Origin of the sequence: Mycobacterium kansasii ATCC 12478 (genome assembly GCF_000157895.3) — a bacterium.
Classification (GTDB): domain Bacteria; phylum Actinomycetota; class Actinomycetes; order Mycobacteriales; family Mycobacteriaceae; genus Mycobacterium; species Mycobacterium kansasii.
Genome location: NC_022663.1, coordinates 57,672 through 115,342, shown reverse-complemented (window position 1 = coordinate 115,342; position 57,671 = coordinate 57,672). Strand labels below are relative to the sequence as shown.

Annotated in this window: 45 protein-coding genes, 1 pseudogene and 4 riboswitches (1 of these 50 only partly in view); of the genes and pseudogenes, 17 read left to right on the top strand and 29 right to left on the bottom strand. The window is 65.9% G+C overall.

All coding sequences use genetic code 11. The features are described from left to right. The 3 genes in view from MKAN_RS00470 to MKAN_RS00460 are tightly spaced (each overlapping or abutting the next) and all read right to left on the bottom strand, a layout consistent with a single transcriptional unit that may run on beyond the window. A protein-coding gene (locus MKAN_RS00470) for an urease subunit alpha (protein WP_023364100.1) crosses the window boundary here: on the bottom strand, positions 1-1,688 show its 5' portion. It extends 34 nt beyond the left edge of the window; 1,688 of the gene's 1,722 nt are visible here — the first part of the coding sequence; its start codon is at positions 1,686-1,688; its stop codon lies off the left edge, out of view. Further along, positions 1,685-1,999: an urease subunit beta gene (locus MKAN_RS00465; protein ID WP_023364098.1), complete on the bottom strand. Its 315-nt coding sequence runs from the start codon at positions 1,997-1,999 to the stop codon at positions 1,685-1,687. The genes MKAN_RS00470 and MKAN_RS00465 overlap by 4 nt, the downstream gene beginning before the upstream one ends. Further along, the gene (locus MKAN_RS00460; protein ID WP_023364096.1) at positions 1,996-2,298 is read right to left on the bottom strand and encodes an urease subunit gamma; all 303 of its coding nucleotides are present in this window, start codon (positions 2,296-2,298) and stop codon (positions 1,996-1,998) included. The genes MKAN_RS00465 and MKAN_RS00460 overlap by 4 nt, the downstream gene beginning before the upstream one ends. A 113-nt stretch (positions 2,299-2,411) precedes the next feature. Next, positions 2,412-2,474, top strand: a riboswitch (guanidine-III (ykkC-III) riboswitch). A gap of 116 nt (positions 2,475-2,590) precedes the next feature. On the opposite strand from MKAN_RS00460, the gene MKAN_RS00455 reads away from it, so the two are divergent. The 4 genes from MKAN_RS00455 (at position 2,591) to MKAN_RS00435 (ending at position 9,100) form a co-directional block, all read left to right on the top strand. Further along, positions 2,591-3,754: an agmatinase family protein gene (locus tag MKAN_RS00455; RefSeq protein ID WP_023364094.1), complete on the top strand. Its 1,164-nt coding sequence runs from the start codon at positions 2,591-2,593 to the stop codon at positions 3,752-3,754. Positions 3,755-4,547: 793 nt separating this feature from the next. Next, the gene (locus MKAN_RS32425; RefSeq protein WP_023364092.1) at positions 4,548-5,951 is read left to right on the top strand and encodes a PPE family protein; all 1,404 of its coding nucleotides are present in this window, start codon (positions 4,548-4,550) and stop codon (positions 5,949-5,951) included. Positions 5,952-5,959: 8 nt separating this feature from the next. Next, a complete protein-coding gene (locus tag MKAN_RS32420) occupies positions 5,960-7,351 on the top strand; it encodes a PPE family protein (RefSeq protein ID WP_063476912.1) in 1,392 nt (463 codons plus the stop codon). 123 nt (positions 7,352-7,474) lie between these two features. Then, complete coding sequence (locus tag MKAN_RS00435) at positions 7,475-9,100, top strand: APC family permease (RefSeq protein ID WP_225722821.1); 1,626 nt, start codon at positions 7,475-7,477, stop codon at positions 9,098-9,100. A gap of 74 nt (positions 9,101-9,174) precedes the next feature. On the opposite strand, the gene MKAN_RS00430 is transcribed toward MKAN_RS00435, so the two are convergent. Further along, positions 9,175-9,618, bottom strand: a complete 444-nt coding sequence (locus MKAN_RS00430) for a PaaI family thioesterase (RefSeq protein ID WP_023364086.1) — start codon at positions 9,616-9,618, stop codon at positions 9,175-9,177. A 370-nt stretch (positions 9,619-9,988) separates the two neighbouring features. On the opposite strand from MKAN_RS00430, the gene MKAN_RS00425 reads away from it, so the two are divergent. From MKAN_RS00425 to MKAN_RS00390, 8 genes are all read left to right on the top strand, one after another. Beyond that, a complete protein-coding gene (locus MKAN_RS00425) occupies positions 9,989-10,405 on the top strand; it encodes a BlaI/MecI/CopY family transcriptional regulator (RefSeq protein ID WP_023364084.1) in 417 nt (138 codons plus the stop codon). 14 nt (positions 10,406-10,419) lie between these two features. Continuing rightward, positions 10,420-11,370, top strand: coding sequence for a M56 family metallopeptidase (locus MKAN_RS00420; protein WP_023364082.1), 951 nt, complete (start codon positions 10,420-10,422; stop codon positions 11,368-11,370). Positions 11,371-11,490: 120 nt separating this feature from the next. Continuing rightward, entirely contained in the window at positions 11,491-12,942 is a 1,452-nt protein-coding gene (gene gndA / locus MKAN_RS00415) for an NADP-dependent phosphogluconate dehydrogenase (protein WP_023364080.1), read from the top strand. Between the two features lie 33 nt (positions 12,943-12,975). Then, positions 12,976-14,412, top strand: a complete 1,437-nt coding sequence (locus MKAN_RS00410; RefSeq protein ID WP_023364078.1) for a GuaB1 family IMP dehydrogenase-related protein — start codon at positions 12,976-12,978, stop codon at positions 14,410-14,412. A 199-nt stretch (positions 14,413-14,611) separates the two neighbouring features. Further along, positions 14,612-15,994: a hemolysin family protein gene (locus tag MKAN_RS00405; protein ID WP_023364076.1), complete on the top strand. Its 1,383-nt coding sequence runs from the start codon at positions 14,612-14,614 to the stop codon at positions 15,992-15,994. Further along, the gene (locus tag MKAN_RS00400) at positions 15,991-17,040 is read left to right on the top strand and encodes a hemolysin family protein (protein ID WP_023364074.1); all 1,050 of its coding nucleotides are present in this window, start codon (positions 15,991-15,993) and stop codon (positions 17,038-17,040) included. The genes MKAN_RS00405 and MKAN_RS00400 overlap by 4 nt, the downstream gene beginning before the upstream one ends. A 283-nt stretch (positions 17,041-17,323) precedes the next feature. Next, on the top strand, positions 17,324-19,516 hold the full coding sequence (locus tag MKAN_RS00395) for a malate synthase G (RefSeq protein ID WP_023364072.1): 2,193 nt from the start codon (positions 17,324-17,326) through the stop codon (positions 19,514-19,516). 83 nt (positions 19,517-19,599) lie between these two features. Next, entirely contained in the window at positions 19,600-21,726 is a 2,127-nt protein-coding gene (locus tag MKAN_RS00390; RefSeq protein WP_023364070.1) for a substrate-binding domain-containing protein, read from the top strand. Here MKAN_RS00390 and MKAN_RS00385 read toward each other — a convergent pair. Further along, positions 21,718-22,590 (bottom strand): alpha/beta fold hydrolase, encoded by an 873-nt coding sequence (locus MKAN_RS00385; protein WP_023364068.1) that lies wholly within the window; start codon positions 22,588-22,590, stop codon positions 21,718-21,720. The two genes, MKAN_RS00390 and MKAN_RS00385, sit on opposite strands and share 9 nt — an antisense overlap. 38 nt (positions 22,591-22,628) lie before the next feature. Here MKAN_RS00385 and MKAN_RS00380 point away from each other — a divergent pair, with 38 nt between their 5' ends. Next, positions 22,629-23,501, top strand: a complete 873-nt coding sequence (locus tag MKAN_RS00380; protein ID WP_023364066.1) for a haloalkane dehalogenase — start codon at positions 22,629-22,631, stop codon at positions 23,499-23,501. A gap of 25 nt (positions 23,502-23,526) precedes the next feature. Here MKAN_RS00380 and gcvP read toward each other — a convergent pair whose 3' ends face one another. From gcvP to MKAN_RS00315, 12 genes are all read right to left on the bottom strand, one after another. Continuing rightward, on the bottom strand, positions 23,527-26,352 hold the full coding sequence (gcvP, locus tag MKAN_RS00375) for an aminomethyl-transferring glycine dehydrogenase (RefSeq protein ID WP_023364064.1): 2,826 nt from the start codon (positions 26,350-26,352) through the stop codon (positions 23,527-23,529). 31 nt (positions 26,353-26,383) lie between these two features. Next, a riboswitch (glycine riboswitch) is annotated at positions 26,384-26,507 on the bottom strand. After that, positions 26,508-26,605: riboswitch (glycine riboswitch) on the bottom strand. A 62-nt stretch (positions 26,606-26,667) separates the two neighbouring features. Beyond that, positions 26,668-27,294 carry a MerR family transcriptional regulator gene (locus MKAN_RS00370; RefSeq protein WP_036394097.1) on the bottom strand — a complete coding sequence of 209 codons (627 nt, stop codon included), beginning with the start codon at positions 27,292-27,294 and terminating at the stop codon, positions 26,668-26,670. Between the two features lie 374 nt (positions 27,295-27,668). Continuing rightward, positions 27,669-28,163: a bifunctional nuclease family protein gene (locus tag MKAN_RS00360; protein WP_023364058.1), complete on the bottom strand. Its 495-nt coding sequence runs from the start codon at positions 28,161-28,163 to the stop codon at positions 27,669-27,671. A 106-nt stretch (positions 28,164-28,269) separates the two neighbouring features. Further along, complete coding sequence (gene ftsR / locus MKAN_RS00355) at positions 28,270-29,013, bottom strand: transcriptional regulator FtsR (protein ID WP_023364056.1); 744 nt, start codon at positions 29,011-29,013, stop codon at positions 28,270-28,272. Beyond that, positions 29,010-29,489 (bottom strand): glycogen accumulation regulator GarA, encoded by a 480-nt coding sequence (garA, locus tag MKAN_RS00350; protein WP_371686053.1) that lies wholly within the window; start codon positions 29,487-29,489, stop codon positions 29,010-29,012. The genes ftsR and garA overlap by 4 nt, the downstream gene beginning before the upstream one ends. A 364-nt stretch (positions 29,490-29,853) precedes the next feature. Continuing rightward, entirely contained in the window at positions 29,854-30,252 is a 399-nt protein-coding gene (gcvH, locus tag MKAN_RS00345) for a glycine cleavage system protein GcvH (protein WP_023364050.1), read from the bottom strand. A 23-nt stretch (positions 30,253-30,275) separates the two neighbouring features. Further along, complete coding sequence (locus MKAN_RS00340; protein WP_023364048.1) at positions 30,276-31,157, bottom strand: DUF881 domain-containing protein; 882 nt, start codon at positions 31,155-31,157, stop codon at positions 30,276-30,278. A 16-nt stretch (positions 31,158-31,173) separates the two neighbouring features. Further along, complete coding sequence (locus MKAN_RS00335; protein ID WP_023364046.1) at positions 31,174-31,506, bottom strand: small basic family protein; 333 nt, start codon at positions 31,504-31,506, stop codon at positions 31,174-31,176. Between the two features lie 61 nt (positions 31,507-31,567). Further along, positions 31,568-32,491: a DUF881 domain-containing protein gene (locus MKAN_RS00330; protein ID WP_023364044.1), complete on the bottom strand. Its 924-nt coding sequence runs from the start codon at positions 32,489-32,491 to the stop codon at positions 31,568-31,570. Then, positions 32,478-33,113, bottom strand: coding sequence for a CDP-alcohol phosphatidyltransferase family protein (locus MKAN_RS00325; RefSeq protein ID WP_023364042.1), 636 nt, complete (start codon positions 33,111-33,113; stop codon positions 32,478-32,480). Before MKAN_RS00325 ends, MKAN_RS00330 begins: the two co-directional genes overlap by 14 nt. Before the next feature lie 135 nt (positions 33,114-33,248). Then, positions 33,249-35,585 carry an accessory Sec system translocase SecA2 gene (gene secA2, locus MKAN_RS00320; protein WP_023364040.1) on the bottom strand — a complete coding sequence of 779 codons (2,337 nt, stop codon included), beginning with the start codon at positions 35,583-35,585 and terminating at the stop codon, positions 33,249-33,251. An 88-nt stretch (positions 35,586-35,673) separates the two neighbouring features. After that, positions 35,674-37,317, bottom strand: a complete 1,644-nt coding sequence (locus MKAN_RS00315) for an acetolactate synthase (protein WP_023364038.1) — start codon at positions 37,315-37,317, stop codon at positions 35,674-35,676. A 103-nt stretch (positions 37,318-37,420) separates the two neighbouring features. On the opposite strand from MKAN_RS00315, the gene MKAN_RS00310 reads away from it, so the two are divergent. After that, the gene (locus MKAN_RS00310) at positions 37,421-39,340 is read left to right on the top strand and encodes a vitamin B12 ABC transporter pemease/ATP-binding protein BacA (RefSeq protein ID WP_023364036.1); all 1,920 of its coding nucleotides are present in this window, start codon (positions 37,421-37,423) and stop codon (positions 39,338-39,340) included. 600 nt (positions 39,341-39,940) lie between these two features. Next, a pseudogene (locus MKAN_RS00305) lies at positions 39,941-40,990 on the top strand (PE family protein); the annotation flags it as partial. Positions 40,991-41,139: 149 nt separating this feature from the next. On the opposite strand, the gene MKAN_RS00300 reads toward MKAN_RS00305, so the two are convergent. The 3 genes from MKAN_RS00300 to MKAN_RS00290 all read right to left on the bottom strand — a co-directional run bounded on the left by MKAN_RS00300 (position 41,140) and on the right by MKAN_RS00290 (position 43,921). Next, positions 41,140-42,612, bottom strand: a complete 1,473-nt coding sequence (locus MKAN_RS00300) for an FAD-binding protein (protein WP_036394099.1) — start codon at positions 42,610-42,612, stop codon at positions 41,140-41,142. Continuing rightward, entirely contained in the window at positions 42,609-43,109 is a 501-nt protein-coding gene (locus MKAN_RS00295) for a VOC family protein (RefSeq protein ID WP_036394223.1), read from the bottom strand. The genes MKAN_RS00300 and MKAN_RS00295 overlap by 4 nt, the downstream gene beginning before the upstream one ends. A 125-nt stretch (positions 43,110-43,234) precedes the next feature. After that, on the bottom strand, positions 43,235-43,921 hold the full coding sequence (locus MKAN_RS00290) for a TetR/AcrR family transcriptional regulator (RefSeq protein ID WP_023364031.1): 687 nt from the start codon (positions 43,919-43,921) through the stop codon (positions 43,235-43,237). A gap of 127 nt (positions 43,922-44,048) precedes the next feature. Here MKAN_RS00290 and MKAN_RS00285 point away from each other — a divergent pair, with 127 nt between their 5' ends. Continuing rightward, positions 44,049-44,501: a nitroreductase/quinone reductase family protein gene (locus tag MKAN_RS00285; RefSeq protein ID WP_023364027.1), complete on the top strand. Its 453-nt coding sequence runs from the start codon at positions 44,049-44,051 to the stop codon at positions 44,499-44,501. Here MKAN_RS00285 and MKAN_RS00280 read toward each other — a convergent pair. The 3 genes from MKAN_RS00280 to MKAN_RS00270 all read right to left on the bottom strand — a co-directional run bounded on the left by MKAN_RS00280 (position 44,498) and on the right by MKAN_RS00270 (position 46,872). Next, a complete protein-coding gene (locus tag MKAN_RS00280) occupies positions 44,498-45,166 on the bottom strand; it encodes an Rv1815 family serine proteinase (RefSeq protein ID WP_036394225.1) in 669 nt (222 codons plus the stop codon). The two genes, MKAN_RS00285 and MKAN_RS00280, sit on opposite strands and share 4 nt — an antisense overlap. 114 nt (positions 45,167-45,280) lie before the next feature. Continuing rightward, positions 45,281-46,228, bottom strand: coding sequence for a sterol desaturase family protein (locus MKAN_RS00275; RefSeq protein ID WP_023364023.1), 948 nt, complete (start codon positions 46,226-46,228; stop codon positions 45,281-45,283). Between the two features lie 77 nt (positions 46,229-46,305). After that, positions 46,306-46,872, bottom strand: coding sequence for a hemerythrin domain-containing protein (locus MKAN_RS00270; protein WP_023364021.1), 567 nt, complete (start codon positions 46,870-46,872; stop codon positions 46,306-46,308). Between the two features lie 192 nt (positions 46,873-47,064). Here MKAN_RS00270 and MKAN_RS00265 point away from each other — a divergent pair, with 192 nt between their 5' ends. Then, positions 47,065-48,264 carry an NAD(P)/FAD-dependent oxidoreductase gene (locus MKAN_RS00265; RefSeq protein ID WP_036394227.1) on the top strand — a complete coding sequence of 400 codons (1,200 nt, stop codon included), beginning with the start codon at positions 47,065-47,067 and terminating at the stop codon, positions 48,262-48,264. A 23-nt stretch (positions 48,265-48,287) separates the two neighbouring features. Here MKAN_RS00265 and MKAN_RS00260 read toward each other — a convergent pair whose 3' ends face one another. The 6 genes from MKAN_RS00260 to MKAN_RS00230 all read right to left on the bottom strand — a co-directional run bounded on the left by MKAN_RS00260 (position 48,288) and on the right by MKAN_RS00230 (position 57,194). After that, positions 48,288-49,016, bottom strand: a complete 729-nt coding sequence (locus tag MKAN_RS00260; RefSeq protein ID WP_023364017.1) for an MgtC/SapB family protein — start codon at positions 49,014-49,016, stop codon at positions 48,288-48,290. 242 nt (positions 49,017-49,258) lie between these two features. Then, the gene (locus tag MKAN_RS00255) at positions 49,259-49,582 is read right to left on the bottom strand and encodes a DUF732 domain-containing protein (protein ID WP_036394229.1); all 324 of its coding nucleotides are present in this window, start codon (positions 49,580-49,582) and stop codon (positions 49,259-49,261) included. A 219-nt stretch (positions 49,583-49,801) separates the two neighbouring features. Beyond that, a complete protein-coding gene (locus MKAN_RS00250) occupies positions 49,802-51,217 on the bottom strand; it encodes a PPE family protein (RefSeq protein WP_023364013.1) in 1,416 nt (471 codons plus the stop codon). An 87-nt stretch (positions 51,218-51,304) separates the two neighbouring features. Next, on the bottom strand, positions 51,305-52,600 hold the full coding sequence (locus MKAN_RS00245; RefSeq protein WP_023364011.1) for a PPE family protein: 1,296 nt from the start codon (positions 52,598-52,600) through the stop codon (positions 51,305-51,307). 1,032 nt (positions 52,601-53,632) lie between these two features. Further along, positions 53,633-54,838, bottom strand: coding sequence for a PPE family protein (locus MKAN_RS00240; protein WP_023364009.1), 1,206 nt, complete (start codon positions 54,836-54,838; stop codon positions 53,633-53,635). 551 nt (positions 54,839-55,389) lie between these two features. After that, positions 55,390-55,565: riboswitch (M-box (ykoK) riboswitch) on the bottom strand. Positions 55,566-55,937: 372 nt separating this feature from the next. Then, complete coding sequence (locus MKAN_RS00230; RefSeq protein ID WP_023364005.1) at positions 55,938-57,194, bottom strand: PPE family protein; 1,257 nt, start codon at positions 57,192-57,194, stop codon at positions 55,938-55,940. Positions 57,195-57,671 lie beyond the last annotated feature (477 nt).

Below are 57,671 nucleotides of genomic sequence, written 5' to 3'. Positions count from 1 at the left end.
TCCGTGGCTGGCTGCTCCTGCCACACCTGCCCGTCGATACGCACGGTGAAGGTGTCGGGATCGACCTCGATGATGGGCAGTGCGTCGTTGAGCGGCAAATCGGCCTTGCCCACGGCGCGTACATCGGCCACCGGAACCAGCCGCCGGTTGATTGCGAGCCGATCGGCCAATCCCGCATCGATCGATGCCGGCGCCACGAAGTGCACCGAAGTGGCCGCCGCAGTGGCCGGGGCGGCGCCGAACATCGGTCTTGGCAGCACCGGTTGGGGCGTGGGTATGGACGCGTTGGCGTCGCCCATAGCCGCCCAGGCGATCGCACCGCCCTTGAGCACCAGGTCCGGGCGCACCCCGAAAAATGCCGGCTCCCATAGCACCAGATCGGCGAGCTTGCCCACCTCGATCGAGCCGATCTCGTGGTCCATGCCGTGCGCGACCGCCGGGCAGATGGTGTACTTCGCGACGTAGCGACGTGCCCGGTTGTTGTCGGCCCGGCCATCACCGGGCAGCGTGCCCCGACGGCGTTTCATCACGTGGGCGGTCTGCCAGGTGCGCAGCACCACCTCGCCGATGCGGCCCATGGCCTGGGAGTCGCTGCCGATCATCGAGATCGCCCCCATGTCGTGCAGCAGATCTTCGGCGGCCATGGTGGACGGGCGGATCCTGCTTTCGGCAAAGGCCAGGTCTTCGGGCACCGAGGGATTGAGATGATGGCAGACCATCAGCATGTCCAGGTGCTCGTCGAGCGTGTTCACCGTGTGCGGACGAGTCGGATTGGTGGAACTGGGCAGCACATTCGGCTGCCCGGCCACTCTCATGATGTCGGGTGCGTGGCCGCCGCCGGCGCCCTCGGTGTGGTAGGTGTGGATCGAACGGCCGGCAATGGCGGCAATGGTGTTTTCGACGAATCCCATCTCGTTGAGGGTGTCGGTGTGCAGCGCCACCTGCACCCCGGCGGCATCGGCAACGGTCAGGCAGGTGTCGATGGCCGCGGGGGTGGATCCCCAGTCCTCATGCAATTTGAAACCCGATGCGCCCCCGCGCAATTGCTCCCACAGCCCCTCGTGGCTGACGGTGTTTCCCTTGCCGAGCAGGGCGAAGTTCACCGGCCAGCAATCCAGTGATTCCAGCATCCGGGCCAAATGCCATGCCCCGGGGGTGACAGTAGTGGCCTTAGTGCCTTCGGCCGGCCCGGTTCCGCCGCCGATGATGGTGGTGACGCCGGCGCCGAGCGCTACGGGTATCAGCTGCGGGCAGATCAAGTGCACGTGACAGTCGATGGCGCCGGCGGTAAGAATGCGCCCGTTGCCGCCGATGACCTCGGTGGAGGGTCCGACGACCAGATCCGGATGGACACCCGACATGGTGTCGGGATTGCCTGCCTTGCCGATCGCGACAACGCGGCCATCACGAATCCCGATGTCGGCCTTGATGATTCCCCAATAGTCGATAATCACCGCACCGGTGATGACGGTGTCGGGTGCGCCCTCGGCCCGGGTCGCGCGGCCCTGGCCCATCGACTCGCGCAACACCTTGCCGCCACCGAACACTGCCTCGTCGCCGGCCAGTCCCGGCCCACCGCAGCGGTCTTCGCTGATTTCGACCAGCAGATCGGTGTCGGCCAGTCTGATCCGGTCACCGGTGGTAGGACCGTACAGTTGCGCGTAGCGCTCCCGGGTCAACCGCATCATGAAGCGTCGAGCCTTCCCGGGGGATCCAGTGTCAGCCCGTGGACCTCTCGTCGCCCGCGCAGCGGAACCAGCCGGACAGTCCGGCAGACGCCCGGTTCGAAGCGGACCGCGGTGGCCGCCGGGATGTCCAACCGGTGGCCATGGGCCGCCGCGCGATCGAACGACAGCGCCGCGTTGGCCTGCGGAAGATGGACGTGACTGCCGACCTGGACCGGACGGTCGCCGGTGTTGATAACCTGCATCTCCAGTCGCTGCGCACCAGCGTTGATGTCGATGTCGCCGGTGCCGTAAAGGATTTCGCCGGGAATCATGCGATCGGGTGATGGACGGTGACCAACTTGGTGCCATCCGGGAAAGTTGCCTCCACTTGCACATCCTGGATCATCTCCGGTACTCCCTCCATCACGTCGTCGCGGCTCAGCACATCGCATCCACTCGCCATCAGCTCGGCGACGGTGCGGCCGTCCCGCGCGCCCTCCAGGATGTGGTCGGTGATCACTGCGACGGCTTCGGGGTGATTGAGGCGCAAACCGCGGCCCCGACGGCGGCGGGCCAGCTCGGCGGCGTAGGACAACAGAAGTCGCTCTTGCTCATGCGGCGTCAGACGCATGGCCTCCGATCCTGCCATGGGCCCAGCCATGTCGCGCGCGGGAGCCACATTCACAGCTCTCTTTCAGCTTGAAGTCCGTCGCGGCGGCCGGCCGGGTAGGTACGGTGAAGTGCGGCGCGCCGAAAGGGCCGCCCGGACGAGTTCGCCGTACCCGGAGAGCGACAAGACGGTGAGTGCGGGAAATGTGGCGCGCCGGCACACCAAAACGGTCCTGTGGACTCGCCTTTCGCATATTGCCGGTCGCCGGCGCATCCTCCCGCCTTGAGCTGCTTCTGGACGAGAGGACACCGTGATGACAAATCCGTTCGCCGGCCAAGCCGACATCCCCAATCGGGAAGGGCAGTGGGCACAGCAGGCCGAAGCCGAGTTGCCGACCCGCCGCCACCGCGAAGAGATCGATCGCTGTATCGCCCACGGGCTCGAAGCCGCCCCCACGATCAACGACCGGACGCTGTCGACCTTTGCCCGTGGTGAACTCCCCCACTTCGCCGGGGAACGCGGAACATTCCTCAAGGCGCCGTTTCTCGAGGACGTGAACGACGTCGCCGACGCCGAGGTGGCCGTCTTCGGGGCGCCGCTGGATGCCGGCACCACCTACCGTCCGGGCACCCGATTCGGGCCGATGGGAATCCGCCGCTCGACCAACCTGTTCGGCACGTACTGTTACGAATTGGGCGTCGACCTGCGCGAACAGCTCAACATCGTCGACATCGGCGACGTGGTCACCATTCCCGCCAACATCGAGAAGTCGTTCGACCAGATCAGCCAGGCCATGGCCCATGTGGTCTCCAACGGCGTGTTCCCGGTGGTCCTCGGTGGCGACCACTCGATTGGCTTCCCGACGGTGCGGGGCCTGGCCCCCTACCTGGACGGCAACGTGGGCATCATCCACTTCGACCGGCACGTCGACACCCAGGAAACCGATCTGGACGAGCGGATGCACACCACGCCGTGGTTCCACGCCACCAACATCAAGAACGCCCCGGCCACCAACCTGGTGCAGATCGGCATCGGTGGATGGCAGGCGCCGCGCGCCGGCGTCCAGGTGGGCCGCCAGCGCGGTAGCACGGTCATCACGGTCGGAGACGTCGAACGCGTCGGGATCGAAAAGGTCGCCGAGATAGCGCTCGAAACGGCGTGGAAAGACGCCAAGGCGGTGTATCTGTCGTTCGACATCGACGTCATCGATGCCGGGTTCGTGCCCGGCACCGGCTGGCCCGAGCCCGGCGGGCTATTGCCGCGTGAAGCCCTCAACCTGATCCGGCTGATCTCCGAACCCGGGCTGAACGGCATCGAGGTGGTGGAGTGCTCGCCGCCCTACGACTGGGCCGAGCAGACCGCGCTGATGAGCAGCCGGGTCATCCTGGACAGCCTGGCCGTCATGGTGCGAGCCGGAAAGCTGGGCAAGAAGCCGGCCACCCTCGAGCGGCACGCGTGGGGGCCCTTCGCCGATTGACTCAGCCTCGCAGGATCAGCCGATGAACGTCTACTGCCGAGCCCGTCTCGCGCGCACCGACCTGCGCGCGAGCTGCAGGCGCGCGACAACCCGTGCGCCACCGGCCCTGTCGCCCCGAGAAAATCTACGGTTCGGTGCCGCTGGACGACGTTAAGCCGTCGAATCGGTCAGTGTCACTCAGCTGACGCACCGACGTAACCGGTCACTGCTAACCACAATCCCCCGGATTGTTATTCAAGTTCGCCTATTTAACACATAGCAAACTTATTATGGCATCGTCGCCGAACGTGATCTGCTGGGCGCGTCGTTGCCACACGGCGCCTCCGATGCCTCCGAGTGCGGACCGCGTTAACCCACTTCCCGATGGGGCCGATCGGCTGATCGATCGCAGCGGTCAGAATTCATCTCGAACCATAAGATCTTGTATTACAACAGGTTTGATGCCAACCACGGCTGGCTTGCCAAAGTTTCTTATCCGCTGGCCGCTGTGTTCCATCGGTCCGGCCTCAGGCCTGCGCGGGTGGTTTCGAACTGTTGTGCCGACTTGACGGACGACGGGTCACATCGAGGTCGAACATCGCATTTTCAGCAAATTGTCAGCAATTAGCCAGTGCGGCTACAGGGACAGCGTTCATCATTACCCACGGCCCGGCGAGTCGGACCGAATTGGACGCCGTGGGGGCCACTATTCGTGCGCCAACTACGGCGCTCGAAACCGAGCACCAACGCGGCATCCGAAAAGTGTTGCAGCCGCGAATGTTTGGTCTGGTGCCCGGTCAGGTGCGAGGGGGCTTTGGCGTTGGATTTCTCGGTGTTGCCGCCGGAGGTCAACTCCGGTCGGATGTACGCGGGCCCGGGGTCGGGGCCCTTGGTGGCAGCCGCCGTCGCCTGGGACGGGTTGGCGGCAGAGCTGAATTCGACGGTGGCGTCGTATCGGGCGGTGGTGTCGGAGTTGACGGATGGGCCGTGGGTGGGCCCGTCGTCGAGATCCATGGTTGCCGCGGTGGCGCCGTACGTGTCGTGGATGGCCGTTACGGCCGCGCAGGCGCACCAGACCGCGGGTCAGCTCAAATCGGCCATAGCGGCCTACGAAGCTGCGTTCACGGCCACCGTGCCACCCCCGGAGATCGAGGTGAATCGGGCCTTGTTGGCGGCACTGGTGGCCACCAACATCCTGGGGCAGAACACCCCCGCGATCATGGCCACCGAGGCGCAATACACCGAGATGTGGGCTCAGGACGCGGCGGCGATGTACGGCTACGCCGGTGCCTCCGCGGCGGCCACCACGTTGACACCCTTCAACCAACCTCCAACGACCAGCAATCCGGGCGGTATGGCCACTCAAGCCGCCGCGGTCTCGCAGGTCGCCGCCGCCGCGGCCGGCCCGAGCACCCAGTCGATGCTGTCCCCGCTGTCGCAGCTGGCGGCGGTGCCCAACGCGCTGCAAAGCCTCGCGTTGGGCGGAGGATCGTTCGATCCGGTCGCGCTGCTGGAAAACTTCCTCGGTACGCAGTTGGGCACCGACGTCAATACGTTCGCCATGAATGTGGGGAACTGGACGCTGGTCCTCAGCGGGTTCTTGTTCACGGCTTCGGGCATCACTCCCCTCTTGGGCGGTCTTTACGGGCTGGCACTACCCGCGGAAGCAGCGGCCGCGGCCGAGGTGGCCCCTGATGCCGGCCTGGGAGCGCTGCTGGGTTCGTACGGCCCGGCGACGGGCGGGTCACTTCCGGTCGGCCTGGGCGGTGCCGGGGTATCGGCGGGCTTGGGCGAGGCGGCCTCGGTCGGCAAGTTGTCGGTGCCGACATCATGGACTACGTCCCCGGCGATCCGGCTGGCCGCCTCCACGTCACCTATCGCCGGCCTCGACGGCATACCTGGGGTCGAGACAGCCGGACCGGGAGGGTTCTACGGCGGCATTCCGCCGGTGGGCAGCGTTGTCAACGCGCCGCGCGGCGACCAGACCCGCCCCCGAGCCGCCTCGCGTAGCAAGGTGCTCCCACCGTGGGCTACTGGGCAGGGCGCCGACGAGCAGCTCCCGGGCCGATCGGCGCAGGCCCAACGCAGCATCTCCCAGGTGGCCAGCACGTTGAGCGAACGCGAGCGCGATGAGCTCGACAAGTTGCGCAAGGAGATCGCCGAAGTCGCGATGGAGCGCGATGCGGCAGCCCGCTTGATCAAGGAGGCGATCTTGTGATCAGCCTCATGGATTTTGGCGGGCTGCCGCCGGAGGTCAATTCTGCCCGCATGTATGCGGGCCCGGGCGCGACGTCACTGGTCACGGCTGCCGCAACGTGGCAGGCGTTGGCGGCAGAGTTGGGGACGGCGGCAAGCTTCTATCGGGAGGTGGTCGCAGAGCTGACCGGCGGGCCGTGGCTGGGTCCGTCATCGGGCGCGATGGCCGCGGCGGTGGCCCCATATGTGCTCTGGATGACTGCCACCGCCGCCCGGGCGCAACAGACCGCGAGTCAGCTGGGATCCGCGGTGGCCGCCTACGAAGCGGCATTTGCGGCCACGGTGCCCCCGCCGGCGATCGAGGTCAACAGGGCGTTGTTGGCGTCGCTGGTGGCCACCAACATTCTGGGACAGAATGCGCCGGCGATCGCCGCCACCGAAGCGCAGTACTCAGAGATGTGGGCCCAGGATGCCGCGGCGATGTACGGCTATGCCGGCGCGTCGGCGGCGGCAACCAGGTTGACGCCGTTCTCCGCACCCAAGCAGGACACGAACCCGGCCGGAACCGCCGCTCAGTCCACCGCGGTCAGCCAGGCAGCCGCCGCCGGGACCGGCGCCGGCACCCAGTCGGCGCTTTCGAGCGTGCCCGACGTACTGCAAAGTCTGTCGTCGGGAACGTTTCCCGGATCGAATCTGCTGCTGGGTTTCTTCAACAGTTATCCGATCCAGACGTTCAACTCCCTGAGCGGATCGACAGCGGGCTATCAGATCCTCTCCGAGGGACTGAACTTCGACGCCTCCGGGCTTTGCCTGACCCTTGCACCGGCGATCGCCGTGGCCTGGAATCCACTGATCGATTCGCTGACCGCGACCACGGCGTCTGACGTATCTCCGCTGGCCGGCGACGGACTGGCGGGCGGGCTGGGCTCCACGCTGGTCGATTCCCACGGCTCGGGAGCGGGTGCCGGGGCGGCGGCCGGCCTGAGCCAAGCGATGTCGGTCGGCAAACTGTCGGTCCCGCAGTCTTGGGCCGGGTCCCCGGCTATCCGGCTCACCGCCAGCGCATTGCCGACCGCCGGCCTCGACGGACTGCCGCAGGTCGCCGCTGCTTCGCCCGGTGGCTTCTACGGCATGCCCCCGATGGGCCCGGTGGCCAGCGTGGTCAACGCACCGCGCGGCGACCAGACGCGTCCTCGGGCCGGCTCACGTCACCGGGTGATCCCGGCCCTTGGCGAGTCGGGCCTGCGCGAGGACCCCGCGGCCCGGTGGGTCACGCCGGGCGCCAAGGCCGACGAGGATGCCGCGGTCAGCGACCGCGATGAGCTCAACCAGCTGCGCAAAGCACTCGCCGACGTGTCGCGGCAGCGCGACGTGCTCAAGCGCACCGCCGCGACATTGATCAAGGAGGCGAGGGACAAGTAGCACAGCCTGTCGCTTGTCGCGATCCGAGCGGCAGGAACCGCAGCAGCACAACCGGTTTGGCATATCGATGATGGGGAGTCCGTGCAGATGTTTTTCACAAGGCCACTGGCTGGGGAGCGAAGTTTGGACAGCGATGTGGCTCTCGACGTAACCGCCCGAGTCACTCATGCCGCGCACAACGGCGCGGACCGCCCGAACGTCCATGCGGATAACACCGCCACGACATCCGGTAACAGGCCGGAAGACGACGAGGACCTGGCCCAGCTCAAGGCGTTGGGGTTCCAGTCGGAGTTCCGGCGAGACATGAGCCCGTGGGCCAATTTCTCGCTCGGCTTCACCTACCTGTCGCCCGTGGTCGGCATCTACACGGTGTTCGCGTTCGCGCTGGCCACCGCCGGTCCGCCGATGATCTGGAGTCTGCTGATCGTCGGCGCCGGGCAGATGCTGGTCGCGCTGGTGTTCAGTGAAGTGGTGGCGCAATTCCCGGTGGCCGGTGGTGTCTATCCCTGGGCGCGACGGTTGTGGGGCCGCAAATGGGCTTGGATGACCGGCTGGGTCTACATGTTCTGCCTGTTGGCGCTCATCGCGGACGCAGCGTTCGGCGCCGGCCCGTATGTGGCGGCCATGTTCGGCTTCGCGCCGACCGTTGAAGCCAAGATCTATTGCGGACTGGCCGTGCTGGCGGTGGCGACCCTGATCAACCTGACCGGGACCAAGATTCTGGGTTACTTCGCCATCTTCGGCTTCTCCGCCGAGCTCATCGGCGCCCTGGTGGTCGGCGTCTGGCTACTGGTCATGCACCGCCACCACGGGCTCGGGGTGCTCTTTCACAGCTTCGGCGCCGAAGGCGACCACAGCTTCCTCTACGCGTTTCTGGCCGCCGGCCTCATCGGTCTCTACCAATTCTTCGGGTTCGAGGCGTGTGGCGACGTTGCCGAGGAGGTTCGCAATCCCGGCATACAGATACCGAAGGCGATGCGGCGCACCATCTACATCGGCGGGGCCGCGTCAACGTTCGTCTGCCTGAGCCTGATCCTGTCGGTCACCGACTTCGGCGCGGTGATCCGCGGGGAGGACACCAATCCGATCTCGACCGTTCTCGCCAGCGCCTTCGGCGACATCGGGTCGCGGATCGTGCTCGGTATCGTGTTGATCTCGTTCGTCTCGTGCGCCTTGAGCCTGCAGGCCGCGGCCAGCCGCCTCATCTATTCCTACGGCCGCGACGGCATGATCGTCGGCTCGCGGCTCCTGGCGCGATTCGATCACAAGCGACACGTGCCGCCGTACGCCCTGCTGGCCGCCGTCATCGTCCCGGCGTCGCTGATCATCGGCTCGATCGTCTCCGAACACCCGCTCAACAAACTCATCAGCTTCGGCACCGTCGGGGTCTACCTCGGGTTCCAGATGGTCGTGCTGGCCGCGCTGCGCGCCAGGTTGAAGGGCTGGGCGCCGTCCGGCAAATACCGGTTGGGCCGCTGGGGAATGCCCGTCAACATCGGTGCACTGTTCTACGGCGTCGCGGCGATCACCAACGTGTGCTGGCCGCGGACACCCGAGGCGCCCTGGTACGACAACTACGTGGTGTTGCTGATGTCGGGGGTAATCATCAGTCTCGGCATCGCGTACATGGTTTTCAGCCGGGCCTACGCCAACAGCGACGCGCCACACGCCGACGCCATTCCGCGGCACCCCGAGATCGATCGGGCAGTCGCGGAGGGGCCGGCAATGCCTGCGGTGCGAAATCAATAGACGGTGAAACACCGGACCGCGCTCGGTGTGCCGGGCGATCGCCTCAACCCGTCGACACCGCGGCGACGTTGGGGTCAGGAGTCTGGCGACGGCTCCAGATTCTGCAACCGCACCTGACCCCGGGCTACCACCCGATCGGTCTCGTCGGTGATGACGACCAACCACAGCTGCTGACGCCGACCGCGGTGCAATGGTTCGGCGGTGCCGTACACCATGCCCGACTTGATGGCATGCAGAAAATCGGTGTTGTTGTTGACGCCGACCACGCCCCCGCCGCCGCCACGGGTACTGAGCCAGGTGAACGCCGCCACGCTGGCCATGCTCTCGATCATCGAGCAGTACACACCGCCGTGCACGATGCCCATCGGCTGCAACAGCTCGGGTTTGACCTTCAGCTGCGCGCGTGCACCGTCGGGGCTGAGCTCGGTGAACTGCAGCCCCAGTTGATTGTCGAACGGCGCGGTGAACGTCGGCGGGCTGACACCTGTGTCCGGGTCCGGGTCAGATGGCACGTTCATGTGTCTACACCATCGGTATCGGTCGGTTCCCGCAGGTCTGCCGGCGCCATTCAACGCCCCGGGGCGAACAACAGGCGAGCCCCGTGCAGCAGCACGGGGCTCGCCGATCGAGTAGACCGGGGGTCACTGCAGCCCTCAGGACTCCGGCACGGTCATGTATTGCTCGACCACACTTAGGATAGGCAAGGCTGCCCTAATTCTGCAAGCATCGAATGTACAGAGTTGCCCAAGGGTGTCGAAGGGTGTCGAAGGGTGTCGAATTCGGAGCCGGCGATCACCGATGACTCGGGTGGCTTCGGGACCGGTTGGATACGACAGTCGGTAGTAAACCGGAGTACGCTGGGTGCAACGCTCAGGGAGAGAACGAACTATGGCCAAGCTGACGCGGTTGGGGGATCTGGAACGTGCAGTGATGGACCACCTATGGTCCACGCCGGAACCCCAGACCGTCCGCCAGGTCCACGCAGCGTTGTCGGCGCGACGTGACCTTGCCTACACCACCGTCATGACCGTGCTGCAACGGTTGGCGAAAAAGAATCTGGTCTCGCAGATCCGCGACGATCGGGCCCACCGTTACGCACCCGTGCACGGCCGTGACGAGTTGGTCGCCGGTCTGATGGTCGATGCGCTGGCCCAGGCCGAGGACTCCGGCAGCAGACAGGCCGCCCTAGTGCACTTCGTCGAGCGTGTCGGTGCGGACGAGGCCGACGCACTTCGTCGCGCCCTTGCCGAATTGGAAGCGGCACACCGCATTCCCCCATCTGCTGGCGCTCCGGCGGAGGACTGAGAGAGACTAGCAGCGTGTCCGCGCTGGCCTTCATCATCCTCGCGGTGCTGCTGGCTGGCCCGACACCGGCCTTGTTGGCACGAGCGACGTGGCCGTTGCGCGCCCCGCGGGCCGCGATGGTGCTCTGGCAAGCGATAGCTCTGGCCGCGGCTCTTTCGGCGTTCAGCGCGGGCATCGCCATCGCCAGCCGGCTGCTCATGCCTGGCGCTGACGGGCGGCCTACGGCCGGTGTCCTCGACGCCCGAATCCGGCTCGGCTGGCCGTTGTGGGCGGCATACATCACCGTCTTCGCGCTGACTGTGCTGGTCGGGACCCGGCTGATGGTTGCCATAGTTCGGGTGGCCATCGCCACTCGGCGCCGTCGGGCTCATCACCGCATGGTGGTCGATCTGGTTGGAGTAGGGCACGGCGCCGCGCTGGCCGAGCCTTGCGCGCGAACCCGGGATCTGCGCGTGCTCAACGTGGCGCAACCGCTTGCCTATTGCCTGCCCGGCGTCCGTAGCCGGGTAGTGGTCAGCGAGGGAACGCTGACCACGCTGACCCACAAGGAAGTCGCCGCAATTCTCACCCACGAGCGGGCGCATCTGCGGGCCCGCCACGACCTGGTCCTGGAGGCATTCACCGCCGTACACGCGGCGTTTCCGCGGCTCGTCCGCAGCGCCAATGCCCTGCGTGCCGTGCAGCTCCTGGTGGAACTGCTCGCTGACGACGCCGCGGTGCGCGCGGCGGGGCGGGCCGCGCTGGCCCGCGCCCTGGTCGCCTGCGCATCCTGCGCAGCGCCGTCGGGTGCACTGGCCGCCGGGGGCCCCAGCACGGTGGTACGGGTGCGGCGCCTGGCCGGGCGCGGCAACAGCCGGGCGCTATCGGTGACCGCGTATCTGGCCGCGGCCGCGGTGCTGGTGGTGCCCACCGTCGCGCTGGCCGTCCCGTGGCTCACCGAGCTGCAGCGGCTGTTCGGCGTCTGACACAGGCCCAAACACCTTGGAAGACCGCGACGCCACTGTGCCACAGTGTGTCGGACCAGCCTTGCCGGACAGCTTCGGCAAGAGTTCGCCAACCTGACAGGCCCGACCGAAAGGCAGCAGATGAGTTCCCCGGAATCGAGCACCGCCACCGCGCAGATCGGCGTCACCGGCCTTGCGGTGATGGGTTCGAACATCGCCCGCAACTTCGCCCGACACGGCTACACCGTGGCGCTGCACAATCGGTCCATCGCCAAGACCGATGCGCTGCTGAAAGAGCACGGGTCCGAAGGAAGGTTCGTGCGCAGCGAAACGATTCCGGAGTTTCTGGCCGCGCTGCAAACCCCGCGCCGGGTGCTGATCATGGTCAAAGCCGGTGACCCCACCGACGCTGTGATCAACGAGCTCGCCGACGCGATGGAACCCGGCGACATCATCATCGACGGCGGAAATGCGCTCTACACCGACACCATCCGTCGCGAGAAGGCGATGCGGGGGCGTGGACTGCACTTCGTCGGCGCCGGCATCTCCGGCGGCGAAGAGGGCGCACTGCACGGGCCGTCGATCATGCCCGGCGGGCCCGCCGAGTCGTACGAATCGCTGGGCCCGCTGCTCGAGGAGATCTCCGCGCACGTCGACGGGGTGCCGTGCTGTACCCATATCGGCCCCGACGGCTCCGGGCACTTCGTCAAGATGGTGCACAACGGCATCGAGTACTCCGACATGCAGCTGATCGGCGAGGCATACCAGCTGCTCCGCGACGGGTTGGGGCTGAGCGCACCGCAGATCGCCGAGGTCTTCACCGAGTGGAACAAGGGCGACCTGGACAGCTATCTGGTCGAGATCACCGCCGAGGTGTTGCGGCACAACGACGCCAAGACCGGAAAACCGCTCGTCGACGTGATCCTCGACCAGGCCGAGCAGAAAGGCACCGGGCGCTGGACCGTCAAGTCCGCCCTGGATCTGGGGGTGCCTGTGACCGGCATCGCCGAGGCGGTGTTCGCCCGTGCGCTATCGGGATCGGTGGAGCAGCGTACGGCGGCGCGCGGGCTCGCCTCCGGGCGGCTCGGCGACCAGCCCGCCGATCCCGACACGTTCACCGAGAACGTGCGCCGGGCCTTGTACGCCTCCAAGATCGTGGCCTACGCGCAGGGCTTCAACCAGATCCAGGCCGGCAGCACCGAATACGGTTGGGACATCTCACCCGGCGACCTGGCGACCATCTGGCGAGGCGGCTGCATCATCCGGGCGAAATTCCTCAACCGCATCAAGGAAGCGTTCGACGCCGACCCCAACCTGGCCAGCTTGCTCGTCGCGCCGTATTTCCGCAGCGCGGTTGAATCGGCTATCGACAGTTGGCGGCGCGTGGTGTCCACAGCGGTGCAGCTGGGTATTCCAACACCCGGGTTCTCGTCGGCCCTGTCCTACTACGACGCGCTGCGCACCGAGCGGCTGCCTGCCGCACTCACCCAGGCCCAGCGCGACTTCTTCGGCGCACACACGTACGGGCGGATCGACGGACCGGGCAAGTTCCACACCCTGTGGGGTGCAGACCGCCGCGAAGTGCCCGCTTAGCCGGGCGTTAGGGACTCAACCAGAGGGCGAGCCATGAGGTTTCTGGACGGGCACAGACCCGGATACGACCTGACGTACGACGACGTGTTCATCATGCCGAACCGCTCGGAGGTCGCGTCGCGGTTCGACGTGGATCTATCCACCGCCGATGGTTCGGGAACCACAATTCCCGTGGTCGTCGCCAACATGACGGCGGTCGCCGGCCGGCGGATGGCCGAGACCGTGGCTCGCCGCGGCGGCATCGTGATCCTGCCGCAGGACCTGCCCGTCCCGGCGGTGCAACAGACCGTGCAGTTCGTCAAGAGCCGCGACCTGGTACTCGACACGCCGGTGACGCTGGCGCCCGACGATTCGGTATCCGACGCGATGGCCTTGATCCACAAGCGTGCGCACGGGGTCGCCGTGGTCGTCTTCGAGGGCCGCCCCATCGGTTTGGTGAGCGAATCGTCCTGCCTGGGCGTGGACCGCTTCACCCGGGTGCGCGACATCGCCGCATCGGACTTTGTGACCGCCCCGGTGGGCACCGAGCCGCGCAAGATCTTCGATCTGTTGGAGCACGCCCCCATCGATGTTGCGGTGGTCACCAGCGCCGACGGGACATCAGCGGGAGTGCTGACTCGCACCGGCGTGATCCGCGCCGGCATCTACACCCCCGCCATTGACGGCGAGCGACGACTACGTATCGGCGCGGCCCTCGGCATCACCGGCGATGTGGCCGCCAAGGCTCGTGCCCTCGCCGAAGCGGGTGTCGACATGCTGGTGATCGACACCGCGCACGGGCACCAGCTCAAGGCGCTGGATGCGATCAGGGCCGTGTCGTCGCTGGAGCTGGGTGTGCCGCTGGCGGCCGGCAACGTGGTTTCGGCCGAGGGAACCCGCGAGCTGCTGGGTGCCGGGGCGAGCATCGTCAAGGTCGGCGTTGGCCCCGGCGCCATGTGCACGACTCGGATGATGACCGGCGTCGGCCGCCCGCAGTTCTCCGCCGTGGTCGAATGCGCTGCCGCGGCAAGGCAACTCGGTGGCCATGTGTGGGCCGACGGCGGAATCCGCCATCCGCGTGATGTCGCGCTGGCGCTGGCGGCCGGGGCATCGAACGTGATGATCGGATCGTGGTTCGCCGGCACCTACGAGTCTCCGGGTGACCTGATGCGAGATCGCGAGGACCAGCCGTACAAGGAGAGCTACGGCATGGCGTCCAAACGGGCGGTGGTCGCCCGGACCACCACCGAAAGTGCCTTCGATCGCGCCCGAAAGGCGCTGTTCGATGAAGGTATCTCGACGTCGCGGATGGGGCTTGACCCTGATCGCGGCGGTGTCGAGGACCTGATCGACCACATCACCTCCGGCGTGCGCAGCACGTGCACCTATGTCGGCGCCGCCAACCTGGCGGAGTTGTATGAGCGCGCGGTGATCGGTGTCCAGTCGGCGGCGGGCTTCGCCGAAGGTCATCCGCTGCCCACCGGCTGGTGAGTGCGATCACCGGCGGCTGGCACTGATTCGTGCCGAACGGTTTCGCTACGATATGGACTTCAGTCCCGCGATGCAGCGCCGCGGGATCGAGCGAAAGGGATGACGTGCCGCAGGCACCCGTCGGAGCCGTAGGCTTCGGGGGCGGGCCACGCCCGGCGTCGGAGCGGGCCGCGGCGACATCACGACCACCGGGCCGCCCATGATGTTCGCCGGCACCGTCGTCAGCATCGTCGCCATCTTGGCGCTGACCTTCGGCACCGCGGTGTTCGTCGCGGCGGAATTCTCGCTGACGGCGCTGGACCGCAGCACCGTCGATGCGAACGCCCGCGGTGGCGCCAGCCGCGACCGGTTCATCCAGCGCGCGCATCGCCGGCTGTCATTCCAGCTGTCCGGCGCGCAGTTGGGCATCTCCATTACAACGCTGGCGACCGGTTACCTGACCGAACCCTTGGTGGGCGAGCTCCCGCATCCGGCGCTCACCACGATCGGAATTTCGGATCGGATGTCCGACGCAATCACGGTGTTTCTGGCGCTGGTGGTAGTGACATCACTGTCGATGGTGTTCGGCGAACTGGTCCCCAAGTACTTGGCCGTAGCCCGCCCGCTGCGGACCGCCCGCGCCGTCGTGCTTCCCCAGTGGTTGTTCTCGGCGCTGTTCACGCCGGCGATTCGGCTGACCAACGGAGCGGCGAACTGGATCATGCGCCAACTCGGGATCGAGCCGGCCGAGGAACTGCGCTCCGCGCGCACCCCACAGGAGCTGGTGTCGCTGGTGCGCGCCTCGGCTCGCCGCGGCTCGCTCGACGACGCGACCGCATCGCTGATGCGCAGGTCCCTGCAGTTCGGTGCCCTGACGGCAGAGGAACTGATGACGCCGCGATCGAAGATCGTGGCGCTGCAGACCGACGACACTATCGCCGACATGGTCGCGGCCGTCGCGGCGTCCGGTTTCTCGCGGTTCCCGGTTGTCCACGGTGATCTGGACGAGACGGTCGGCATCGTGCATGTCAAGCAGGCGTTCGAAGTCGCGTCTGCCGATCGCCCGCACACCCGGCTGACCGCTGTAGCCCGGCCGGTTGCGGTGGTGCCGTCGACCCTGGACGGCGATGCGGTGATGGCCGAGGTTCGGGCCAACCGGCTGCAGACCGTGATGGTTGTCGACGAGTACGGCGGCACTGCGGGCATGGTCACCCTGGAGGACCTGATCGAAGAGATCGTCGGCGACGTCCGCGACGAACACGACGACGCGACACCCGATGTGGTCGCGGCCGGCACCGGATGGCGGGTATCGGGTCTGCTTCGTATCGACGAGGTGGCGATAGCCACCGGCTACCGCGCACCGGAGGGGCCCTACGAGACGATCGGGGGCTTGGTGCTACGAGAACTCGGACATATCCCGGTGGCCGGCGAGTCGGTCGACCTTCCCGCCTTGGACCTGGACCATCTACCAGATGAATCGGTGTGCTGGCGCGCCAGGGTGGTGCAAATGGACGGCCGCCGGATCGACTTGCTCGAGTTGACCGAACTGCGCGGTCACGCGCACCTCCATGGTGAACCCGGCGAAGAGCGCGGTAGCCGATGAATCCCATGCTGGCCGTGGCGCTGACGTTCCTGCTGATCGGTGCCAACGCGTTTTTCGTCGGAGCGGAGTTCGCGCTGATCTCGGCCCGTCGTGACCGTCTTGAAGCGTTGGCCGAGCAGGGCCGGACAAGTGCGGTCACGGTGATACGGGCCGGCGAACAGCTCGCGCTGATGCTGACTGGTGCTCAGTTGGGTATCACGGTCTTCTCGATCCTGCTCGGCCGGATCGGCGAACCGGCCGTTGCCCAGTTATTGCACCCGCTGCTGCACCTGGCCGGGATCCCTGATGCGCTGCTGCATCTGCTGTCTTTCGGGATCGCGCTATCCATCGTGGTGATGCTGCACGTGCTGCTCGGTGAGATGGTGCCGAAGAACATCGCCATCGCCGGACCCGAGAAGGCCGCGATGCTGCTCGTCCCGCCCTATCTGATCTACATGCGGGCCGCTCGCCCGTTTATCGCGCTCTACGACAGGTCCGCCAAAGCGATATTGCGTGCGCTCGGGGTGGAGCCCAAAGACGAACTCGACATCACGGTTTCCACGGTGGAGCTCGCGGAGATGATCGCCGAATCGGTCTCCGAAGGTTTGCTGGATCCCGAGGAGCACACCCGGCTGACCCGCGCGCTGCGGATCCGCACCCGGGTGGTCGCCGATGTCGCGGTCCCGGTGTCCGACATTCGGTCCGTGCCGGTGGCGGCCGTGGGATCGGGCCCGACGGTCGGCGCGGTCGAACAGGCGCTGGCCCAGACCGGCTTCTCGCGGTACCCGGTGGTGGATCGCGGCACATTCATCGGGTACGTGCACATCAAGGACGTGTTGGCGCTGGGCGAAGACGACCACACCGTGATCAAGGCGGAAATGGTGCGCCCCCTGCCGCCGCTTCCCAAGGCACTGCCGCTGGCCGATGCCTTGTCGCGGATGCGTCGCAGCAACAGTCACCTGGCTTTGGTAACTTCCGACGACGGCACCGTGGTCGGGATGGTGGCGCTCGAGGATCTGGTGGACGACTTGGTCGGCACCATGCGCAACCAGCGAAACCGCGACTGACCAGCCCGGCTGACCGGTACCGCGATAGGGGCCCGGAATGATCGGGGGCCGAGGTGCCCGTCGTGTCCAGGCAGCGCGAAAATGCGTTGCCAGAGCCCAGCCGGCCGGGCCGGCCGCCTACCGGAGGCGGGGCTTTGGGCGCGCCGTGACCTGCCCTTGTGGTTGGCCGGATAGGCTCGTCAGGCTACCGATCGGTAGGCTGAGGGCCGTAGCCAGTGACAAGCCAGTGGGGCCCGAGTACAGGCAAGTACCGCCGAGTACCGGCCAATTTTGGAGGAGAACCATGACAGACCGCGTGCCGGCGGGGAACCTGCGCGTCGCTCGAGTGCTCTACGACTTCGTGAACAACGAGGCCCTGCCCGGCACCGACCTTGACCCCGACAGCTTCTGGGCCGGCGTGGACAAAGTGGTCACCGACCTGACCCCGCAGAACCAGGAATTGCTCAAGATCAGAGACGAGCTGCAGGCCCAGATCGACAAGTGGCATCGGCATCGGGTGATCGAACCCCTGGACCCCGAGGCCTACCGGCAGTTCCTCACCGACATCGGATATCTGCTGCCCGAACCCGAAGATTTCGCCATCACCACCTCAGGCGTCGACGACGAGATCACCACGACGGCCGGCCCGCAACTGGTGGTGCCCGTACTCAACGCGCGCTTTGCGCTGAATGCGGCCAATGCCCGCTGGGGCTCGCTGTACGACGCGCTGTACGGCACCGACGTTATTCCGGAAAGCGACGGGGCCGAAAAGGGCACCAGCTACAACAAGGTTCGCGGCGACAAGGTGATCGCCTACGCGCGCAAGTTTCTCGACGACAGCGTGCCGCTGGCCGCGGGCTCGTACGCCGATGCCACGGGCTTCACGGTGCAAGACGGCCAATTGGTGGTTTCCCTGGCGGACTCGTCGTCGGGGCTGGCCGATCCCCGCCAGCTCGCCGGGTATACCGGCGCGGCCGAGGCCCCGAATTCGGTGCTGCTGGTCAACCACGGCCTGCACATCGAGATCCTGATCGACCCGGAATCGCCGATCGGCGCCACCGACCGTGCCGGTGTCAAGGACGTGGTCCTGGAATCGGCGGTGACCACGATCATGGACTTCGAGGATTCGGTGGCCGCCGTCGACGCCGACGACAAAGTGCTCGGGTACCGCAACTGGCTCGGCCTGAACAAGGGTGACCTGGCCGAAGAGGTCACCAAGGACGGCAAGACCTTCACCCGGGTTCTGAACCAGGACCGCACCTACACCACACCCGACGGCGGCGAGCTGACCCTGCCCGGCCGCAGCCTGCTGTTCGTGCGCAATGTCGGGCACCTGATGACCAATGACGCGATCGTCGTCAGCGACGGCAGTGGTGACGAGAAAGAGGTGTTCGAGGGCATCATGGATGCCCTGCTCACCGGGCTGATCGCGATCCATGGGCTCAGGGCTGGCGAGGCCAACGGCCCCTTGACCAATAGCCGAACCGGCTCCATCTACATCGTCAAGCCCAAGATGCACGGGCCGGCCGAGGTGGCCTTCACCTGCGAGCTGTTCAGCCGGGTGGAAGACGTGCTGGGGTTGCCGCAGGGCACCATGAAGGTCGGCATCATGGACGAAGAACGCCGGACCACCGTGAACCTCAAGGCGTGTATCAAGGCCGCAGCCGACCGAGTCGTCTTCATCAACACCGGGTTCCTGGACCGCACCGGCGACGAGATTCACACGTCGATGGAAGCCGGTCCGATGATCCGCAAAGGTGCGATGAAGAACACCACCTGGATCAAGGCTTACGAGGACGCCAACGTCGACATCGGGCTCGCCGCCGGCTTCACCGGCAAGGCTCAGATCGGCAAGGGCATGTGGGCGATGACCGAGCTGATGGCCGACATGGTCGAGCAGAAGATCGCCCAGCCCAAGGCCGGCGCCACCACCGCGTGGGTGCCCTCCCCGACGGCGGCCACCCTGCACGCGATGCACTACCACCAAGTGGATGTGTTCGCGGTACAGAAAGAACTGCAGGGCAAGACCCGGACCACGATCGATCAGCTGCTGACGATTCCGCTGGCCAAGGAGCTGGCCTGGGCGCCCGAGGAGATCCGGGAGGAACTCGACAACAACTGCCAGTCCATCCTCGGCTACGTGGTGCGCTGGATCGACCAGGGCGTGGGCTGTTCGAAGGTGCCCGACATCCACAACGTGGCGCTCATGGAGGACCGCGCTACCCTGCGGATCTCGAGTCAGCTACTGGCCAACTGGCTGCGACACGGCGTGATCACCAGCGAAGACGTGCGGGCCAGCCTAGAGCGGATGGCGCCATTGGTGGACAAGCAGAACGCCGGTGACCCCGCGTACCACCCGATGTCGCCGGATTTCGATGACAGCATCGCGTTCTTGGCCGCTCAGGACCTGATCCTGTCCGGGGCGCAGCAGCCCAACGGTTACACCGAGCCGATCCTGCATCGCCGTCGTCGGGAACTCAAGGCGCAGCGCGGGTGACCATCAGGACCCATTGGAAACAGTCGCTGGCTCATTCCTGGTCAACACTGGGCAATCTTCGACGGAGAGGACGCTGACGCCAAATGGGTAGGCACAGTTTGCCCGACCCTGAGGATTCCGCTGACGAACCGCCTGACGAATACGCCGCGGAGCAGCAAGACTGGGCCGACCAGATAGCCGATCAGCCCGGTGGCGGCAGGCATTCAGAGGTCGGGTATCCCGGGTCGGCCGAGCCGTCGGCCGTCGAACCTCCGAGCGGCCGTGGCTACGCCGATCGGGCCTATTGGAGTGAAGGCGATCTTTCCGACGGGGCTCATTACGCCGGCGCGGGTGACCATGCCGCCGATTATTCGGCCGACGGCGCAGATGAATACCCCGATTTCGGGTCGGGCCCGGCAGGTGAGGAGCCGCCGAGCCCCGAATCGGCGGCGGCTCCACCACCGCCATTCCGCACCGCTGGCCATCGAGGTCTGGGCAACTGGCAGGGCGGCCACCGCAGCGCAGACGGATGGCGCGGAGTCAGCATCGGCGTGATCGTGGCCCTCGTCGCGGTCGTGGTGGTGGTAGCCGGGGTGATTGTGTGGCGCTTCTTCGGTGAGGCGCTGTACCACCGTTCCCGTACTGCCGCAGCGCGCTGCGTGGGCGGCAAGGACACCGTCGCCGTCATCGCCGACCCGACGATCGCCGAGCGGGTCAATGAATTCGCCGACAGCTACAACGCGTCGGCCGGCCCGGTCGGGGACAAGTGCGTGACGGTGGCCGTCAAGGCCGCCGATTCCGACGCCGTCATCGCGGGTTTCATCGGTAAATGGCCATCCGAACTGGGTGGCCAGCCGGGGCTGTGGATCCCCGGCAGCTCCGTCTCTGCAGCGCGCCTGTCCGCGGCCACCGGTAAGCAGACCATCAGCGACAGCCGTTCACTGGCGACCTCACCAGTTCTGCTCGCTATCCGCCCCGAGCTACAGCAGCCGCTGTCAAACCAGAACTGGGCAGCGCTACCGCAGCTGCAGGCCAACCCGAACTCGATGGCCGCGTTGAACCTGCCGTCCTGGGGTTCGCTGCGTCTGGCAATGCCCGTCGCCGGTAACGGGGATGCCGCATTCTTGGCCGGCGAGGCGATCGCGGTCGCATCGGCGCCGCCCGGAGCACCGCCGACCGCCGGAAGCGGCGCAGTGCGCACGTTGATGGCCGCCCAGCCCAAGCTGGCCGACGAGTCCTTGACCGAGGCGATGAACACGCTCGTCAAATCCGGCGACGCCGCGGCGGCACCGGTGCACGCAGTGGTCACCACCGAGCAGCAGTTGTTCCAGCGTGCTCAGTCACTGTCGGACGCAAAGAAGGTTTTGAGCTCCTGGCTGCCGCCCGGGCCGGTGGCGATCGCCGACTACCCGGCGGTACTGCTCAACGGCTCGTGGCTGTCGCAGGAGCAGACCACGGCGGCCAGCGCCTTCGCCCGCTACCTGCAAAAGCCCGACCAGCTGGCGAAGCTGGCCAAAGCCGGCTTCCGGGTCAACGGCGTCAAGTCGCCGAGCAGCCCGGTCACGAGTTTCGCGGCGCTGCCCGCCCCGCTGTCGATCGGTGACGACGGAATGCGGGCCACCCTGGCCGACACCATGGCCACACCGTCGATCGGCGTAGCCGCGACCATCATGCTCGACCAGTCGATGCCCACCGACGATGGCGGCAAGACGCGTCTGGCCAACGTTGTCGCGGCGCTTCAAAGCCGACTGAAGACGTTACCGCCCAGCGCGGTGATCGGCTTGTGGACATTCGACGGCCACGAGGGTCGCAGCGAGGTGCCGACGGGACCGCTGGCCGACCCCGTCAACGGCCAGCCCCGCTCAGCAGCACTGATCGCCGCGCTGGACAAGCAGTACTCGTCGGGCGGCGGCGCGGTGTCGTTCACCACGCTGCGCATGATCTACCAGGAGGTGCAGGCCAACTTCCGTGCCGGTCAAGCCAATTCGATCCTGGTGATCACCGGGGGGCCGCACACCGACCAAACCCTCGACGGGCCGGGACTGCAGGACTTCATCCGGACCAGCGCCGACCCGGCCAAACCCATCGCGGTCAACATCATCGATTTCGGCGCCGACCCGGACCGGTCAACCTGGGAAGCCGTCGCGCAGCTCAGCGGTGGCAGTTACCAGAACCTGGCGACGTCGGCCGGACCCGACCTCGCGACCGCACTCAGCATCTTTCTAAGCTGAGTCCACCAGCAATGACAGCGCCGCCCCGGCATACGCCCGGGGATCCTCCAGCTGCGGATAGTGGCCCAAGCCGGGCAGTTCGACGACGGCGGCATGCGGGCGCAAGTCCCGTAATCCGTTGAGCACGTTGGTCGTTGCCACCGGATCGGCAAGTCCCCAGACAAACCCCAGCGGCTTTGGCCAGTCGCGTACGGCGCCGTGCCAGCGCTCCGCATAGCGCACCCGCTCTTCGAGATAGCTGATCAGCAGATGAGGTATCCGATGACCGTCATGGTAGGACAGCAGCTCCCATTGGGCCTCGGCTTCCTCATCCGAAAGCGGGTGCCCGGCGGAAAACAGCGTGCCAAAGCTGCGCCGGAAGCCGCCGCGGGTGACCAATCGGGCCGCGACGGGCCCCAGCGGGCCGCGCAATACCCTCTGAATCGGCCGCAGACTGGCCCGTTTCAGAATCACGCTGCCGTTGCTCAGCACCGCGCGGCGCAGATCGAACGGCAGGCGTCCGTCCAGGTCGCGGGCGAGCAGTTCGGTGGTCACCGACGTGCCCATGTCGTGCGCCAGCACCACCACCGGGCCGGTGGTGGTTCGGGCAATCACTGCCTGCACCAGATCGGCCTGCTCCAGCAGGCTGTAGCGGTGCGGGCGAGGCTTGTCGGACAAACCGAAACCGAGGAAATCCATCGTGACCCACGCCTGACCGGCCAGGTGCGGAATGACCTCCCGAAAGTCGAATGAACTGGACGGATAGCCGTGCAACAGCAACAGGGTCGGCGCGGCGCCCGGCCCTGATCGGACGAACACTTTGCCCGCGGCGGTGTGCAGCCAGCGACCGCCGTCACGCCAGGCTCGAACACTCGGTGATGTCACCCCTCCGACATACCATCGTGGGTGACCAAAGGAGCGTAATGAGCCCGCATTTCAACCCGGTTTTCACCCCCGATCCCCAGCTGTATCCGTTCCAGTCGCGCTGGTTCGACAGCTCACACGGACGTATGCACTACGTCGACGAGGGAGACGGGCCACCGATCCTGCTGTGCCACGGCAACCCGACCTGGAGCTTTCTGTACCGCAACGTTATCGTGGCCCTGCGGGACCGGTTCCGTTGTATCGCACCGGATTATCTCGGCTTCGGCCTGTCGGAGCGCCCCGCGGCGTTCGGCTACCGGATCGGTGACCACGCGCGGGTTGTCGGTGAATTCGTCGACCACCTCGGTCTCGACGGTTACCTCACAATGGGTCAGGACTGGGGTGGTCCGATCGGTATGGCGGTATCGGTCGAGCGAGCGGACCGGGTACGTGGCGTCGTGTTGGGCAACACCTGGTTCTGGCCGGCGGACACCCTGACGATGAAGATGTTCAGCAGGGTGATGTCCAGTCCGCCGCTGCAGTACGCGATCGTGCAGCGCAATTTCTTTGTGGAGCGGTTGATTCCGGCCGGGACCGAGCACCGCCCCGGCCCTGCGGTGATGGAGCACTACCGGGCCGTGCAGGCCAGCCCCGCGGACCGGCCGGCGGTGGCGAGGATGCCCAAGGAAATCCTGGCCGCCCACCCGTTACTGGCGAGGCTGGCCCGCGACGTGCCGGTCAAACTCGGCGCCAAGCCCGCGCTATTCGTTTGGGGTATGAAAGATTTCGCATTCCGGCCCGGCCCATGCCTGCCGCGGATGCGCGCCACATTCCCCGATCATGTCCTCGTCGAGTTGCCCAACGCCAAGCACTTCATTCAAGAAGACGCGCCGCAGGAGATCGCCGCCGCGATCATCGAGCGCTTCGGCTGAGACCTCGGGCTCAGCTCGAGCTAGGCTAGGCGAAGGCCTCGACCGGAGGACACGAACACACCAGGTTGCGGTCGCCATAGGCACCGTCGATCCGGCGCACCGGCGGCCAGACCTTGGGCCGGAACCCGGCGCCCAGCGGATAGGCAGCTTCTTCCCGGGTGTACGGGTGGTCCCAGTCGGCCACCAGCAGGCACTCGGCGGTATGCGGCGCGCCCCGCAACGGATTGTCGTCCACCGGCCACTGGCCGGCCCCGACTCGATCGATCTCGGCGCGGATGCTGATCATGGCCTCGCAGAAGGCGTCGACCTCGGCCAGAGTCTCACTCTCGGTCGGTTCCACCATCAGCGTTCCGGCCACCGGGAAGCTCATTGTCGGCGCGTGGAAACCATAGTCCGCCAATCGCTTTGCGACATCGTCGACCGTGACCCCGGTTGCCTTGGTGATGCCGCGAAGGTCCAGGATGCACTCGTGGGCGACCATGCCGTTCTCGCCGGTATAGAGCACCGGGAAATACTCGTCGAGGCGCCGAGCGATGTAGTTGGCCGACGCGATCGCGTTCAACGATGCCGTCCGCAGGCCGTCCGCGCCCATCATCCGGATGTACGCCCAGGTGATCGGCAGGATCGACGCCGAGCCGAAGGGTGCCGACGACACCGGGCGTCCAGGTGGCAATTCAGGCGCGAACGGGTGGCCCGGTAGGAACGGGGCCAGATGCGAGCGCACCGCGACAGGTCCCACTCCCGGGCCGCCGCCGCCGTGCGGAATGCAGAACGTCTTGTGCAGGTTCAGATGGCTGACGTCGCCGCCGAACTTGCCCGGCCGGGCCAGGCCGACCAGCGCGTTGAGATTCGCCCCGTCGACATACACCTGGCCGCCGGCGTCGTGCACCGCCGCACAGATGTCGGCGATGTCGTGTTCGTAGACGCCGTGCGTGGACGGGTAGGTGATCATCAGGGCCGACAGCCGGTCCGCATGGGTGCTCACCTTGGCGCGCAGATCGTCGAGGTCGACGTCACCGTTGTCATGACAGCCCACAACTACGACCTTCATTCCGGCCAGGGCGGCCGAGGCGGCGTTGGTCCCGTGCGCGCTGGACGGGATCAGGCAGATGTCGCGGTGCGACTCGCCGCGGCTGGCGTGGTAGTCGTGGATCGCCAGCAGACCGGCGTACTCCCCCTGCGAACCCGCGTTGGGCTGCAGGGAGACCGCGTCGTAGCCGGTGATCGCGACCAGCCAGCTCTCCAGGTCCGCGATGAGCCGGCGCAACCCGGGCGTGTCCGACGCCGGCGCGAAGGGATGCTGGCGCCCGAACTCCGGCCAGGTGATCGACTCCATCTCCGCGGCCGCATTGAGCTTCATCGTGCACGAGCCGAGCGGAATCATGCTGCGGTCCAAGGCGATATCCTTGTCCGCCAGCGTGCGCAGGTAGCGCATCATCGCGGTTTCGGTGTGGTATTGCGTGAACGCCGAGTGGGTCAGGAATTCCGAGGTGCGGTTGGCGATCCCCGCGCATACCGGCTCGGCTGGCTCCACCCCAAAGGCCTGCAGCACCGTGGTCACATGCTCGTCGGTGGTGGTTTCGTCGCAGGCCACCGACACGTGGTCGGGGTCGACCCGCCACACGTTGATGCCGTTGGCCTTGGCCGCAGCCAGCACCTGGTCGGCGCGCCCGGGCACTCGCGCCAGCACGGTGTCGAAAAACCGGTCGTGCACCAGCGCATCGCCGAGGGCAGCGGCGATGGTTTCGGCATGGGCATGCACCCGCCGCGCGATGGCGGTCAGCCCCGCGGCGCCGTGGTAGCTGGCGTACATCGCGGCCATCACCGCCAGCAGCACCTGCGCGGTGCAGATATTGCTGGTCGCCTTGTCTCGCCGGATGTGCTGCTCGCGGGTTTGCAGCGCCAGCCGATAGGCCGGATTACCGTCACCGTCGACGGACACCCCCACCAGGCGTCCGGGCAACTGCCGGGCATGCTTGGCGTGCACGGACAGATATCCCGCATGCGGACCGCCGAATCCCATTGGCACCCCGAAACGTTGGGTGGTTCCGAACGCTACGTCGGCGCCGATCTCACCGGGCGGGGTGATCAGCGTCAGCGCCAACAGGTCGGCGCCGAGGGCCACCAGCGCGCCACGGTCGTGGGCCTGCTGCACCAGCGCGGTCCAGTCGGTGATCCGGCCGCTGGCCCCGGGCAGCTGGGCGATAACGCCGAACAACTCCCCTTCTGGAAGACCATTGCGCAGATCGGCGGTGACGATCTCGATGCCCAACGGCTTGGCGCGGGTGGCCAATACCGTGGCGGTTTGAGTGAACACATCGACGTCGACGGCCAGCCGGTTCGAGCGGCTGCGGGTGGCCCGGTGCATCAGCGTCATGGCTTCGGCGGCGGCGGTACCCTCGTCGAGCATCGACGCGTTGGCGATCTCGAGGCCGGTGAGGTCGGTGATCATCGTCTGGAAATTGAGGAGCGCTTCCAGGCGCCCCTGACTGATCTCGGGTTGGTAGGGCGTGTAAGCCGTATACCAGGCCGGGTTCTCCATGATGTTGCGCAGCAGCACGGGCGGGGTGAACGTGTCGTAGTAGCCCTGCCCGATCATCGATACCGCGACGGTGTTGGCGTCGGCCAGTGCCCGCAGCTCGGCCAGCGCCTCGGCCTCGCTTGCGGCCGGCGGCAGCCGGTCCAGGCCCGGGGCGGTGCCCGCATCGGTGAGGGCATCGAGGATGCCGGCGGGAACCGCTTTGGATGCCAAGTCGTCGAGCGTGTCGACACCGATGACCGCCAGCATCGTCCTGACGGCCTCGTCGTCCAGTCCGATGTGGCGGTCTGCGAATGTTGAATGGTCGGACACGGTGAACTCCTGACGGGCAAAGGACTAAAGGTCCTCTCCCTCTGTCCTCACCCGTGCACCAGGCGCCTGAGAGATTCGGCGCCATGGCTGCGGGCGCCTTTCCCCATCGGCGGGTGAGGACCCCCGTGGGTCGTCACCGCTTTCCAGAGGCATCGTTGTCCGGCGCGGTCCGGGTGCCTGAGAGGTTGACGGAGAGGTGTTGCTCCTTCGGCGTCCGTAGCTGGCGGCCACGAAACTCTCCCGCGCGAGAGCGATGCGGAAACCAGTTTACTCGGCTCGCCGATCGCTGCCGCGACAGCGCATGCCCGGTCCGTGCTAGCCGATCTTGCGATCGCGTTGCTTGCGGCGCGAAGCCAGCTCGTCTTCCGGAGCGGCAATGGATTCACCGCCGTCGGCGCGCTCACCGTGAAATTCGGCGATGACGCCGGTCAGCTCCCGCATCGCGCCCGAGACGGCGATACCGAACACACCCTGGCCGCCCTGGAGAAGGTCGACAACTTCCTCGGCGGAGGTGCATTCATACACCGTCGTGCCGTCGGAGAACAAGGTGATGTTGGCGAGGTCCTGGACACCACGCTGGCGCAGGTGGTCGACCGCAACCCGGATGTTGTGCAGCGAGATGCCGGTATCGAGCAACCGCTTGACGATCTTGAGAACCAGAATGTCCTTGAACGAGTAGAGCCGCTGGCTTCCCGATCCTGCCGCACTGCGGATCGAGGGGACAACCAGCGACGTGCGTGCCCAATAATCGAGTTGGCGGTAGGTGATGCCGGCGATTTGACAGGCACTCGGTCCGCGGTAGCCGACCAGCTCATCAGGCACCGAATCGTCGGGAAACAGCCCGGGCTGAACGGGTTCGGTCGCGCCGCCATGAGCACCATGGGCCGCGGTAGTCGCGTGGTCTGCAAGATCGAGCTGTTCTTGACGTGGCCGTTCGCTCACGGTGCTTCCTCTCGCCGATCGCGCTCTTGTCACTAGCTGCGTCATTGGCTGCTTCGGCAACCATGTTTGCTCAGGTCCGAGTGCTTGTGAGCATACGCTGTTGGACTGTTTCGGTGCGCCAGTTGATCATCAAGTCGTCATCAAAGTATCGCTGTTGTCTGACCCGCAGGGCGCCATCCGCCAGGCGTGTCGAGTCCGCGTCGTGTGAGATGAGACGCATCCGTGATGTAGCCGGCTCAGCCGCGAGGTGGTCGCTGCTGTGCATGCCGCCGGGTCAGGTCGCATTGCCCGACTGTCTTCGCCGCGGGTGTGGGTGTCGCCTGCCCGCCGGCGAGTGGCCGGCCACGCCCACAGTTGCGCGCGTTGTCGACAAGCTAGGTGGCCTTGAAATCGTCGGGTGACACGCTGTCGAGGAATTCTTTGAACTTCTCAACCTCGTCCTCGCGGACCGCACTACTGGCTTCTTCGTCGCTCTCGTCGGGGATCAGCAAACCGGCCTGGGCCAGCACGGGCTCCTCGACGTAGATCGGAACTCCGACGCGCAGCGCGATCGCCACCGAGTCGGAGGGACGAGCCGACACCTTGATATCGCGATCGAAGATCAGATCGGCGTAAAACGTGCCTTCGTGCAGGTCGACGATACGCACCTCCTTGAGCGAATGCCCAAGTGCAGCAATGACATCCCGGATCAGGTCATGCGTCAGCGGTCGGGGAGGCTCGACGCCTTGCTGTTCGAGCGCAATGGCGGCCGCCTCCGACTGGCCGATCCAGATCGGCAAATAGCGGTCACCGTCGGCCTCGCGCAGTAACAGCACCGGCTGGTTTTGCGGTTGTTCGACGCGAATGCCGACAACGCGAACTTCACCCATCTGTGTCTGCCCTCCGCTATGGCGCCGTTTCCGTTCAGCGTGGCGACGCGGTGGGTACGCTCCTTGCCGCGTCGTCCAATACACGCTGTCGAGGAAAGTCTAATCCTCAGCGATGCAGAACGTCGCGTACCGCGGACTTGATCAATGAGGTGTGCAAAGTAATCGCAAGCGCGGCGACCTCTCGGGCTAAGTCGTCGGCGCGGTCACGGGCTCCGGCCTTGTCCGCCTTGACCAACGGGCCGGCGATCTGGGCGATCAGGTCGGACTGACGATCGGCCGCGGAGCGAAATGCCCGCAAGTGCCTCGGCTCCACGCCGTAGTCGGCGAGTGCGCGCGCACATTGCAGGATGACGATCGCGTGTTCGTCGAAGAAGCCGCCCGGGCCGGTTTTGATCACTCCGGCTTTCAATACAGCGCTCAGCAGGTCGTCGTCGACTCCGGAGCGGTGCTGGAGGTCTTCCCGGCTGAGTCGAATGCGGGTCGGCGACACCGCCGCCGCGTCGGACCCCGTGCCGGCGGTGCCGTCGTCGCTTACCGGGATCAATCGCGGTACGCCATAAGGGGATCCGAAGGGTGGCAGCTCACCGTCGGGCTGAGCGTCCAACTGCGCCCTGATCACCTTGAGCGGCAGGTAATGATCCCGCTGGGCGGTGAGGATGAACCGCAGCCGCGCACAGTCGTACGCGGTGAACCTCCGGTAACCCGATGCAGCGCGCTGCGGCGTCACCAGCCCCTCGGCCTCCAGAAACCGAATCTTGGAGATCGTGATATCGGGAAAGTCCGGTCGCAGCAGCTCCAGGACCGCGCCGATCGACATCCCGGCCAGGGCGGAGTTATCCGGTGCGCTCACCGGCTTCCGGCGCCCCCGTCGTCGTCACCTTGCTTGGGTCCGGTCAGGAAAACCAAGCGGAATTTGCCGATCTGAACCTCGTCGCCGTTTGCCAGCACGGCCGAGTCCACCGGCTCACGGTTGACGTATGTGCCGTTGAGGCTTCCAACATCGACGACGCTGAACTCGTTGCCTTCCAAGCGGAATTCGGCGTGGCGACGACTCACCGTGACATCGTCGAGAAAGATGTCGCTGTCGGGATGCCGGCCGGCAGATGTGATGGGCTGATCGAGCAGAAAGCGCGACCCTGCATTGGGTCCCCGTTTGACGACCAGCAACGCCGAGCCAGCCGGAAGGCCTTCCACCCCGGATACCGCGCTCTCGGTTCCCGCCTGTGCGGGTGCGTCCAGTTCGCTGAGGAAGTCGGCGCGGAAGACTGAGGTGGTCTCCACGGTGACTTCGTCAGATGTCTGGTCCTGCCCTCGTTCTGCGTCCATGTCCGTCACCCGCTGCTCCTCACTGGCCGCTGTGGCGTTGTTCGACCGGGCCGATCGGCCGGTGCCTCCCTCGGATTTACCGACTGTATTACCTTTACTGCTTCTGGTACTGCTTCTGGTACTGCTTCTGGTACTGCTTCACGTGGCTGCCAACGGCGTCTGACGCTGATGTCTCGACCGTACCCCGCATGTGTCGGCCTCGGCGCGGCGACGTGCTCACCACTGCAGGATCGTAAGCCCCACACCGACCCTTCTCCTAGGCCTTCACGGAGGCCTTCACGGAGGCCTTCACGGAGGCCTTCACGGAGGGCCAGAGCATGGTCCGCATCGTGGACGCACCCGCCGGCACGGACCTTAGCAACCGTCATTCGGTTATGGTTCCGCGGTAGGCCTCGGCGTCGAGCAAGGCCGCCAAGGCTGCTTCCGCGGCGGCGGAGCTTTCGACCTGAAGGTCCAGCAGCCAGCCGTCGCCGTACGGGTCCGAGTTCACCAATTGCGGTGTGCCTTCCAGATCGCTGTTGACCGCAGCGACCTTGCCGGATACCGGCGCGTACAGGTCCGACACCGATTTCGTCGATTCCACCTCGCCGAAGGATTCCCCCGCGGTCACCTCATCGCCCACGGCCGGCAATTGAACGAAGACGACGTCGCCCAGCGCAGACTGTGCGAAATCGGTGATCCCGACTCGGACGGTGTCGTCCGCGGTGCGGCGAACCCACTCGTGTTCGGCGGTGTAGTGCAGATCGGGTGGGATATCGCTCACGGTAATCCTGTTCTGGTCGGGGCTTATTTGACGGGCTGAGCGTATTGGTGCGGTTTCGGTTGTCGCAAGGCGGTCACATCCACCCGGTCTGCCTGTTGCACCGACATCCGTCCGCCGACGCGTTTGATGCTGTCCACCGCACCACCGGGAATGTTCATCGCCGCGGCCAGCGTCGGTGGATCGCCAATCGCCAGAACCGAATAGGGTGGATACAGCGCTTTGGTGTCGATGGTCAGCGCGCCCGGGGAACCGACCACCCAGGTGTCGACTCCGACCCGCACCGACTCGTGTGCGTCGCTGATCTGGATCGCCTCCGCTCCGGCAGCGCGCAACTCGTTGATCACGTCGAGCATTGTGTCCGGGGCTACTCCGGGACCGGGATCTTCGATGCGCACCGTGACGCCGGGTCCGGTGGCGCCCACCGCGCCCACCAGTATCGACAGCGCCGCCAGTCTGGCCTGCGCGCTTTCGATAGCGGCCTGGTCGTTGTTGCCGGAGGCCTGCAATGCGTTGAGGGTGTTCTGCAGGTCGGCCACCTCGGTGTTGAGGCTGGCCTCACGCTGCCGCAACGAATCGAGCAGCACCAACAGATCCGCGGGGCGAGCCGTGTCCAGCGAATCGCCGGATTCGGTCTGGCGGACCTGGGTGACGATGGCGACCCCGAGCACGAGGCACAGCAAGATTGCCAACGCCCCGAATAGCATTCGGGAACGGCTACCCCGCAACATCGCGGACAGTCCCGTCCGGGGCACCGGCCCGATCTCAGGGCGAGGACGGTCGGCGGGCAGTTCGTGACGGCCGCGCCGCGCCGCTTCGTGAGTGTTGCGCTCGGCTTCGGAGTGGCCGTGCCGGGTTGGTGCACAGCGGCTTTCGTCGCGGGCGCTGTCCGGAGGGCCCTGGCTCACGCTGACCTCATCTCCCTCAGGCTCCGAACAGCCGCCGCCGCAGCGCGGCGGTATTGCCGAAGATGCGGATTCCCAGTACCACGATTATCGCCGTGGACAATTGCGTGCCAACGCCCAATTGATCACCCACGTAGACGATCAACGCGGCCACCAGGACGTTGAAAACGAACGACACCACGAAGACCTTCGGATCGAAGATCCGCTCGAGGTAGGCGCGCAACCCGCCGAACACGGCGTCAAGCGCGGCGACCACTGCGATCGGCAGGTACGGCTGGATCACCTCGGGCACGCTGGGGTGGAAAACCAATCCCAGCACGATGCCAAGGGCAAGGGCCGCGATACCGATCATGCCCGCCGCAGTCCCGTCCTCGTCGCGCCCGGGGCAACAACTTTCACTAAAGTTTTTCTCACTAGGACCCAATCTGTTTGGCGAACTTGACGTCCCGGATAGCGCCGGCCGGCAGCGCCAGACCGTCGGAGGCGTTGACGCTGACGCCGACGCCATAGGAGACCTCCAGCAGCCGAAGGCGGTGCAGACCGGGACTGCGGTCGAAGACATCTTGCATTGCATGCGGTGGTCCAACCGCGAGGATGGAGTAGGGGCTGCTGGTGGGATTGTTGTCAACGAGGATCGCTCCCCCGGCCTGGCGAATGGTCACATTCGGCCCGATCCGGGCGCCGTCGACCGAGATTGCCTCCGCGCCACTGGCCCACAAGGAGTTGACCACCAGCTGCAGGTCGCGGTCCAGGATGATTTGCTGGCTGCCGCTCACCCGCTGTTTGGAGGCATCGGAGAGATTCGGCCCCACTCCCGGATCGGTCACGGTCACCGTCAACCCCGGACCGATAACCGGCGTGCTGGCCGCTGCCAGGCTGAGGGCATCCAGACGGGTGAGTAGTCGCTGCCCCTCGGCGTCGTCGGCCAGCGCTAGCCGTTGCACGTCGTCGACCTTCGCCGAGAGCACGCTGCGCTGCTGGGCCAACCTGGAAGCGGCGGCCTGGGTTGACCGCACATTTGCCACGAGCAGCTCCTGGGCCGCGCGCACCCCGGGTGCAACGGAGCGGGCCTGCGCCACCGCGGCTGCGAATACCGCTGCGACCAGAGTCGCGGCCAAAGCCTGCCACAGCCAGCCGAAAGCGCGGGCACGACCATCAGTGGGCGCGGTGGAGCCGTCCCGTTTGGCGGCTGACGCAGCGTAGCCGGGGTCGAGATGTTCGGACAGCAGCGCGCGAAGCAGCGACGGTACCGGGTTGTGCTTGGGCCGCGTCGCCGCATGCGCGCTGTAGCCGGCGTTCGGGTCATAACCGCCGAGCACCCGGTCAACCTCGGCCATGGCCGCCCGCTTTTCGCGCAACTGGTTGATATGCCCGGTGCTTGAGCTTGGGCATCCCCCGAACCACCATCGTCATCTGCACGACGTACAGCACAAACGCCCACAGGTATGCATACATACCCCAGATCAGAAACGCCCAGCCGCAGGCGCCGAGGACGCGACTCCATAACGCGTCCCACTGCCCCAAGAGCAGGATCGGAAAGCCGGCCATCAGGGCGAAAGTCGCCGCTTTGCCAATGTAGGTGACCGGCAGGGCCGACAGACCGCGGCTCCACAGCAGCGGCAGCGTCGCAGCCAGCGCGGCGTCACGCGCCAGCAGCGTGAGCACAAACCACCACGGCACTGTCCCGCTCAGCGCCAACACTATGGGTACGGTCACCATGTACAGCCGGTCGACTGCCGGGTCCAGCAGCACGCCCAGCCGCGACGACTGGTTGAGCAGTCGGGCGATCTTGCCGTCTGCCCAATCGGACGCCCCGCTGAACACCAAGATCGCCACCGCCCAGCCATGGATGTGCGCAATCAACATGACGTAGACGAACACCGGAATCAGCGCTAGGCGGATGGCGCTCAGCACGTTAGGTACCGTCAGCACCCGAGTGTGGGTGAGTACCGGCTCCATGAGCCGTGACCTTAGCCCGGCGACCATCCGGTCCGCACGGCGGACCGGTGGCATAGTCGCGAGCGTAACGCTGTGGCGATTTCCGGCACCGCTTTTCGCACTGGCGTTACATTCGGCGGCTCACGCCCGACAGGCTCAGCGGAACACGCCGGGAAGGCTCAGCGTGGACAACGTGTCGTCGGACAGTGGGTTGTCGTTGACCATGTAGGTCCACGTCGATGTCGGCCGCGCCAGCTTGGACAGATCCAGCCCGGGCTCTTCTTCGAGAACATTGGCCGTTTCGAAGGTCTGCTGTGCGGCCTCGATCGCATCTGCGGCCAGTGACGCGAACGCATCCACCGCCAAGCGGTGGAACTCGTCGAGCGGGTTCTGTCGACCCAGCGCTCGCAGGTGGATGCTCTCCCGGATGTCGGCCAGATAAGCCAGGTGATCGGCCCAGCCGCGGTCCAGGTGGTAGAGCATGATCAGCCGGCAGATCTTCTCGAGGCGCTCGTCGGAGCCGTTCTCGGACATCGTCTGAGCCAGCTCCTGGTACCGCTCGGGCGCCAGTTCGGCCAATTCCTCACGCGCGGTCGCGGTGCGCAGCAAGGTGTTTCGTCGTTCGACGATGATGGCGCGTTGTTGGGCGATCAACTGGTTGTAGCGCCAGGTGTTCGCATGCACATCCAGCAACCGGCCCTCGGCGACGCGCTGGGCATGGTCGAGCAAACTACCGGTCTTCGGACTGACGATTCGGCCGTCCTCGTCGGTGTCCATCGGCAATTTGTTGGTGTCGAGGTTGGCCGCGACGACGTCGTCTTCCCAGCTCGAGAAGAACACCGACGACCCTGGGTCGCCCTGGCGTCCGGCCCGCCCGCGCAACTGGTTGTCCAACCGCTGGGTGTGATGGCGGCCGGTGCCGACAACATGCAGGCCACCCAGTTCGGCGACCCGGTCATGGTCGGCTTCGTCGGAGCCGCCCAGCCGAATGTCGGTGCCGCGTCCGGCCATCTGCGTCGACACGGTGACCGCACCGAATTTGCCGGCCTCGGCGATCACCTGTGCCTCCTCCGCGTCGTTTTTCGCGTTGAGCACTACCGCGGGAACGCCGCGCCGCAGCAGCCTTTCGTGCAGCTCCTCCGACTCGGCAACGTCATGCGTGCCGACCAGCACCGGCTGCCCGGTGTCGTGAACTTCGGCGATGTGCGCGACGATCGCGTCGTTCTTGGCCGCCGCGGTGATGTAAACCCGATCGGCCTCGTCTTCTCGGATGTTCGGGGTGTTGGGTGGTATCGGCGACACACCGAGCTTGTAGAACTGGCGCAGCTGTTCACCGGCGGCCAGCGCGGTACCGGTCATACCGCACACCGTGGCGTAGCGGTTGATCAGCGCCTGGACCGTGATGGTGTCGAGCACCTCGCCGGTTTCGGTGGTCTCGATGCCCTCCTTGGCTTCGACGGCGGCCTGCAGCCCGTCCGGCCAGCGCTGCAGTTGTGCGATGCGCCCGCGCGAGGAATTGATCAGATGTACCGCGCCATCCCGGACGATGTAGTGCACATCGCGCTGCAACAGGACATGCGCGTGCAGGGCGACGTTGACCTCGGTCAGCGTGGTGCCCACATGTTCCTCGGAGTACAAGTCGATGCCGCCGAGCGCCTTCTCGACTTTGCGAGCGCCGGTGTCGGTCAGGTGCACGTTGCGGCTGTCGGAGTCGGTCTCATAGTCGGTGCCGGGGACCAACTCGGCAATCATGCGGATGATTTCCAGCCGCGGCGTCTCCCGGTGGGTGGTGCCGGCCAGGACCAAGGGCACCAGCGCCTCGTCGACGAGCACGGAGTCGGCCTCGTCGATAAGGGCCACATCCGGATTGGGCGATACCAGGTCTTCCACGTCGGTGACCAGCTGATCGCGCAGCACATCGAAACCGATCTCGTTGACCGAGGCATAGGTGACATCACAGCCGTATGCCGCCTTGCGGTCCTCGCTGGTCGACTCGGCGGTGATCCATCCGACCGTCAGGCCCAACGCCTCCAGCAGCGGGCCCATCCACTCCGCGTCGCGGCGGGCCAAGTAGTCGTTGATGGTCACGACGTGGACATGCCGTCCGGCCAGTGCATAGCCGGCGGCCGCGATCGCGCCGGCAAGCGTCTTGCCCTCACCGGTCGCCATTTCGATCACGTCACCGGCGAGCATGCGCAGTGCACCCAGTAACTGAACGTCGAATGGGCGTAGACCGGTCGCCCGCTCGGCTGCTTCCCGGGCGATGGCCAGAAACTGGGGGACGTCGGCGGAGTCCGCGAGATCGTCGAGGTTGAGCAGCCCGGCCGCGCGGCGCAGCTTTTCGTCGGTGAGGTCGGCGGCTTCTTCGTCGTACTCCCCCGAAGCAGTCACCTGGGTCAGGGACCGGTTTCGATTCTTTTCCGTACTGGCGCCGAGAAGTCGCCAAAATCGGCTGCTCAGGCGGCCTGGTTCAGCGCGTGTGGTCTTGGGCACACGTCAACGGTACGTGACACGTCGACTGGCGCGGGCGGACGTGGTTACCAGCGACGCGCGCCGCCTCGGCAGACCGGATCTTTGCGCATCAGGCCAAGTTCGACCGCCGCGGGTACGCGACAGTTGGGTCGGTCAGCACGTTGACGACCGACGGCAGACCACTGGCGAAGGCCCGCTGCAGCGCCGGGCGCAGCTCGGCGGGCGTCGACACCAGCTCACCATGCGCACCCAGGGCACGCGCCACCTCGTCGTAGCGGGTTCCCGGGCGTAGCTCGGCCACCACCGAGTAGCCGTACAACGCCTCCATCGGGTGCTTCTCCAAACCCCAGATACCGTTATTGCCGACTATCGACACGACCGGCACATTGTGCCGAACCAGGGTGTCCCACTCCATGCCGCTGAACCCGAACGCGCCGTCACCTTGCAGCAACACCACTTGACGATCCGGTCGGGCCAGTTTTGCGGCCAAGGCGTAACCGGGCCCAGAACCCAGACAGCCGAAGGGACCGCTGTCCAGCCAGCAACCCGGTTGATAGCTGTCGATCACCCGCCCGGCGTAGGACCCGAAGTCACCGGCGTCGATCACCACGATGGCATTGCGGTCCAATAGCGGGGCCAACTCGGCGTATACCCGCATCGGATGCAGCGGGATCCGTTCCTCGGCAAGCTCGACTTTTTCCGCGTCACGCTCCGCCGTCTCGGCGGTCCGAAGCTCGTCGATCCAGTCCCGATGGTCGGCGCCGCCGGGTCCGGTCAGCGCCGATAAGATCGCGCTCAGATCCCCGTAGAGGCCGGCCGCAACGGCGCGCGGATGACCGCGCTCCGGTTCGGCGCGGTCGGCGACGACGAGCTGGGTCTGCGACCCGAAAACTCCGCCGAATCCCAGACGGAAATCCATGGGCACACCGACGATCAGGGCAACATCGGCCTGCCCCAACGCTTTCGACCGTGCCCGGGAAAAAGCCAGCGGGTGGTCGGCGGGCACAGCGCCCCGGGCCATCCCATTCATCAGCACCGGAATCCGGCGTTCCTCGGCAAGCCGCAATAGCGCAGCCTCCGCATGGCCCCACCAGACGTTGGTGCCCGCCATGATGACCGGACGTCGGGCCGCCGAGAGCAGGCCGGCGGCCCGGTCCAAGACGTCACCGTCGGGGCGTGCGGCCGTGGGTAAGCCCGTCAGTGCGCCGGGACGACCGTCATCGTCGGACATGGAGAACACGTAGTCCATCGGAAAATCGACGAAAGCCACCCCCGACGGGGCTCCAACCGCAGCCTGCAGTGCGTCGTCGACCAGCCGGCCCGCATCGTCTGCTGACTGTGCGGTGGCGGCAAAGCGGGCCAGCGGCGCGACAAAAGGTACATGGTCGATCTCCTGCAAAGAGCCCATCCCCCATCGCAATGCCGGCGCCCGACCGCCGAGCACCACGAGCGGCGACTGGTTCTGTTGGGCAGCAGCCATCGCGCTCATCCCGTTGGTGACGCCCGGACCCGCGGTAAGTGCGGCCACCCCGGGCACCCTCGTCACCTTGGACCAGCCCTCGGCGGCGAAGGCGGCACTTTGCTCATGACGGGTGTCGATCAGCCGGATGCCTTCCTCGCGGCAGCCGTCGTAGACCGAAAACAGGTGTCCGCCCGACAGTGTGAAAACCGTGTCGACACCGCTGGCTTTGAGCCGTCGCGCTATCAGCCGGCCCGCATGCATCGTCTGGGCCGCGGCGGCGCCGGCGCTCATATCCGTCATATTTCGAAAGCCTATCTGCATCCTTCCGGTACCTTCGCCGAAGGATTTCTGTTCAGCAGCCGCCTGAACACCTCGACCGTGAGGAGCATCGACCTTGGGCCCGAAGCCGTTTACTCCCTCGATCGACTGGTCGGGGGCATTTGTGGATTCGCTGTACTGGATCGGCAAAGCCTGGGCGATCAGCGCCGTCTGTGTCCTGGCCGTGCTGGTTCTGCTCAGGTTCCTGACGCCCTGGGGGCGACAGTACTGGCGGATCACCCGTGAGTACTTCGTCGGACCCAGGAGCATTTGGGTGTGGCTGATGCTGGGTGTGCTGTTGCTGTCGGTGGTACTGGCCGTCCGCCTGAATGTGCTGTTCAGCTACCAGGGCAATGACATGTACACCGCCTTGCAGAAGGCTTTCCAAGGTGCCGCCGCCGGCGATGAGGTGGTGAAACGCTCAGGCGTGCAAGGGTTTTGGATGTCAATCGGGGTTTTCAGCATCATGGCCGTGATACACGTGGTCCGGGTGATGGCCGACATCTATCTGACGCAGCGCTTCATCATCGCCTGGCGGGTGTGGCTGACCGACCACCTCACCAAGGACTGGCTCGACGGCAGAGCGTACTACCGGGATCTGTTCATCGACGAGACGATCGACAACCCCGACCAGCGCATCCAGCAAGACATCGACATCTTCACCGCCGGAGTGGGTGGCACGCCCAACGCGCCGTCCAACGGGACCGGTAGCACGCTGCTTTTCGGGGCCGTGCAATCGATTATCTCGGTGATTTCCTTCACCGCGATCCTGTGGAACCTCTCCGGAACCCTGAACATATGGGGTGTCTCCTTCCCCCGGGCAATGTTCTGGACCGTTCTTGGTTATGTGCTCGTTGCCACGGTCATCTCCTTCGTCATCGGGCGTCCACTGATCTGGCTCAGTTTCCGAAACGAAAAGCTCAATGCCGCTTTCCGGTACGCGCTGGTGCGCTTGCGAGACGCCGCCGAAGCCGTGGGCTTCTACCGCGGTGAGCGAGTCGAGGGCGCGCAATTGCAGCAGCGGTTCAGGCCGGTGATCGACAACTACCGCCGATACGTTCGCCGCAGCATCGCTTTCAACGGATGGAACCTGTCGGTGAGTCAGACGATTGTTCCGTTGCCGTGGGTGATCCAGGCACCTCGATTGTTCGCCGGGCAAATTGAATTCGGCGACGTGAGTCAGACGGCCATCGCGTTCGGCAATATTCACGACTCGTTGTCGTTCTTCCGCAACAACTACGACGCGTTCGCCTCGTTCCGCGCGGCGATCATCCGGTTGTACGGCCTGGTTGACGCCAACGAGAAGGGTCGCGCGCTGCCTGCGGTGCTGACCCGGCCAAGTGACGACGAGTCCGTTGAGCTCAACGAGATCGAAGTTCGCACCCCCGCCGGAGACCGGCTGATCGACCCGCTCGACGTGCGTCTGGACCGCGGCGATTCGCTGGTGATCACCGGCCGTTCCGGGTCCGGCAAGACCTCTTTGCTGCGCAGCCTGGCCGAACTATGGCCGTACGCCTCGGGGACACTGCGCCGTCCGGACGGTGACAACGAAACGATGTTCTTGTCCCAGTTGCCGTATGTGCCGCTGGGCACTCTGCGGGACGTGGTGTGCTACCCGAATCCCCCATTCGTCATCCCCGACGACATCGTGCGCGACACCCTCACCAAGGTGGCCCTCGCGCCGCTATGCGACCGGCTCGAAGAGGAACGCGACTGGGCCAAGGTGCTGTCCCCCGGCGAGCAGCAGCGCGTTGCCTTCGCCCGCATCCTGCTCACCAAACCCAAAGCCGTATTCCTCGACGAGAGCACGTCGGCGCTCGACGCGGGACTGGAATTCGCGCTCTATGAACTGCTGCGCCGCGAGCTGCCGGATTGCATCATCGTCAGCGTCAGCCACCGCCCCGCGCTTGAACGGCTCCACGACCAACAGCTTGAATTACTGGGCGGCGGGCCATGGCGGCTGAGCCCGGTGACGAAGGAGCCGGTGCGGGTCTAGGCCCGTCCAGGCTCCGCTAGATTCGGTTACCACCCACATGGCGACTGGACCGCTTGGGTGCTGCTTGTCGCCCAGCCGGATTCCCTGCCGGCTCGACTAGATGCGTCGTTCCGGCTCGAGTTAACGGCGCCAGACATCTTCGGTTCCGGGTGGCAGCGCTAATGCGCCGTGCCCATGCTGCAACTGCGGTGCACCGACCGCCCATCCCGATAGTCAGGTCTGACTATCCCGGGCGGCAGGAAAATGCCTCGTTTCGGTCATGACGTGCGGCCCGCCGGCCCCGTAGTGTCGCGGCAAATCACGAGTAATCGGCGGGTGGCCATGACACTTGCCGCCGCGACCGTTGCAGAGGCACCCAGTGTGCCGGGAGGAAGTTACCTCGATGAGCCCGGATGTAATGCTGCCAAGGCGAGGGTGGTCACCATCGGTGGGCACGGCCTTAGCGGACCCGTTTTCGGAATCGGGATGCCGTCGGCATCCAACGGGTGCGGAAGAATCGCGTCAGCGGGACGCCATGGCAGCACGACAGCGGCCACGCGGTATCGACTTCGCAGGCTCACGGTTCGCTTGGTGCAGTCATTGCGGGCTTAGAGGCGTCACATGTCGTATGTGATCGCATCCTCGCCGATTGTGGCGGCAGTGGCCTCCGATCTGACGAGCCTTGGCTCGACGATCAGCGCGGCGAACGCGGCTGCGGCGACCGCGACAACCCGGATGGCGGCCGCCGCTGCCGATGAAGTATCCACAGCGATTGCCATGTTGTTTTCCCGGCACGCCCAGGCATATCAGCAACTGAGCGCCCAGGCGGCAGTGTTCCACGATCAGTTCGTGCAGAACCTTAACGTTGCGGCGGGCTCCTATACGGCCGCCGAAGCCGCCAACGTCACCCCACTTCAGATGCTGCTGGACATGGTGAATGCGCCCACGCTCGCATTGGTGGGTCGACCCCTGATCGGCAACGGGGCCAACGGCGCTCCCGGAAACGGGGCAAACGGAGCGGACGGCGGAATCTTGATCGGCAACGGCGGTGCCGGTGGCTCCGGTGCCATCGGTGGCGGCAACGGCGGAGCAGGTGGAGCTGGCGGGCTGTTCTTCGGTCACGGCGGTGCCGGCGGGGCCGGCGGTAATACGAGCGCTGGCAACGGCGGTGCCGGCGGTGCCGGCGGTAGCGGCGGGCTGTTCTTCGGCGCCGGCGGTGCAGGCGGGATCGGCGGTAAGGGCGGTGCTGCCAGCAGCGGCGGGGCCGGCGGCACTGGTGGCGCGGGCGGATTCTTTGGCGGCATCGGTGGTGATGGCGGTGCCGGCGGAATAGGCGGGAGCGCCCGCGGCGGGGCCGGCGGGGCCGGCGGGGCCGGCGGGCTGCTGTTCGGCTTCGGCGGGGCTGGCGGGACCGGCGGATTCGCGACCGGCTCGGGCGGAACCGGCGGTGCCGGCGGCGATGGTGGGCTGCTGTTCGGCGCCGGCGGGGCCGGAGGCGCCGGCGGGGACGGTATCGGAGTCACCGGCACCGGTGGCGACGGCGGCGCCGGTGGCCGTGCCTTTCTGCTGGGCGATGGCGGTGCCGGCGGCAACGCGGGGCTTGGGGCAACCAACGGCCGTGTCGGCACCGGCGGAATCGGTGGCCTGTTAGGTCTGAACGGTTTAGACGGGTTGCTGTAATCGGCCGCGCGCGCTCCGGCGCCCACACTCAACGCGCCTGCACGCCCCCGGCCCGCCGCGCCGCGTGCGCTCCGGCGCCCACACTCAACGCGCCTGTACGCCCCCAGCCCGCCGCGCCGCGTGCGCTCCGGCGCCCACACTCAACGCGCCTGCACGCCCCCAGCCCGCCGCGCCGCGTGCGCTCCGGCGCGGCGGCCGAAAAACGAGCCCTCGCCCAGCTGCGTGCCACTGGCATAGCCCTTGCCATCCTGGGCGATGTTGGATGCACACGCTCCGGCCGCATACAGCCCGGGTATCACCGAGCCGTCGTCGCGCAGCACCTCGCCGTCCACCGACGTGGCCAGACCACCGAGGGTAAAGCCGGCATACATCGCCTTACCCAGTGACATGTCGAACGCTCCCCACGGCCCTTTGTCTTGTGGCGCAAGGAATTCCGGCTGCTTGTGAAAGTCGGGATCTTCGCCGCGCGCGGCATAGGTGTTGTAGCGGTCCAGGGTCGCCGTCAGGTTGCCTGGCGGAATGCCCAGCGCAGCTTCCATCTCGGCAACCGTTTCCCAGCCGTCGATCAATGGGACCAGCGGCATCGTGGGACGTTCCAGGTGCGCCTCGTCGACGATCAGATACGCCGCGCTGCCCGGCTGGTCCATGATGAAACCCGCAGTCCGCGAGTGGTAGGAATCCTCGGCGACGAACCGCTGCCCGAGCTTGTTGACGATCACTCCGGTGAGCAGGATGGACGGCGGGTACGGCGGAGCCGTGATGAAAATCTGATCCATGTGCTCGGTGGCACCGCCGGCCGAAATGCCCATCCGGATGCCCAGGCCGTCGTCATAGGTGTTGCCCAGCACGAACGGTTTCTCGGCCAGTTTCGGGGTGTACTTGGCCACCATGTCCGGATTCATCACGAATCCCCCGGCGGCGATGATCACCGATTTGGCTTTGATCGCCCCCGTTTCGGAGAATCGCTTCCACATCACTCCGGTCACTGCCCCCAAGCCGTCCACGATGAGCTCCGTGGCCCCGGTCTCGTAACGGATTTGCACGCCTAAACTCGCCGCTCGCTTGAGTAGCAGATCGATCACCATGCTGGCGCCGCCGGTGTCGCCGGGCACGGGCACCTTGTGGCCACGCGGCGCCGGCACCGCCTTCTCGAAGAAGGGCCAGACCTTCTCGTTGCCGGTGAACATCAGCCCTTCGGTGTTGGGCTGGATCACCGCCTTGCCTGGAAAGTAGCTGCGCTCGAACTGAAAGCCCAGGTCTTCAAGCCAGTTGAAATGCTCCACACTGCCGTCGCAGTAAGCCCGGATCTTGGCGTGATCTGGCTGCCGCGACACCGCAACCAGGTACTTGTACATCTCGTCCGGCGAATCCGGATGACCGGTCGCCTGCTGGACCGCGGTCCCGCCGCCCAGGTAGAAATGCCCTCCGGCAAGCGACGTGGTGCCGCCCGCCGCGGCGGCCCGCTCGAGCACCAGCACCCGCGCGCCCGCCGCAGCGGCCGTCACCGCCGCACAGCCGCCGGCGATGCCGAAGCCGATCACCACCACATCGACGTCGTCCGACCATGACGCCACCGAGTCCGCACTGACAATCGCCGGTAGGTCGGTGCTCACCGTTGCTCCCCTTTGATGTAGTCGTAGAACGCCCTGATCTCCGGCGAGAAATACGCGATCTCCACAAACGGCACCCCTGCCTGCGGTGCCGCCACGTAGGCAAACTGAATCCCGCCGGGCATCACGCCGCGCTGGACCACAGAGGCGCCGTTCGCGGCCGCCTCAACCAGTGCAGCCTCGAGCCGTTCCGGGCTCTCGACCTCCATGCAGATGTGGTGGAGACCGGGACCAGAGTCACGTAGAAAGTCACTATAGATATTCTCCCCGCGGGCCGGGGAGATGAGTTCTAACTGCATGTCACCCAAGTAGCTCAGTGAGATGCTCGCGACGAAGTCGGCGGGTTTGCCGTAGTAGCTGCAAGTATCGGGAGCAAAGTGCACGCCGGCTATCCGCACCCACTTCCGGACACCCAATAGGCCGGTGAGCGCTGTTTCCGTGGCATCCAGGTCCGTGGTCACCCATGCGATCTGCGTCGGTGACGAAACGGCGAAGTTCATCGTCTCGCAGAATAGCTCAGCCTGGTGGCACCAGAAAGGGCCCGCGGGCACTTTGCCGTCATCGCCGGCAGCCGGCCTGAATGAGGCGGATGAACATGTTCTAATTCTTGGTGACTACCGCTTCCTCAATGCTGAGCCAAGACGTCGACCAGTAGCCGTATCTGACTGTCGAAGACCTGACCGGGCTCGGTCAGGGTGTCGGCGCCGTACTGGCCGAACACCTCCAGGCTGATCGCACCCACCACAGCAGCCCACAGCAAGAAGCACTTGGCGACCACACGGTCATCGCCGGGAAAGTCGAACTCCCGCCGAAGCCGCTCGAAATCCGATGACATCGGTTGGGAGGCAACGTTATTCGTTAAAATGATGTCTCCGGTGGCAATCGCCGGCGCAATTGCGTCGAAGAACGCTCGGACCACGCGGGTACCGACGCCGACGGTGCGTTCTGGTGGCGCGTGATACCCGGGGACGGGGCTGCCGTAGAGCAGCGCCCACTGCGCCGGGTGCGCGACGGCCCAGCGGCGGACGGCATGGGCGATGGCGATGACGTCCTCGCTCCATGAGTCGAGGCCGGCCTCCGCGCGAGCGCGGTCCACGGTGTCGGCCAGATCGGAGTATGCGTCGACGAGCAGCAACGTCAGAAGCTCGTCTCGGCTGGATACGTACCGATATACCGCGGAGGAAACCATGCCCAGGTCGCGGGCAATCGCACGTAGCGATAGCCCGGCTGCGCCGTGATCCACCAGATGGCGGCGGCCGAGCTCGACGATCTTGGCCTCGATGTGCTCCCTGGCCTCCTGACGTTTGCCCACACCGCAATTCTGACATAACCGAGATCACCGCTCTTGCTTTTGCTTCAGGCTTCTGGCACCGTAGCCAGTGTCGAGAGCGGTGCTCTCGAAAGGTTTCAGAAGGCTCAAGAGGCTCGAAAGGAGCGCCATGACCACTCGCTACCAAACGCCCACCCGGACCGCCCGTGCCGCGAACACCGCTGTCCGTTTGCTGGCGGAACTCGGGATCAGCATCGCCGGCGCCCGGCTGCTGCGCGTCCGTGGCCGCAAGACAGGCAAACCACGCCCCGTGGTGGTCAACCTGCTTACTGTCGACGGCGTGGACTACGTGGTGTCACCTCGCGGTGACACGCAATGGGCTCGCAATGTCAGAGCGGCAGGTGTCGTCGAGCTGGGTCCGCGTTGGCGCGGCGAACGACCCTCGGTGATCAGCGAGCTGGCCGACGATGCCAAACCGAAAGTCCTGAGCCGCTATCTGGCCAAGTGGTATTGGCAGGTCAAAGGCTATGTCGGAGGTTTGACTCCACAATCCGGCGATGACGAGTTGCGCGCCGCGGCACCGACGATCCCGGTGTTCGCTCTGGGCAAGGCCGAGTGCTAGCTGGCGGCGGGGACGCCGAGATCCTGACGGAGCTGATCAGAGGCCGCTTGCCAGGAGACGGCGGCGGGATATTGCCCCCATACGCTGTTGAAGATTCCGATCAGCTGTCCGGGCCCGTTGCCGATCAAATACACCGGTCCACCAGAATCGCCCTTCTGGCTGGCGACGCCGCCGGTCATGGTGAACCACCCGTTGTTGACACTGTCAACCGTTCCGCAGGTTTCCCCGGTGCTGATGCCGAAATGGCAAACCGCTTGGCCCGGTTGGGCGACCACGCCGGGCCGCGACGTCAACTGCCGTCCGCCCGGCAGGACGTCGCTCACCCTGACGCCGTCGACCAGTGCAATCGCCTCATAGTCGTCGATCGACTGGTCGGTGGCCACAGTCGAACCGCTTGGGGTGTTGTCACGGAACGCCCTCAGGTGCCCGATGACGTTGTTGTCACGGTCGCTGACCGCTCCCTCGCCCCGGCAGTGACCTGCGCTGAAAGCCATGCGCAGTTTCGCGTCCACATACGCCAAAGTGCAGATGTGGATATCCTGGTGGATTTCCATGCCCGGGAACACCAGCGGCGGCTCCGCATAGGCGGCCGGAGCCAGCTCACACGCGAGCGCCGCGACAGTAGCCGATACCGCGAATGCGCGCAGTGCCAGGCGGCGCACCATGGACTCCATCCTTTCAGGGCCGGCATGCCGACCGGAATCTGAAATTACGGCAGACCCGACGGATTATTTTTCGTTATCGCCGCCGCCCGCGTTACCTTGCCGGGCGAGGCGCCGCTACCGCGACGAGGCGACAGCCACGGCGCCGTCGGCTGCGGTGGCAGCCACGCGCGGCTGCCAGCCCGGAGGCCCGAAGACGTAGCCGAGCCGATCACGCAGCCGCGTCGCTGATCGGCAGTCGCGCGCAATCGCCAGGTATTCGTAAGTCTGCAGTTTCCAGATATTGAACGTGTTTACCTGCTTGGTCAGGCCGTAATGGGGGCGGAAAACCTCGGCCTGGAAACTACCGAACAACCGATCCCAGATGATCAGGATCCCCCCGTAGTTCTTGTCCAGGTAGATCTGGTCCATCCCATGGTGCACCCGGTGGTGCGACGGCGTGTTGAAAATGAACTCGAACCACCGCGGCAGCTTGTTGATCCGTTCGGTGTGTACCCAGAACTGGTAGATCAAGCTCACCGAGAAGGCGAAGAACACCATCCAGGGCGGTACACCTAAGAGCGGCAACGGCACCCACATGAGGATCTCGCCGCTATTGTTCCACTTCTGGCGGAGCGCGGTGGCAAAGTTAAAGTATTCGCTGGAGTGGTGGGCTTGGTGGGTAGCCCAGATCAACCGGACTCGGTGCGCGATCCGGTGATAAGTGTAATAGAGCAAGTCAACGCCGGCGATGGCAATCACCCAGGTGTACCACTGGCCCGCCGAAAGGTGCCACGGGGCAACGTAGGCATAGATTGCCGCGTAGCCCAGCAACGCCAGGCCCTTCCACGCTGCGGTGGTGGCAATCGAAACCAGGCCCATCGAGATGCTTGCCACGGAATCACGGGTGAGGTAGGCGCCGGCGGCGGGCCTGGGCCTTCCGGTCGCAGCCGCCTCGATTCGTTCCAGTTTGCGGGCGGCTGTCCATTCGAGGGCCAAAAGAAAGAGGAAAAATGGAATGGCGAACAACGCCGGGTCCCGCAACTCCGCGGGCAGCACGGACCAGAAGCCCGTCAAAGCACTCACGTTAGACAGACTACTGATAATCCGGTCGGTGGCCCAAGGGTCGCTGGGCCCGCGGGCAGGAATGGTTTCGGCTCGAGCTAGCCGATCGCCTTCGAGATCGCATCACGGGCGCGGTCGAGCAGCGACGCGAATGGTCCAACGGCAAAATTCAGCTTCGCCGACTCCACACCGGGGTGTGGCCTCGTCGGTGCGAGGGCCTCGGCCACTTGCACCGCCTTTGTCATGCGCTGTCGCTCGTCGGCGTCGAGTTCCCGCTGCAAAGTGGTGAACTCTTCGTTCTCCTCACGTTCGGCATGTTCGACCACCGCCTGCCGCAGCTTGGTGAGCGCGTCGATGAACTCCTGCGAGGCGATGTCCAGCTTTTCAAGGCTCGACAGCAGCTTCTTGGCATCGTGCTCTTCTCGTAGCCGCGCATCCGCGATCTCGTCACCGGCAACTATCTCGCGACGGACGCGGGGATGAATGATCATCTCCTCAGCGGTCTCGTGCACGGCCAAGAGCTGGCGCAAGTCGTGAAAGGCGGTCTCTCGCGCTTTGTGGTCCGACGCGTGCAGCACGTCGTCGAACATGTCGTTGATCAGATCGTGCTGAGCTTTGAGAAACTTGACCACTTCCTGTGGTGTCTCGACAAGCATTCCGGCCATGCGACAGGACCTCCGGTGTGGTGGGATTCGCGCTGTGGGCTGTGCGCGCATCAACTGGCCGAATACCCGCAGCGAGAACGGCCGAAACGGTCAAGCGCTCGATCCTGATCGACGGAGGTTACCCGGGTGGATGCTTTCGACCGGCCGCTAAGCCATCGCGCTGTCAGCCCGGACGCCCCAGGCGCTGACCGGTTGACCCGCGTATTGGTGATCGGCTCTGGGTTCGCGGGACTGTGGGCGGCATTGGGCGCTGCCCGACGACTCGACCAGCTCGCCGTCGCGCCCGGGACGGTGGACATCACGGTGTTAAGCGACAAACCGTTCCACGACATCAGGGTGCGCAATTACGAAGCTGACCTGAGCGCCTGCCGTATCCCACTCGCCGACGTGCTTGATCCGGCCGGCGTTGCGCATGTCACCGCGAACGTGACCGGAATCGACGCCGGCGCACGCAAGGTCACCTCCTCGAGTGGCCAGACATACCGCTACGACCGATTGGTGCTCGCGGCGGGCAGTCGGCTGGTCAAGCCCGACGTACCGGGTCTGCGCGAGTTCGGATTCGATGTCGATACCTACGACGGCGCAATCCGGCTGCAGCACCACCTCAACAAGCTCGCCGATGGCCCTGTGACGGCCGCGGCGGCGACCGTGGTGGTAGTCGGCGCGGGACTGACCGGTATCGAGACAGCCTGTGAGATGCCGAGCCGGCTGAGGGCGTTATTCGTCGGAAGGTCGGTGACCCCCCAGGTGGTGCTGGTTGACCATAACCCGTTCGTCGGCTCCGATATGGGCAGCTCAGCGCGGCCGGTGATCGAGCAAGCCCTGGCAGATAATGGCGTCGAGACCAGGACCGCGGTCAGCGTGGCGAAGATCAGTGCCTCCGGCGTATCGCTCTCGTCGGGTGAGCACCTGGCAGCGGCCACCGTCGTGTGGTGCGCCGGCATGCGGGCCAATTCGCTTACCGGGCAACTACCGGTGACCCGCGATCGACTGGGTCGCGTCGAGGTCGACGACTACCTGCGGGTGGTGGGCGTACCGGCCGTCTTTGCCGCCGGTGATGTAGCCCTTGCCGAGGTGGATGACGAGCACGTATCGGTGATGTCGTGTCAGCACGGACGGCCGATGGGCCGCTACGCCGGCTACAACGTGATCAGCGACCTGTTCGGCGAGCCGCTGTTGGCATTTCGAATCCCTTGGTATGTAACGGTTCTCGACTTGGGGCCAGCGGGCGCCGTGTACACCGAAGGGTGGGATCGCGAAGTGGTGTCGCGTGGCGCCGAGGCCAAGGCGACCAAACAGATGATCAACACGCGGCGCATCTACCCGCCGCTGACCCGCAACCGCGCCGACCTGCTGGCCGCCGCCGCGCCAGAACTGCAGGCCCGGCCCTGAGCGGTCCCCGCGTGGACGTCAAATCAGTCCGACGGCGACATCGGCAACATGGGATTGGTTTGTTCACCGGCATACCAGTGCACTGCGAATATGCCCGGTTGCAAGGACAGTTCGGCCACCAACCGCTCCAGCTTGGCCGGTGTGTGGCCGTCCATCAGCAGGTGGGCGGTCAATGTGATGTTGTCGTCGGTGGCTGTGCCGGTGTGGATGCCGCGCAGCGTGATGTCGTTTCGAGCCGTGTGTTGCACGATCTGAGCGCGCACATATTTCGCGGACTTGGGGCGGCAGAGCACCTGCAGCTGGTAGGGCCGTAGGCCTTCGTCTTCTTCGACGGTGTTGTCGTGGTCGATCAGCCGCCCCAGCGGGCGGCCGAAAAGATGGATGGTGACGACGGTGGCGGTGGCGATCAGCGCGAACACCAGGTGTCCGGACGCGGCGAGCACACCGACTGCAGCCGAGCACCACAGGGTGGCAGCGGTGTTGAGGCCGCGTACGTTGAACCCCTCCCGCAGAATTACCCCACCACCCAGAAACCCGATGCCCGACACCACATACGACGCGACCCGGGTCGGACTGCTGTCCTCGGTGGCGGCCGCATACAACACGAAAAGGGTCGCTCCGGTGGCCACCAGAGCATTGGTACGCAGCCCCGCCATGCGCGCCCGCCACTGCCGCTCGAGGCCGATCAGGGCCCCACAGCCGACGCCGACGGCGAGCCGGAGCGTGAATTCGGCGATGCTGAGGTTCTGCACGGCACTGCGTTCCCTTCTGTCCCAGTGCTAAGGGCGACGGCAGCTAAGCATATGGCGGTTAACGACGGGTGGCGAGCCGGCGAACCGGTTGCATTGTGACGCTGACTAACACGCGAAATATGCTGGACCTCAAGCGATTTGAGCCCGGGGGAAGCCCGCGTAAGGACCAGGTCACGTCGAGTTGGCCGGGATGGCATGGCCCGTGGCGGGCCGGCCCCACCGGTTCCTCGCCCACCCCCGTATCAGACGTGGCCCAGGTGGTGCGGGCAGTAGTATTTCGCGGAAATCACCGCGAACTGCGATGCGGCTTCCATATTGAAACCGGGATTGCGGACCTTCACTTCGTGGACCACTTCCAGTCCCGCTTCGCCGTTGTCCAGGCACCCGCAGACCGCCTGGGCGGATCCGATGGCTGCCGCCGGACTGGGATAGGTGATGCCGGCTTGTTGCAGCGCGGCCAGGAAGCCCGCGTCGTCGCCGCCGCTGGGTCCCTGCGGATCGGCATGGGCAGGCGCCGCGAGGCCGACCATGGCCACCAGGGCCAGGAGAGCTAGCAGCTTCTTCATGATTTCCATTCCTCCGTCTCCGGCAGTCTTGCGGGTGCCCGGTCCTGAATTCGACTCCCGAACTGCCTTGTCCGGTAACGTTTTTGACTCCGCCCCTACGCGGCCCTGCCAACACGGCTGTCGAGCCTCCGAGCCGCAACCGCGGCGCGCTTCAGACTCGCCAATGCCGTTGCAGCGGTTGGTATCACGGTTGATCAAATGCGTAGCTCCAGCCATGTGTCAGCCCAACTGTGAATCCGAGGGAACCACTTTGGGTTTGTCGCCTTTGGACAGGTGCACGGCGTGGATGCCCGGCTTCTTCGCCAGTTGCTCGAGCAGGCTGTCAAGGCCTTCGGGGTCGACGCTGTGATGCTGGACGCTTTCGGGCTTTTCCGATATCTGTGCGACCAGACGCTTGAGTTTGTCCGGCGAGGTGGCGTCCTTGAGGTCTTTGAACGGGGTGATACGGCCGCGGACGCCGGTACCGCTGACGGCGCTGGGAGCACCGGCGCCGAGGGCGCTTCCGAGCATACCCGCTAGCGCCGTCGAGCTGAGTAGGCCTCCCTCGCCGAGGGCAGCAGCCGGCACGGCCTCCGGCCCGGCGGCCGATAATGCGGCGGCCACGGTCCTGATGGCGGGCGTGGCTGTCGCCCAGCTGGGTGGAACGCTCAAGGACCCGACGAGGGTGCCGCGCCCCCAATGCGCGGTCACGTCACCCGATGTTGCGCTGGTCAGCCAGCCTCGGCCCCAGTGGGGCGCCAGCCCAAGCCCGGCGCCCAGTCCCTCTTTCGGGAACTCGCCGAGCCCACCGGCAGCCGCGTGCGGGCCGAACTTGAGGAACTGCGATACGGGGAAGTTCACCAGCAAACCGATGTCGTTGAATCCGGTGGTGAAACCCAGCGGACCCCTGACGGCGAGAAACAGCCGGATATAATCTGCCGCTGCGGTTGGTCCGAAGATGCCGTTCACCAAGTCGTTCATGGCCTTCGTGTAGGCGGTGGCAAGGTCGGCACCCAGTTGCAACAACCACGAAATCGGATCGGCCGAGGCCAAAATCGACTGCGCGGCAGTGCCGGCCGAGGTTCCGGCGGCTTGGCCCGCCGCAGCGGCTTGGCCGGCCAGTCCTGCCGCGTTGACAACTTGCGGCGGCTCGGTGAACGGTGTCAGCTGGCCGGCAGCCGCCGAGGAGCCGGCGTAGCTGTCCATCGCGACGGCGTCTTGAACCCACATCTGGCCGTATTGCGCCTCGGTGGCAGCGATCGCCGGGGTGTTTTGGCCGAAGATGTTGGTCGCCACCAGCGTCGCCAGTTGGCTACGGTTGGCCGCGATCTCCACCGGCGGCACATGTGCGGCGAACGCCGTCTCATAGGCGCCGGCCGCCGCGGCGGCCTGGGCGGCCGCGTGCGCGGCCTGCGCGGCGGTGCCTTGCAGCCAGGTCACGTACGGCGCGGCCGCGGCGGCCATGGCCAGCGCCGACGGACCGGCCCACGGCCCGCTGGTCAGGCTGTCGATGACCGACGAGCACGCGGCAGCGGTGGATTGTAATTCGGCGGCCAGCGCGTCCCAGGCCGCCGCGGCGGCACGCATCGGGCCCGACCCGGGACCGGTGTACATGCGGCCCGAATTGATTTCCGGTGGAAGTGCTGCGTAGAACACGTCTCTACCCCTTACCTGGCCGGGTGCTTTGAATGGCCCTAGCTGAGCTATGGCCCGTCGTAACGCCGATCATCACCGTCACCGCCGTCATTCATCGAGCGCCGGGATCACGATGATGGTGGCGGCGGCGGGGTCTGCCCCGGCGACAACGCCGCCCAATGAACTTGCCGTACCACTGCCTGCGGAGCCGAACGTGGTAGCAGCAAGGGCGCGGCCGGCCAGGCTCGACAGGGCCATCTGGCCGAATACCCCGGCCTCACCGGAAAACGCTGCGGCCGGGGCGGCGGCCAAGTTGGTGGGCAGCAGCGAGGAGACCAGTCGCATCGCTGGGGCGGCTTGCGTCCAACCCTGTGGCACCGCCATGCTGCCCACCAGGGCCGCCCGCCCCATCGCCCCGGTGACCGGTCCACCACCACTACCTGCGCTGCTGGACGTCAGGTTTGCGCCCAGCGAATCAGCGATCGGGGCCAGGGCCCCGGTGATGGGCTTGGAAGGGGCAAAAAAGGCCTGCAAACCCTGGGCGTTCTGGGCATAGGCGTAGACCTGTCCGAAGGACAGGAACGGGCCACCCGGTATGGCAGCCAGGCCCTGCAGCGAATATGGCCCGTTCAGCGCCGCCATGATGATGTTCCAGTTATCGATATCGGTTGCCAGCCATGGCGGCAACGCCGGCAGTGGGAATATGGATCCCGGCAACGACGGCGCGGCCGTCGGCAACGATGTGGTCGAGGCCAGGCTTTGCAGCGCGTTTGGCACCGAGGCGATCAACTGGGACAGCTGTGTCGTGATGTCCGAGGCCGCCGCGGTGCCGGCTGCTGGTGCCACCGCGGCGGATTGGGCCGCCGCTGCCGACGGGTTTGTGGTCGCTGGCGGCTCGGTAAACGGCGTCAGCTGAGCGGCCGTGGCGGAGGAGCCGGCATAGGCATACATCGCGGCGGCGTCTTGGGCCCACATTTCCAGGTATTCGGCCTCGGTGGCCGCAATCGCCGGAGTGTTCTGCCCGAAAATGTTGGTGGCGATCAACGCCATCAGCAGCGCTCGGTTGGCCGCGATCACCGGCGGTGGCACCGTCGCCGCAAACGCCGTCTCATAGGCGGCTGCGGCCGCGGCCGCCTGGGCGGCGGCTTGCTCTGCTTGAGCCCCCGTCGAGTTGATCCACGCCAGGTACGGCGCGACCGCGGCTGCCATCGCGATCGACGACGGGCCTGTCCACGATCCTACGGTCAGACTCTCGACAATCGACCGATACGAGGCGGCCATGGACTGCAACTCGGCGGCCAACTCCTGCCAGGCCGCGGCCGCGGCCAACATCGGACCGGCGCCCGGCCCGACGTACATCCGCCCCGAGTTGATCTCCGGCGGAAGCGCCCCAAAATCTATCATTTGCTGCCTCCGGTTCTTCGCTGCCCGCCATAGTAATCACGGGCGTGTAGTTCCGTGCGCAAGTTAGGTCAGCTCTTACCGAACTCATTATTCATCCCCGTCGACCACTGCATGTTTGATTCCACCCGATTGACGCCGATCTGGGCTCTCCCGGTGTGAATCTTCTGCTACTCAAGGTGCGCCACCCGCGCGATTGTGGCTCCCCCCTATCCGGCCATCACCGTCATACTGCACAATAATTATTTGCATTACGTTCCCAGCGTGTAATCACGACGTTAAAAGTAACCGTCACCGCCTCGTTGATCGCTGGAAAACTCTCAGCTTAGCTATCAGTTCAGCCGTCCAGATCACCTAGTAAGTGCCCCTGGATATTCGCCCGGAGAAAAACGAATTAAGCGGTTAAATCACCCTGCGCGCGGCACAGGCCAAACCCCGAACAGACGAAATCCGGCGATATTGTACGTGTGTCGGTCAATACGATTTGCGGCCATTACCGAAGAGAAGCCACGTGCCACCCGGATCATTATATTAAGATTTCTGCCCAATCGTATCGGTCCGAAAATCAAAGACCGCAAATAATTGGATTATTGCGAGGCGTTCTTAGGGTAAACGCCGTTCCGTGACCCCCTAGATTTGATCCTCTGGCAAGAAATAGGTTGCTAGTCCGTCGGCAGCTGAATGTCACGCCACCCGGCAGGCGCATGACTGGAGTCTATCGCGCACCACAGCCCGCGGCTCGGCCGCGCGGGTCACCCTCTGGGCCCCGATGGTGTGCCACGTGTCAGGTCGGTGGCGTTTACGTCCACCGACCTGGCACCTGATCGCCATGACGTGCTCCCCGTTGTTGTAAGAGAGGACGTTACCGATCGCCTCGGGAACGTACCCAAAATTTGGCTGTCACTCCGCTGGGTGGTTGCTGGAGAATTCCTGGGAGGCTGTCAAGTCGCGTCGGCCGGAGGCGCAAACACCATGCTTACCGAGTCTGCAGCCGGTAACGGCGGCTGCGTCATCGGTGCGCACCGAGGCCGGCGACTAGCCCGCGGCGGGAGGTCGCGCGACGAAGGTGGGGCGGAAGCCGTACTGGGGTACAGCACGTCCGAAGGGCTGGCCGGCCATATTGCCGAATGGCATACCTGGCATACCGGCTGCCACCGCCGGCGGAGGTGCGACCATCGGCGTGCCTCCCAAAGCCGAACCCAGCGGGCTGTGCAGTGGCGCGGCCGCGGTCCACGCCGGCGGTACCGACAGTTTGCCGACAATGCCCGCGTTGCCCAAACCGGCCGAAACGGCGCTTCCAACGCTGCCAGTGGACGCGAGCGGGCCCGCCGCCAGCCCACTGCCGACGCCAGCCGCGGCCGCACTCGCATCCTGAGCCGCATCCGCAGCCACTGCGCCAGCCAGGACGCTAGCCATGAAGGGTGCAAACGTGCTACCCGGGACGAAGAGCCCAGTTGAAGTGATGGTGTTCCAGACATTCGCGTTGGGCCCCCAGACGTTCCACAGGGTCTGCCACCAAGCAGGCCCAGACCCGGTCAGCAGGTCCCAAATCACCTGTAGCCAGGATGTGCTGTTAGGTCCCGAAAGTCCCTGCAACGCACTAGGAACCATGGAAATCAGCCCGGAGAGCGTGCTCGACTGATTGCCGGCCGAGTTGGCGGACGCCTCGGTGACCGCAGCCGCCTGGGCGGCCAGCCCGCTGGGGTTGGTTGCCTGCTGAGGTTCCACGAAGGGGCTCAGCTGAGTGGCGGCAGCCGAGGATCCGGCGTAGCCGTACATCGCCATGGCATCTTGGGCCCACATTTCGGTGTACTGCGCCTCGGTGGCTGCAATGGCCGGGGTGTTCTGGCCCAGGATATTTGTGGCGATCAAAGCCATGAGTTGAGCACGGTTGGCCGCGATCACCGGCGGAGGGACGGTCGCGCCGAAGGCCGCTTCGTACGCTCCCGCGGCTGCCTCGGCTTGGACCGCGGTCTGTTCCGCCTGGACCGCGGTGGTGTTCAGCCACGCCACGTAGGGGGCGGCAGCTGCTGCCATCGATGCCGATGCCGGGCCGTACCATTCTTCCCCGGTGAGCGCCGCGAGCACCGAGTGATAAGACAATGCGGTGGCACGCAATTCCGCAGCCAGGCTCTTCCAGGCTGACGCCGCGGCGAGCATTGGGCCCGAGCCGGGCCCCGAATACATGCGGGCGGAATTGATTTCGGGCGGCAGCATTGCAAAGTCGAGGGCGACGGTCATCGCTGGCCTCTTTTCTGATCGGCTGTGGTAGTGCTGTCGGTGCCGGTGGCGGCAACTGAACCGGCTCCTGGACCCGAAGTCGCGGTACCTGATGGGTGGACTGCCGTCACCTGTGTGGCAACCGCCAGATCCGGACTCGGGCATTGAATCGTGTTGTGCTCGAGTTCGATTCGTCGCTCACGGGATTTGTCTTCCGCAGTGGCAATGGGCAGCTGCCGGTTGCCGGTGCGGTGTTCGAGTGGCACAGCTGCACGGGTGATCGCAGACGACATCGAACTTCTCCAGGACGAAAGACCCAACCCGGATCGATGGTGCTTTTCGCGCGCTCTATCGTCACGTCTCCGAAATGCGGAGGCGCGCAACGTAGAGAATCAGGCGAACCCGTTCAGAAGGCGAAAAAGGCGTCTGGGTCGGATCGGAACGAAATGCTCGTCGGACTCGGATAGGGACTATCGCCGGGACTCATCTCGCTCTCACCTCCTCAGGGCCAGGGCACACGGGGATGCCAGGCAGACGGCACGCGAGGTGTGAGCCCAGCGGAACAACTGGGCGCGGCACCCCTCTCGTCAGAGCTTTGGCACCACACGGCGTATCCGGCTAGCCAAAGCCGGAAGCCACTTGGGCTCAACCCTTAAGCCGGGAAGAGCTGTCCTGACCCTGGGCGTCTTTCGACGTTCGAGGTCAGTGGCCTGTGTCCGTGCAGACGCCTCACCTAGCGAGGTGCATGCAAGGGCAATCGTGACACTTGTGGCGGTGGGAGTCAACCCAACCCGCCGATAACGGCAATACCCAGCTGGTAAACAGGCGGCAACAATTCGTCGTGTCGGGTGGCGGTATGGCAAATCACGCATATTTGGTGGCCGGTCAAGCCGGCCGTACCAACGTCGGGTCGCAAACCGCCTGTGCGACACAGTATCCCGGGACATCCAGGGGTGCGCCCGCGATGTCCTGGCGCCAAGGCCGGCGATGACGAGCAGGACAAACTGCCCGAGCCATGATCCGGATCTCGTTGCGGGACAACGGCACCGGAGCCGTGTGGATCGGCCGGCACCTTGGGGGTGCCTGCCCGCGAACTTCACCACGAACATCGGCCTCGTCGTCAGCCCGCGGCAGGGGGCCGGGACATGATCGTCGGCCTGAACCCGTACCGAGGACCGCTGCCGAAGCTGTGTCCGTACACTCCCGGGGCGGGCATCCCCGGCACGCCAGGTGTACCGGCTGCTGCGTCTGGAACAGTGGCGGAGCTGGTCCAACCACCGCCCGGGGCCGCGGCACCGGCGTGGTTCACCACCTGGGTGGCAGCCGTCCAGCTCTCCGGCACCGACAATCGGCCGACGAACGCCGCCCGATTGAGCCCGGTCACAACGCTGCTCACACCCGCCGGCGCCGGCGCCGGGGCCGACGTCGAGGCCAATGCGGGGAAGTTGAAATGGCCGCTGTCGGGTGGCGAGATAACCGGCAGCCCGCCGGCCTGCAACGAGTTGAGGTCTGCCATCGCCCCGGTAATTGCCGGGGTGATCAGGTCCGGACTTACGTACCCGGCTGAAGTGAAGCCGTTGACCAGCGAGGAGTTGAGGAAGATCCCATAGGGGTTGCCGTCGTTGCCATCCAGGAAATTGAGGATATCGGCAAGGATGCCACCCGGCACCGGAAGGGCAGCCGCGGGATTCGCAGCTGCAGCTTCGGACAGGGCCGCTGCCGGCGACGCGAGTCCTTGGAGCGCAGACGGCACTACCGACATCAATTGCGGAAGCTCGGACTGTGTCAGTGTGCCCGCCGCGCTACCGGCGGCTTGAGCGACGGCTGCTGCCTGGCCCGCCGGCCCAGCTGGGTTCGTGGTCTGCGCCGGCTCGGTAAACGGTGTCAGCGCCGAGGCCGCCGCGGCGCCGGCCGCGTAGCCATACATCGCCGCCGCATCCTGAGCCCACATCTCGCCGTACTCGGCCTCGGTCGCCGCGATCGCCGGCGTGTTCTGGCCGAAGATATTGGTGGCGACCAGCATCATCAACCGAGCGCGGTTAGCCGCGACCACAGCCGGCGGCACCGTCATCGCAAAAGCGGCCTCGAATGCACCCGCCGCCGCTGCTGCCTGAGCGGCAGTCTGCTCGGCCTGGACGCCCGTGATGCTCATCCACCCCATGTACGGGGCGACCGCGGCCGCCATCGATGCCGATGCGGGACCCAGCCAGCCTTCGCCGGTCAGCTCCGAGATCACCGCGTCGTATGAGGCTGCCGTCGAACGCAGTTCCGCTGCCAGCCCATCCCAGGCCGCCACCGCAGCCAGCAGCGGCGCCGATCCTGGTCCCGAATACATACGCAGCGAATTGACTTCCGGTGGAAGCGCTCCGAAATCCATCGCCCTCACCTCCCTTATCCGACTAGGGCTTCGGTGGCCGCGTCGGCGGCTTCGGCAGTGGTGGGGCAACCAACGTCCTTCGGCGTGGCGGCCGTGCGCGATATCTGACCAGCGGCAGCGTGCACGACTGCTCGTTGCCCGTGGGCAGCGAATCGCGTTGTGGTCACCGCGGTTACGTCGCCGCCGGCTGCGTGCAGCGATTCCGGTTGTGTCCTAAGCAAATACATCGGACTTCTCCTCTTGGGATCGTCCAACCCGGCTACGGAGCCTCGCCGCTGTGGGTGGTGTCGGGGTGTTACCGAGAGCACGTACGTGTGTTACGTAGCGCGCGGCCGGGGTACTCGGCGCCAGCCGATTCAGACGGCGGACAAAGCGCCGTGACCAGATCGGGATGAGTGGTCATAACTTTCATGGGGCACGCTCTTGGTCGGGTCCGTTCGGCGCACCTCCTGTCACGATCGGGGCACATCGGGGTGC

Excerpts from the sequence above, each read along its gene's own strand:
- MKAN_RS00465 (WP_023364098.1), bottom strand. The coding sequence starts at position 1,999 with ATGATTCCCGGCGAAATCCTTTACGGCACCGGCGACATCGACATCAAC.
- MKAN_RS00460 (WP_023364096.1), bottom strand. The coding sequence starts at position 2,298 with ATGCGTCTGACGCCGCATGAGCAAGAGCGACTTCTGTTGTCCTACGCC.
- MKAN_RS00455 (WP_023364094.1), top strand. The coding sequence starts at position 2,591 with ATGACAAATCCGTTCGCCGGCCAAGCCGACATCCCCAATCGGGAAGGG.
- MKAN_RS32420 (WP_063476912.1), top strand. The coding sequence starts at position 5,960 with ATGGATTTTGGCGGGCTGCCGCCGGAGGTCAATTCTGCCCGCATGTAT.
- MKAN_RS00430 (WP_023364086.1), bottom strand. The coding sequence starts at position 9,618 with ATGAACGTGCCATCTGACCCGGACCCGGACACAGGTGTCAGCCCGCCG.
- MKAN_RS00425 (WP_023364084.1), top strand. The coding sequence starts at position 9,989 with ATGGCCAAGCTGACGCGGTTGGGGGATCTGGAACGTGCAGTGATGGAC.
- gndA (WP_023364080.1), top strand. The coding sequence starts at position 11,491 with ATGAGTTCCCCGGAATCGAGCACCGCCACCGCGCAGATCGGCGTCACC.
- MKAN_RS00410 (WP_023364078.1), top strand. The coding sequence starts at position 12,976 with ATGAGGTTTCTGGACGGGCACAGACCCGGATACGACCTGACGTACGAC.
- MKAN_RS00405 (WP_023364076.1), top strand. The coding sequence starts at position 14,612 with ATGATGTTCGCCGGCACCGTCGTCAGCATCGTCGCCATCTTGGCGCTG.
- MKAN_RS00400 (WP_023364074.1), top strand. The coding sequence starts at position 15,991 with ATGAATCCCATGCTGGCCGTGGCGCTGACGTTCCTGCTGATCGGTGCC.
- MKAN_RS00395 (WP_023364072.1), top strand. The coding sequence starts at position 17,324 with ATGACAGACCGCGTGCCGGCGGGGAACCTGCGCGTCGCTCGAGTGCTC.
- MKAN_RS00390 (WP_023364070.1), top strand. The coding sequence starts at position 19,600 with ATGGGTAGGCACAGTTTGCCCGACCCTGAGGATTCCGCTGACGAACCG.
- MKAN_RS00380 (WP_023364066.1), top strand. The coding sequence starts at position 22,629 with ATGAGCCCGCATTTCAACCCGGTTTTCACCCCCGATCCCCAGCTGTAT.
- MKAN_RS00360 (WP_023364058.1), bottom strand. The coding sequence starts at position 28,163 with ATGGGTGAAGTTCGCGTTGTCGGCATTCGCGTCGAACAACCGCAAAAC.
- garA (WP_371686053.1), bottom strand. The coding sequence starts at position 29,489 with ATGGACGCAGAACGAGGGCAGGACCAGACATCTGACGAAGTCACCGTG.
- MKAN_RS00335 (WP_023364046.1), bottom strand. The coding sequence starts at position 31,506 with ATGATCGGTATCGCGGCCCTTGCCCTTGGCATCGTGCTGGGATTGGTT.
- MKAN_RS00330 (WP_023364044.1), bottom strand. The coding sequence starts at position 32,491 with ATGGCCGAGGTTGACCGGGTGCTCGGCGGTTATGACCCGAACGCCGGC.
- MKAN_RS00325 (WP_023364042.1), bottom strand. The coding sequence starts at position 33,113 with ATGGAGCCGGTACTCACCCACACTCGGGTGCTGACGGTACCTAACGTG.
- MKAN_RS00315 (WP_023364038.1), bottom strand. The coding sequence starts at position 37,317 with ATGAGCGCCGGCGCCGCCGCGGCCCAGACGATGCATGCGGGCCGGCTG.
- MKAN_RS00295 (WP_036394223.1), bottom strand. The coding sequence starts at position 43,109 with ATGAACTTCGCCGTTTCGTCACCGACGCAGATCGCATGGGTGACCACG.
- MKAN_RS00285 (WP_023364027.1), top strand. The coding sequence starts at position 44,049 with ATGACCACTCGCTACCAAACGCCCACCCGGACCGCCCGTGCCGCGAAC.
- MKAN_RS00280 (WP_036394225.1), bottom strand. The coding sequence starts at position 45,166 with ATGGTGCGCCGCCTGGCACTGCGCGCATTCGCGGTATCGGCTACTGTC.
- MKAN_RS00270 (WP_023364021.1), bottom strand. The coding sequence starts at position 46,872 with ATGGCCGGAATGCTTGTCGAGACACCACAGGAAGTGGTCAAGTTTCTC.
- MKAN_RS00255 (WP_036394229.1), bottom strand. The coding sequence starts at position 49,582 with ATGAAGAAGCTGCTAGCTCTCCTGGCCCTGGTGGCCATGGTCGGCCTC.
- MKAN_RS00245 (WP_023364011.1), bottom strand. The coding sequence starts at position 52,600 with ATGATAGATTTTGGGGCGCTTCCGCCGGAGATCAACTCGGGGCGGATG.
- MKAN_RS00240 (WP_023364009.1), bottom strand. The coding sequence starts at position 54,838 with ATGACCGTCGCCCTCGACTTTGCAATGCTGCCGCCCGAAATCAATTCC.
- MKAN_RS00230 (WP_023364005.1), bottom strand. The coding sequence starts at position 57,194 with ATGGATTTCGGAGCGCTTCCACCGGAAGTCAATTCGCTGCGTATGTAT.